This is a genomic window from Micromonospora chokoriensis (assembly GCF_000718555.1).
Lineage (GTDB): Bacteria > Actinomycetota > Actinomycetes > Mycobacteriales > Micromonosporaceae > Micromonospora > Micromonospora chokoriensis_B.
The window spans coordinates 288,358-346,028 of the sequence record NZ_JOAN01000002.1; the positions used below are offsets into that span (position 1 = coordinate 288,358).

Genomic DNA, 57,671 nt, shown 5'->3' on the forward strand with positions numbered 1-57,671 from the left:
CGTCGCCACCTCGCGGGTGCGCCCCGGACCGGGCGAGAACCGCAGGGTGCTCACCTTCAGCGGGGTCTGAGTCCACTGCTCGTCGCTGAACTCGGCGAAGACGCCGACGTGGGGGTGGATCAGAACCTCGCGGTTGGTCAACTCGGCCAGCAGCTCCGACGCCTCGACCTGCGCCTCGACGATCCGGGTCTGCCCGATGGCGAGATCCGTCGTGACCGGCTCGTCGAGCACCGCGTCGCCGGAACAGAACCCGCAGGCCGGGTGCGGCAGCAGCGGCTCGGTGACCACGTCGAGCGACTCGAGGTCCTGGATGATGACGCTGCCGGCCGTCTCCGCCGGTAGGGCGCCGGTCAGGGTCCGGAACACCTCGTACCCGAGGAGGTTTCCGATCATCGCGGCGAGCGGCCGGCCCACCGCGGCGTCCCGGCGGGCCGTGGCGAGGGAGACGCCCTGCCACAGGTCGGCGGCGGCCGCCGGGTCGCCGTTGGCGGCGAGGCGCAGCGCGGCGCAGAGCCAACAGCCGGTGCTGCCAGCTGTCATGTGCGGGCCGATCACCGCGCGCCGGCCGAACGTCCACGCGGTGAGCAGGTGACGCCCGGCCGGCACCCGCTCGCTCAGCAGGTCCAGCGTCTGTCGGGCGCCGGCGGACCCACCGGTCACGACGACGACGTCGTACGCCGCGAGTTCGTCCCAGGTGTAGCGGGTGCCGGCGGCGGGGACGACCGCGATGTCGACCGGGCAGCCCTCGTCGGTGAGCGCCCGCGCCTCGGCCCGCACCTCGGCGAACCTGTTGTCGGGGTGGTCCAGGCTCGGCATGATGCCGATGGTCGACGACCCGTTGCGCACCAAACTCAGAACGCACCAGCGGGCCACCAGGTCGTCGCCCAAGACAGCCACCCGGGCGTCGCGGAACGTCGTGAACCGGCCGTCCGCGCCGTCGGCGTAGTGATCCACGTACGCGATCTGCGGCGCGAACCGCTCGGTGACCGCCGCCTGCCCCTCGCCGGTGGCCCGGGTTGCCAGCGGCACGTCGCGGGCGAAGCCCCGCTCGTACAGCGTCCCCACCAGGTTGGCGACCATGGCGCGTTGCTCCGCGCCGAGTGCCGCGCCGAGGTCCGCGACCTGGTGGTCGCCGGTGAGGTAGGGAACGATCAGAGTGGCCAGCCGGTACGCGCTACGGCCGCTCAACTGGAAGCCGCCGAGGGAGTTGTGGAACAGGACGCCGTCCGGCGTCTGGGTGTAGAGAACGTCCCGGCGGATGCGCGGCCGGGTCTGGGCGATGTCGTCGAAGGTCGCTGCGGCCATAGCGGAAGCACCTCATTTTCTTGTGGATGACGGCAGACGCCGCCTGGACGGGGTGGACCGGCGATCACGCCGCGAGAGCGGTGCTCCGTTCGCCGTAGCCATCGACGGCGAAGGCCCGGACCAGTTCGTGCATCGTGTAGGTGCCGGAGCCGCCCTCAAGGGCGCCGGCGTCCGCCAGCAGGTCGAGGATCTGACCGGTGGCGGTAACGGGCCGGTCGAGGACGCCGGCAAGGTCGGCGAGGGTCATGGATTCCGGGTACGCACATCGGGCGATCCGCACGAGCGCGTCGCTGAGCCGGGGATCGAGTTCGTCGAGCCAGGCCCCGAAGGTCCCGGTGATCGACATCCGGGGGTCGTCGATCAGGGACATCCGGGCGAAGCGGTCGCCGCGCAACCACGTGACACAGTCGGCGATCCGGGTTCGCGGGCGGACCTGCAATCGAGCCGCCATGATCCGCAGGGCCAGCGGGAAGTTCCCGCAGAGCGCCGCCAACTGGTGCACCGCGCCGGGTTCGGCTGCGGTCCGGTCCGGTCCGAGTAGGGCCGAGAGGAGTTCGAAAGCCTCGTCGTCGGTGAAGGGGTCGAGCCGGTGCACGCGGCCGCCGTGCGTCGCCACCAGCCCGGTGAGGCTCATCCGGCTGGTGATGAGCACCGAGTGTCCGCCGTCGAGCGACAGGACCCCGCGGATCTGCTCGGCGTCGAGCACGTCGTCCAGGATGAGCAGGGCCGGGTCCGCCGCCCCGGCAACCTGGAGCCGCACCAGCTCGGCGGTCAGCTCCACGGGCGTTCGGGCCGTACCGTCGGGCCGACGCATTCGGAGCGTGGCGTGGCCTGCCACGGACCTGGCCCGCAGTTGGTCCGCGACGTGTAGCGCCAGCGCGGTCTTGCCGATGCCCGGTGCGCCGGTCAGCACGACCGTACGCGGGCCCGGCCGATCGTCGCCGAGCCACCCGGTCAGCAGCGCGACATCCGCCGCCCGCCCGGTGAAGTCGCTGGTCGCCATCGGCGGAGGGGACTCCTCCGTCCTCGCCGCGCCGCCGGTGGTGATCGGGGCATCGTTGGCCGCGCCGACGGGCGTCAGCTCGTCACCGCGCAGAATCGCGGCCTCCAGACGTTGCAGCGACGGGCCTGGGTCCAGGCCCAACTCGTCGAGGAGGTACCGCTTGACGTTGCGGTACTCGACAAGCGCCTCGGTCTGCCGGCCGGTGCGGTACAGCGCCTCGATGAGCTGCTCCGCGAAGCGCTCGTGCCCCGGGTGCGAGCGGGCCGCTCGCCACAGGTCGGGCAGCACCTCCCGGCAGCGGCCGAGCATCAACTTGAGGTCGTGCACCCGTTCGGCGGCCCGCAGCCACTCCTCGGTCAGCCGCGGCGCCTCGTCCCGGCACAGCGCGTCGGACGGCACGTTGGCCAGCAGCGCGCCGCGCCACAGCCGCAGGCCCTCCGTCAGGCTGTGCAGCTCGGACTCGGGATCCGTCTCGTTCTCGGCCCGACCCACCAGTTGGCGAAACCGCAGCAGGTCGAGCGTCTCGGCGTCCGCGACGATGCGGTAGCCGCCCGGAACGGACTCGATCACGTTGCCGGCGATGCCGTGCTTGGCGAAGAGTCGCCGCAGGCGAAGGACGCAGGTCTGGAGCGCGGCCTTGGCCGAGGCCGGCTGCTGCTCGCCCCAGATCGCGCCGAGCAACGAGTTGATCGACACCACCGCGTTGGGGCGGAGTAGCAGGGCAGCCAGCAGAGTGGTCGGCTTGGATGGCGGGAGCACGGCGACGTCACGCCCGTTGGTCAGGTTCAGTGTGCCTAGGATTTGAAAACTCATGCGCCGGAATTGGGCTACGCCCACAGTTTCAATATTCGCGAGACTCGTCATTGCGTCGTCCTGCTCAACAGATACACACCGTTTCTCCCCCCACTCGACACCGATGACCATTGCGGGATGATTTCGACCGCGCTCCCCTCTTGGGGGATTAGCGCTTTCGCTCTGCGGTGCTGTAACAAGTTTGTTGAGTTGGCAATAGGAGGGTCAAGGAACGACCGGCGGTAAGAAGCTGCATGGCAGCTTTCCCACGAATGGCAGGGCCGCCTCGTCGCAGCATCGCCGCTGGTAGCGGGCGGGTGGCCGAGCCGCCATCCACGGTCACCGCCGCAGGTGGGCGAGCGCGGCGAGCGTCATCGCCGAGATGCCGGTCGGCAGGGCCAGCGCCACATGCGGGGCGAACGCGGGAGAGTGGTTGGCGGGCACCGGGACCGTCGCGGCCGTCGACCATTGTCGAGGGCTGGTGACGCCCAGCAGCCAGTAGACCGTCGGTATGCCCGAATGCCCGTGCACATCGCTGCCCTCGTCGCCGAAGAGCGGGAAATCCTCGGTCGCCATCGCTCGTGGCCAGGACGCGATCCGCGCGGCGCCGAAGGCAGCCTCGTGCGCCGCACGGACCACGGCGGTCGCCGTGGCATCCGGCAGGTTCACCGGCGAGGAGGAGACCGTACGGATCTCGGGATCGGAGTCCGCTCCGGAGGCCGCGCACTCGGCCCTGACAATCCGGGTGACCGCCGCGACCACCCGGTCCAGGGTGGCGGTGGCGAACGCGCGGATCGTCAACCCGATGACGGCCTCGGCGGGGATGACGTTGCCCGTCTCGCCGGCTCGCAGCGAGCCGACGGTGAGCACGACCTGCTCAGCCGGGTCCACCTCCCGGGACACGACCGTCTGCAGTCGGAGCACGATGGCCGCGGCGATGACCACGGGGTCGATGGTGAGGTGCGGCGTCGCCGCGTGACCGCCCCGACCGAGGATCGTGATCTCCAGGGAGACGCTGCCGGCCATCACCGGGCCGGCGCCGAACGCCAGCATCCCCGCTGGAAAGGGTGCGCTGTGCTGGGCGAGGACGACGTCGGGTCGACCGGTCAGGTCGTACAGGCCCGCCGCCAGCATGGCGCGGGCCCCCTCCAGGGTCTCCTCAGCGGGTTGCCCGACGATGGCGAGCGTCCCACTCCATTGCTCGCGGTCGGCGGCCAGCACGGTGGCGGCCCCGGCCAGACAGGCGAGGTGCAGGTCATGCCCACAGGCATGCATCACCGGCACCTCCCGGCCCTGGGGCCCGGCGGCCACCTCACCGCTGGCGTACGGCAGACCGGTCTCCTCCTTGACCGGCAGCGCGTCGAGTTCGGCGCGGAGCAGGACGGTCGGGCCGACGCCGTTGCGCAGGACGCCCACCACACCGTGGCCACCGACCTCGGTGGACACTCGATAGCCGGCTCGGCCTAGCCGCTCGGCGAACGTGCCCGCCGTCCGTGCTTCCGCGCCAGACAGCTCGGGGTGGGCATGCAGGTCGATGTAGAAGGCGGCGGCCTCGCGCAGGGACGCGCTCCGGCCAGACATGGGCTCAGTGGCTGATTTCATCCAGAAGTCCTTTTAGTACCGGCGATTTTCGGGAAGGCCGCCGAAAGAAGGTGACCGATTCCTGTCCCGTACGGAAGGAATTTCCCCAAACGAGTCGCGCCATCGGCGGATGAGCGGAATTGCAGTGGTCGAACGGATCTTGCACCCCCGCACGGCGGCTGATAACTTGCGGGCATTTCCATATGTTGAGCTGTCGGGGTGGTGAGGTGACCCGGTGAAGGCTGAGGACCACCGACAGGGAAACCGGCCAGAGCGCACAATCACTGTTGAAGCGGCCAATCTCTACCAGTGGATTCTTCAACGGGGCCAGGTATCCAGCGCAGAGTTGGAGGACGCCACGACCGTCCTTGGACAGTCGCCTGAGGAGTTGGCCGAGGCCCTGGCTTCGCTGCTGGCCCTGCGGCTGCTGCGGCACGCGCCCGACGAGCCCGACGTGCTCGTGGCGAACAGCCCGGATTCGGCCGTCGCGGAGCTCGTCGCCCCCCTGGAGTTCGAGGTTCGTCAGCGCCAGCGCCGGATGGAGGCGCTGGAGGCGACCCTGCTGGCCTTCAACCCGATCTACTTCAACACCCGCCAGGTCCGCAATCGGCGTGAGGCCATCGACATCATCGACGAGGTCGACCGGGTCCGCGCCACTCTCGCCGGGATCGCCCGGCGGTGCACGGTCGAGGTCTTCAGCGCCCATCCCGGGGTGCTATCGGACGGCGCCATCGAGGAGTCCCTGCCGAAGGACCTCGAAATGCTGGCACGCGGGATTCGAATAAGAACGGTCCACCAACACCCGGTGCGTGTCCATCCGCGCATGCGCCCTTTCCTCAAAGAGCTCGTCGATGCGGGCTGCGATGTGCGCACCCGAGAAGAGATCACCGACCGGATAATCATCTTCGACCGTGAGATTGCAGTCATTCCGAACATGCTCGCGAGCGGCGCGGTCGTCCTGCGGGAGCCGTCCGTGGTGGATTACCTGTATCGCTCGCTGGAGCAGGTCTGGGCCTCGGCCCTGCCCTTCGACGACGAGACCACGCCGAACGGTGGCTACGGAGTGGCCGGCGACGACCTCAAACGGGCACTGCTACACCTGCTGGCGGCCGGCCGGAAAGACGAGTTCATCGCTCGCAAGTTGAGTATCTCGGTGCGCACCTGCCGGCGGCACATCGCAGAGATCATGCATGACCTCGGTGCGGAGAGCCGGTTCCAGGCCGGGGTGCTCGCGCGGCAGCGCGGGCTATTGGACGATCTCACCGAGGCGGGGTGAGGACGGCCGTGTCGGTCAGTCCCAACCTGTGGAGTTCCCGCCGCTGAGGATCCGCATCTCGCTCTCCCTTCCGGTGGCGATGATTGCCGGTCGTGTCGCCCGGCATACCCAAATTCTGCGCGGGCCGGGCGGCGGCGAACAGCCGCAGGAACCTGCGTGACATGTTGTTCCGTGCGGCCGCCCGCCGGTCATGCTCGGTCCAGCGGCACCACCCAGACCGGCGCGTACCTGATCAGGAGCTGGTGTGATGACCTGCCTTGATGACCTGGTCGTACTCACTGCGCCGGGCGTCGTATGCCTGCTCCAGGAAGGTCTCCGAGTCAGGCCCGATCGGCAACCGCAGCGGCGGAGACTCCATCTGACCGAGCCGCCAGACGACGTCGGCGAAGAGTTCGGGAGAGTTGATTCCCGCCGTGGTGTTCATGCCGCGTAGCGCGCCGAGCATGCCATCGTCGACCGGCAGGTAGTCGGCGATGCGGCGCTGCGGCAGCACCAGGTTGGCGCTGTAACCCGTGGCGAAGCCGCCCGGCTGCAGGATGGTGACCTTCACCCCGAGGTGTCCGGCCTCGGCGGCCAGCGATTCGGCCGCTCCTTCCACCGCGAACTTGCTCGCGGTGTACGCGGCGAGGCCCGGGAAGGGCACCATGCCGGCGACCGAGCTGACGAAGACGGCGTGCCCCCGGCGCTGCGCCCGCCACAACGGCAGCACCGCACGGGTGAGCCGCCACGGCCCGAAGACGTTGGTGTCGAACTGCGCGGCGAGCTCCGCGTCGGAGACCTCCTCGAAGGCGCCGAACTGTCCATAGGCTGCGTTGTTGACCAGGACGTCGACGCCACCGAAGGCGTGCACCGCCCGCTCGACGGCTGCCGCGCACTGCTCCGGATCCCGCACGTCGAGGGCAGCAGCCACCACGTTGTCCGGATGCCGCGCCACCAGTCCATCCAGGGTCTCCGGCCGTCGGGCCGTTGCCACCACCTGTTCGCCCTCGGCGGCGAGCCGGCCCGCGAGGGCCAGACCGAGTCCGCTGGAACACCCGGTGATCAACCAACACTTCGTCATGCTCTCCACCCGCCCTATCCATTGAGTGACTTTGCGATTGCACAGTGTCAGATGCGGTGTGGAGAGTGAAGACAGGTCGACCGTCGCCAACCGGACGAGTCAGGTATCCGGCGCGAAGCCCGGTCCGCCGATTCGGGAGTTGGCACCACCTTCCCTGATTGGGCAGTGGCACGCAGTGCCGCCGCGCCACCCCATCCTCGCCATCGAGTGCCATCACTGCCGCCCGCCTCCCTGACAGCGCCCAGGTCCGCCAGTCGGCGCGCACGCCCGGCCCGACCCTTGCGGGTAAATGTGACCCATGGCACAGTGTTGGCACTCAGTGCCGCATCTGAACGGCCTGGCGGCACAGCGTGCTTAGGCAGGAGATCCGCTATGAAGCGAGTGCTGCGAGTTCGTGGAAGATCGAGACGATTCCCCGCCGGGCTGGTGCTCGCCACCACGTTGGTGGGCGCGACGGCGATCCTCGGGCCCGCGCCGGCCGCCGCCTCGCCGGGCACGACCCTGAGATGCGCGGAGTTGGCGGGGAGAGAGATCCCGGCATCAGCGATCGGTTTGCCGACCAGGGGCGGCCGCGTCGGGTCGGCAAGCCTGGCGACCCAGACCGTGGGTGGCGAGACCGTCGAGTACTGCAACGTCGGCGCGTCGCTCTTCCCGGTCGATCCCTCCGCGCCGGACATCAGGCTGCAACTCGCCATGCCGCGCGACTGGAACCACAACGCGATGATGTTCGGCGGCGGTGGATACAACGGAACGATTCCCAGCATCGCGCAGAACATGCCATTCGGGCGTCCGGACCAGCCAGCGCCCCTGGCTCGCGGCTACGCGACGTTCGCGAGCGACTCCGGACATCAGGCAGGTCCCGCAGGGTCCCTGGACGGGTCCTTCGGCATGAACGACGAGGCGCTGCGCAACTTCGCCGCCGGCGACGCGCTCAAGAAGACCCACGACGCCGCCCGGTACCTCATCCGTCGTGGCTACGGCGCAGAACCCGGCCGAACGTTCTTCGCGGGCGGCTCGACAGGCGGTCGTGAGGCCCTCGTCGTCGCCCAGCGGTGGCCGGACGACTTCGATGGCGTCATCTCCGCCTACCCGGCCTGGAACAACACGGCGGAAATCCTGCACCTCGGATACCTGGCGCAGGTGATGTCCCGGCCTGGCGCATTCCCCGGGCCCGACAAGCAGACCCTCCTCTACAACAGCGTCATCGCGGCCTGCGACGGGCGGGATGGTCTCCAGGACCACACCGTCTCGAACCTCGACGGTTGCGACTTCGACCCCCGGACGCTCCGCTGCCCCCGGGGCGCCGACACCGGCCCGACCTGTCTCTCCGATGCGCAACTCACATCGGTGATCGCGGCGTCCACGCCGTTCGTGTGGCCGTACCGGATCGCCAGCGGTGAGCGCTACTACCCCGGCTTCCCGCTCCTCTCCGGTGCCGACATGAGGACGCCGATCCTCGGATTCGGCACCTCCGCGCCCGCCAACCCGATGCCGGTGACGAGCGGATACGGGGTCCAGTACTGGGACCAGTGGGTGAAGTACTTTCTGACGAGGGATCCTGGCCACAACTCCCTCGATGTCGACCCTCGGCGACCAGGGAAGTGGCTCCCCCGCATCAGCCACCTGTCCACCATTCAGGATCGCAACAACTCCGACCTTCGTCCCTTCGCCCGATCCGGCGGAAAGCTGCTCCTCCTGCACGGGGCCGCGGACGAGTTGGTCTCGCACCGCTCGACGAACGACTACTACCGACGGGTGCTCGATACGGTCGGGCCCCGACAGGCCTCAGAATTCATGCGGTACTACCTCGTGCCCGGGGCGAACCACGCCAACTTCGGCGCACCCGCCTTCGCTGCCAACTGGGACTCGCTCTCCGCTCTGGAGCGGTGGGTCGAGAAGGGACAGCCGCCGGTCGCGCCGGTTGCTGTGGACGGCAGGAACGGCCGCACGCGCCCGCTCTGCGAGTACCCGGGCTGGCCCAAGTACCGCTCGGGTGACCCCGACAACGCCCAGAGCTTCGTCTGTGTGCGCTGACGATCGCCGTCGGCGCGCCTTCGCCGGGCCTCGACCGCCGACGCCGCGCGACGCCGACCCTCTCCGCTCTCCCAAAGGTCGCCTGGAAGGAAGCAGTGTGACGACGAACGGCCGGGTGGCGCTGCGCACGCAGGCCCTGACGAAGGTGTTCCGCGGCTTCCGCGCGGTCGACTCGGTGGACCTGGTGGTCCGCGAGGGCGGCGTACACGCGTTGGTAGGTCCCAACGGCGCGGGGAAGACCACGCTGTTCAACCTGCTGACCGGCTTCGTGGCTCCGACGTCCGGGGCGATCAGGGTGTTCGACGAGGACGTCACCGGCAAACAGCCCGAGCAGGTCGCTCGCCGGGGGGTGGCCAGATCCTTCCAGATCACCAGCCTCTTCGAGACACTGACCAGCCGCGAGCACGTGGAGCTCGCCCTCCAAGGGCTCACCCGCCAGGGGTTCCGGTTCTGGCGGTCGGAGAAGCTCCTCGGCGGCAATCGCACCCGGGTGGATGACCTGCTCACGCAGGTGGGGCTGATGACGCTGGCGGACAAGCAGGTCGGCCTGCTCGCCTACGGGCAGAAGCGCGCGCTGGAGCTGGCACTGGTGCTGGCACTGGACCCACGGGTGATGCTTCTCGACGAACCGACGGCCGGCATGGGGACCGAGGACGTCGACCGCACCATCGAGCTGGTCCGGCGCATCGCGGCAGGTCGCACCGTGGTGTTCGTCGACCACAACATGCACGTCGTCGGCAGCCTGGCGGACCGGGTGACGGTGCTGCAGCAGGGCAAGATCCTCGCCGAGGGCGCCTACGACGAGGTCCGCAACGACGAACGGGTCATCACCGCCTACCTGGGCGAGGCCGACCATGCTTGAGGTCACTGCTCTGAATGCGTGGTACGGCGAGGCGCAGGCGCTGCATGAGGTGAACGTGCGGGTGGGCGAGGGCGAGGTCGTGACCCTGGTCGGACGCAACGGTGCCGGCAAGACCACCCTGGTGCGGTGCCTGATCGGCCTGCACCGGCAGGTCAGCGGTGCCGTCTGCTTCCTCGGCCGCGACGTCACCCGGCTGCCGGCCCACCAGCGTGCCCGCGCCGGCATGGGCTGGGTCCAGGACGACCGTGGCATCTACGCGAGCCTCACCGTGGAGGAGAACCTGCTCCTCCCACCCAGCGTCTCCGAACGGGCATGGACGCTCAAGCGGGTCTACGAGGCGTTCCCCGAGCTCGCCGGTCGCCGAAAGGCCGGGGGCACCACGTTGTCCGGTGGGGAGCAGCAGATGCTGGCCATCGCCCGGGCACTCCGGACCGGCGCCTGTCTGCTGCTGATGGACGAGCCCTCCGAGGGCCTGGCCCCGGTGGTCGTGGCGCGGATTCGAGAGATCATCCGCGAGGTCAAGGCCACCGGCGTCGGCGTGCTGCTCATCGAACAGAACGTCACGTTCGCGGCCACCGTGGCCGATCGGCACTACCTGCTCAGCCAGGGCCGCATCGTCGAGACCCTCGACACCGCCGACCTCCAACGGCGTGAGGGCGAGCTGCTCAAGCATCTCGGCATCTGACCCGTCGAGCAGTCGACGCGACGCACCCGACTCCAGACAGGAGAACCACCATGAACAGCAGACAGATTCGGGCCGGTGCCGTGGCCATGACCGGAGTCCTGCTCCTCGGCGCCTGCGGTGGCGGTGGCCCCGGCGGATCCGGTGGTGACTTCACTGACGGCAAGCTGGTGCTCGCCATCCTCAACGACCAGTCCGGCATCTACAAGGACGCGTCCGGGCCCAACTCCGTCAAGGCCGTGAAGATGGCGGTGGCCGACTACCAGAAGAAGTACGGCGATCGGGCGGTCGTCGACGACATCGAGGTGACGTCGACCGACCACCAGAACAAGCCGGACATCGCCAACACCAAGGCCAAGGAGCTGTACGAGCGCGGAGGCGCGGACGTCATCCTCGACGTGCCGACCTCGTCCGCGGCCCTGGCCGTCGCCAACCAGGCGAAGAGCCACAAGAAGCTGTTCCTCGACGTCAGCGCGGCGACCACCGCACTGACCGGCGCCCAGTGCAACAAGTACACCTTCCAGTGGGCGTACAACACCTACATGCTCGCCAACGGCACCGGCACCACCGTCACCCAGAACGGCGACAAGAACTGGCACATCATCTACCCCGACTACCAGTTCGGCCAGGACATGACCAAGTCCTTCACCGAGGCGATCAAGGGTGCGGGTGGCACCGTGCAGGGCACCATCCCGACGCCATTCCCAAACGACAACTTCGCGACCTTCCTCACCAAGGCCGGCAGCACCAATCCTGACGTGATCGGCACGATGCAGGCGGGCGGCGACCTGATCAATGTGGTCAAGCAGTTCAACGAGTCGGGGTTGAAGGACAAGGGCATCAACCTGGCCGTGGGGCTGATGCTCATCACCGACATCCATTCCCTGGGCGTCGAGCAGTTCGCCGGCACGATGTTCACCGACGCCTGGTACTGGAACATGGACGCGGAGTCGCGCGCGTGGGCGGACCGGTTCCGCGACGAGACCGGAGCCCGGCCGACCTTCGAACATGCTGGCAACTACTCCGCCGCGCTGCAGTACCTGGAGGCGGTCCAGGAGGCCGGCACCGACGACGCCGACGCGGTCGTCGGCAAGCTCGAGGGCAAGAAGATCAATGACATGTTCCTGCGCAACGGCGAAGTTCGCGCCAAGGACCACCTCGTGGTCCACGACGCGTACCTGGCCCGCGTCAAGAAGCCGTCGGAGGTGAAGGAGCCCTGGGACTACGAGGAGATCGTGACCACGATTCCCGCCTCGAAGGCATTCCCGCCCGCCGAAGCGTCCACCTGCTCGAGGTGACCGGGGTGATCCGGTTTCGTACGCCCCCGGCGTCCCTCGGCGCCCAGGATCAGCAGCAGGAAAGGAAGGCATGAACGCACTGCTGCAGTACGCCGTGCAGGGCTTGGCGGCCGGCAGCTTCTACGCGCTGGCCGCCCTGGGACTGGCGATCATCTTCGGCGTCCTGGGGGTGGTGAACTTCGCCCACGGCGCGTTCTACATGCTGGGCGCAGTCACCGCGGCCGTCCTGCTCGACACCCTCAACCTCACGCTGTGGTGGTCACTGCTGGTGGTGCCGGTGCTGATGTTCGCCTTCGGCGTCGTGGTGGAGCGGCTGTTCGTGCAGTGGCTTCTCCGGCTCGACCCGCTCTACAACTTCCTGCTCACGTTCGGGCTCACCCTCGTCCTCGTCGAGTTGGTCAAGCAGAAGTACGGCGTCTCCGGGTTGCCGTACACGCCTCCGGAGGCGCTCCAGGGACGCGTCGAGCTGGCCGGCGTCGTGCTGCCCCGCTATCAGCTCTTCGTGTTTCTCTTCTCCGTGGCGATCTGTGTACTCGTCTGGTTGGTGATGACGCGGACCAGGGTTGGCATGATCGTTCGGGCGTCGACCGAGAAACCCGAGCTCGCCCGGGCGCTGGGCATCAATGTCGGCCGCTGGGTTACTCCGGTGTTCGGCTTCGGCGTCGCGATCGCCGGCCTGGCCGGCGTGCTTTCCGCACCGTTTCGCGCGATCACGGCCGACATGGGCAACAACTTCGCGATCATTCTGTTCGCGGTCGTGGTTATCGGGGGGCTCGGTTCGATCGTCGGCGCCGTGGTCGCGGGTTTCCTGGTGGGCCTGGTGGAGGCGTTCGGTCAGGCCTACGCCCCGACGTTCGCGCAGGTCCTGATCTTCGTCCTGATGGCCCTGGTCATCCTGGTCCGCCCCGCCGGGCTGTTCGGACGCAAGGAGGCGACGGCATGAGCCAGTCTACGGCTACTCCAGCCCCGGTCACCGAGGCGCACCCGGTGGTCGCGGCGGCAAACCCGAGGCTGCGATGGGTACTGCTGGCCGGCGGCCTGGTGGCTGCGCTGGCACTGCCATGGTTCGTCTATCCGCCGGTGGCGATGGACATCGTCGCGATGGCCTTGTTCGCGATCGCACTGGACATCCTGCTCGGCTACACGGGTCTGCTCTCCTTCGGACACGCGGCGTTCTGGGGAAGTTCGGCCTATGTGACGGGCCTGATCGCGACGAACTACGGTGTGCCGTTTCCGGTGGCCATCATCGGCGGCGCGCTGTTCGCGATGATCCTCGCGCTGCCCGCCGGGTACCTGTCGGTGCGCCGGTCCGGGATCTACTTTGCGATGGTGACCCTCGCCTTCGCGCAGATGGTCTACTTCGTCGGGTACCAGTGGAGCGGCCTGACGGGTGGCGAGAACGGCCTGCAGGGCGTACCCCGGCATTTCTTCGGCGTCGAACTGGTGGAGACCGACTCGTTCTACTTCTATTACGCGGCCCTGCCGATTCTCCTGCTCGGCATGTGGGCCGCCTGGCGGATCGTGCACTCGCCGTTCGGACGGGTTCTGGTGTCGATCCGCGACAACACCCAGCGCGCGCGGGCGTTGGGCTACGAGGTGGACAAGTACAAGGTCGTCGCGTTCGTGCTATCCGCCGGACTGACCGGCCTGGCCGGCGGTGTGTTCGCCATCAACCACGGTTTCGTCGCGCTGACCGAGCTGCACTGGAGCACCTCCGGCGAAGTCGTGCTGATGACGGTGCTCGGCGGTATCGGCACGCTGTGGGGAGGCGTCCTCGGCGCGACCCTGGCCGTGCTGCTCGCCGATTACCTCGCCTCGTCCGGCTTCGACGGCATCGACCTGGTCACCGGCTCGGTCTTCGTCCTCGTGGTGCTGCTGTTCCGCCGTGGGCTCTGGGGTACCGTTCGTCACCAATGGCTGGCCTGGCAGCAGCGCCGTTCGTCGCGCCGCACCAGATCAGGAGGGGGCACCCGTCGGTGACGTCGCGCAGAATACTCGAGACCAAGTATCGGATCTCCGAGACGGCAATGGCCCTCTTCCTCGAGGAGGGGTACGCGAACGTCACCGTCGAAGCCGTCGCGGAGGCGTCAAGTGTGTCCCGCCGCACCGTCTTTCGACACTTCGAGAGCAAGGACGAGCTCGCGTTTCCGGACCACACCGAACGCCTCAGGCTCGTCGAGCGATGCCTCAATGACGCCGCCCCTGGCACGGACCCGGTAGAGGCCGTCATCGCCGCCACCGAGGAGTCACTGCGCGACTTCCTCACTCGGCCCGAGCTCGTCCTGCGGCGTTACAAACTGACGCGTGTCGTTTCCGAGCTACGGAAACGGGAGGTCATAGAACACGAGCGGTACGTGGCGCTCACCCGGTCGTTCCTGCGCGACCATCTAGCGGCCGACGCCCCACCTTTCCAGGCGACGGCCCTTGCCGCCCTCATCGACGCGATCCACCGATCCGCGCTCGGAAACTGGGTGCGTAGCGCCGGCGCGACCGATGCCATCGCCGAGGTGGAGGCGGGCATGGAATGGGTTCGCCGCCTGATGGCCCACCAGTCGACCTACTCCGCCTCCCCGCTACTGCTCGCGGCGCTGCCGGACACACCGCACAATCGCCGCGTCCTGGTCTCGTTGCGGGACGCGGCAGCGGAGGTGCTCTAGTCGCGGCGGCCAGAGCGCCTAGTGCACTCGTCGGGAACCGCTGCCGGCGCCCCGACGTCCAACGGATGGTCAACATTCGTAGCGCCGTAGACGAGAGGTGCCCACACCCATGATTACGGAGAGCAATTCGTTCTTGACGGAGAGATCTTGTCTCATTAAGGTATCGACATGTCTAGATCGGTTTCATTCCGAGCATTGACCGTCACCTTCGCCGCCGCCCTAGTGGCTGTCGCTGGGCCAATCAGCGCGTCGCCCGCCCTTGCCAGCAACTTCGGGTCCACGGGGACAACAGGTATCACCGGGACAACCAACGGCGTGTGGTTGACGACCAGCGCGAGTTTCGTCGTCGGCAGGATTTCGCTTACGAGTACCTACAGCAGTGCGGTGACCACCGTCATGAACGGGCAGTACAACCCCACCGACCTGAACGTCTCCATCGCGTCCCCAACGTACTGCGACTCCAGCCTCGATACCTGCATCTACGATTCCGACTATGGCGACAACGGGCTGAACGGCTGGAACGCCTGCGATGGACCGACGAGCGGCAGCCACCCGAACATGCGCTGCGCGACCCAGTGGGTGCGGATCAACCAGCAGTACAACCCGCCAGCGAACCGGATCGTCTGCCACGAGGTCGCCCACAGCGTCGGCCTGCGGCACACGTCGGAACAGGCTTCCTGCGTAAAGCGCACCGCTGATGGCGGAAACTCATCAACCCTGAGCACCCACGACCGAGGACACCTCAATGCGACCTACTGAGAAGGCCAACGACCCACGCCGGGCACGAAGGGTCGCCACTATCGCGGCGCTGTTCCTCGGCATGTCGATGTCCCTGGCGGCGTGCGCCGAGCCACGCTCGAGCAGCGGCCCAACGACAGATTCGGCCGAGGCGCAGAATTCTGACGAGCGCTTCTGGCAGACGTTCCGGGTCTCCGGTGACGAGGTGGAGCCCTATGTCGCCCTCGACTCTATGGCGAAGACCGCTGACGCGACCGTACTGGCCCGCTTCGGCAAGGTAGGAAAGATCCGCACCCTGACCGCCGAGGGTAACGACACGGTCCACTACGTATCCGTCGAGCTGGCCGTCACCCGACAACTCGCGGGCAACGGCAGCCTTCCTTCGGTGGTCCCGCTCGAATTCATGGTTATTCCCGGGCGTGGACAATCGATCAATAGGGTCGCCGAGGAAATGTCCGCATCGCTCCCGAAGGACGACATGGTCCTCTTCCTACGCGCCAAGAAGGGGAATGGTGAGGCAGGGCTGTACCGCGTAGTCAACTCTCGCGGACTCTGGGCATCGACATCCCGTGACACCCTCGACACACCCTTGGCCGAAGAGCCGGTGAAGGACGAGGCGCAGTACAGGGGCGACATCGCCAAGGTGTCGACGATCTCAGAACTCGCCAACCTCGTCGACAACCTGCGGTAACGCCCACGTCAGCGCAGGGCCAACCGGACCACGAACTGGCAGCCCTCGGCGGTGTTTCGCACCTCGACCCGACCTCCGTGTGCCTCCACCAGGCCACGAACGATGGCCAGGCCGAGCCCTCCGGACGCCCCACCGTCACCCGGGCCGGGGGTACGGGCCGGTTCACCACGGAACGCGATGTCGAACAGCCGGGGAAGGTCGGCCGGGGGGATGCCGCCACAGGTGTCGGTGACCGACAGCCAGGCGTGGTCCTCCTCGCGGCCGGCTTCGATGCGTACCGTGCCGTCTTCCGGGGTGTAGCGGACCGCGTTGAGCAGCAGGTTGGCCACGACCCGAGCCAGCTCCGGTTCGCTCGCGGCCACCGTCGGCCAGCCGGACTCGCTGGCGATCAGCTTGATTCGGCGCGCGTCGGCCAGCGGGGTGGTGCTGGCCAACGCGTCCGACACCACCTCGGCGAGCGGCACCGCCGTCAACGACAACCGCAGCGCTCCCGCGTTGATCCGGGACAGCTCGAACAGGTCGTCGACGAGTCGGGTCATCCGGTCGGTCTCCAACCGGATCCGGCGGTGGTACTCGTCGACCGTGTCCGGATCACGGACCACCCGGTCCTCCAGCGCCTCCGCCATGGCCCGCAGCCCGGCGAGCGGGGTACGCAGGTCGTGCGAGACCCAGGCGACCAGGTCGCGCCGGCCCTTCTCCAGTTGCCGTTCCCGCTCCCGGGCCTGGTCACGCCAGACCGCGGCGCGGGCCAGTCGACGGCCGAAGTGCCCGCCGACGGCGAGGCTGACCACCGCTGCCGCCGCGACGGTGATCAGCACCACCTCAAGGTCGTGTGCGGAGAGGAACATCGCTTCCGCGACCGCCATCACCCCCACCGCGACGGCGACCACCGTGGTGGTGAGCAGCACGCTGAGGTGCACGGTGATCGAGCTGCGTCGAAGCGCCCGCAGCAGCACCGCGCCGGCGAGTCCGATGCCCAGTGCCCCACCGAGGGAGATCGCAAAGATCAGTAGTACGTCACGCATCGGCCGGCTCGTACCGGTAGCCGACGCCCCAGACAGTCACGATCCGCCGCGGATCGGCCGGGTTGGCCTCGATCTTCTCCCGCAGCCGGCGTACGTGCACGGTCACTGTCGAGTGGTCCCCGAAGTTCCATCCCCAGACCTGCTCAAGGAGTTCGGCACGGCCGAACACCCGCGACGGATGCCGCATGAGGTAGGCGAGCAGGTCGAATTCGCGCAGCGTCAGGGCCAGGTCGCTACCGGCGAGGCGGGCGGTTCGGGAGCTGGTGTGCACCACCAGGCTGCCGTCGGTGAGCGCCTCCGGCCGCTCGGGCGGCGACTCACTGCCGGCACGACGCAGCACCGAAAGGACCCGCAGCACCAACTCCCGAGGGGAGAAGGGCTTGGTCAGGTAGTCGTCCGCGCCGAGCTGCAGCCCGAGGATCCGGTCGGACTCGTCACCGCGCGCGGTCAGCATGATGATCGGTACGCCGTCCGGCTGGGCCCGCAACTCCCGGCACACCTGGAGGCCGTTGATCCGGGGCAGCATCAGGTCAAGCACGACCAGGTGTGGCGCCTGCCGCTGCACCGCCGCCAGTGCCGCCGCGCCATCCGCGGCAAGGCTCACCTGGAAGCCGTCGTTCTCGAGGTAACGACGAATGACGTCGCTCACCGTCTGATCGTCGTCGACCACCAGCACCCGCTGTGTCACAAGCCTCCCCGTTCCGACCCGTCGATGTCTCCCCCACCGGTCCGTCGGCCCAGCCTAGCCACGCGTCGGTGCCCGCCCACACCAGCAAACCTTGCGAGGTTCTTACGGCCGCCTTCGCAGACCCGCCCGGGCGTACCCGGGGTCATACGGTGACCGGAATGCGGATACTTGTCACCGGGGCAGCCGGATTCATCGGTTCACACGTCGCTGACCTGCTCAGCGAAGACGGGCACGAGGTGGTGGCCGTCGACGCGCTCCTGCCCGAGGCGCACGGTGCGACACCACCATCCTGGGCCGAGCGGCACAACCTCGTGGTCGGCGACGTCCGCGACGGCGAGCTGCTGACCCGGCTCCTGGCCGGGGTCGACGCGGTCTGCCATCAGGCAGCCATGGTCGGCCACGGCATCGACCCGGCCGACGCTCCCCGGTACGCCGCGCACAACGACCTCGGCACGGCCACCCTCCTCGCGGCGATGCACGCCACCGGGGTACGCCGCCTGGTGCTGGCCAGCTCGATGGTGGTCTACGGCGAGGGCCGCTACCACTGCCCGGCTCACGAAATCGTCCGGCCTGCCGGCCGCCGGGCCGCCGACCTGGCCGAGGGCCGCTACGAGCCGACCTGCCCGCGCTGTGACCGGGCGCTCTCCCCCGGTCTCGTGCCCGAGGACGCGCCGTTGGAGCCGCACAGCACGTACGCCGCCACGAAGCTGGCCCAGGAACACCTCGCCGGCGCCTGGGCCCGGCAGACCGACGGATCGGTCTGGGCGCTGCGCTACCACAATGTCTACGGTCCACGGATGCCCCGCGACACCCCGTACGCCGGGGTGGCGTCGATCTTCCGGTCGGCCCTGGCCGCCGGGCAGCCGCCCCGGGTGCTGGAGGACGGCCGGCAACGGCGCGACTTCGTCCACGTGACTGACATCGCCACGGCCAACCTGCTGGCCCTCACGACGCCGGCTCCGGACCCCCTGGTCCCGGTCAACGTCTGCTCGGGTGAACCGCACACCGTCGGCGAATTGGCCCACGAGTTGGCCTCGGCCATGGGCGGGCCAGCGCCGGTCACGGTCGGAGGCGGGCGGGCGGCCGACGTACGGCATGTCGTGGCCGATCCGGCGCGCGCCACCCGGCTGCTCGGCTTCACCGCCCGAATCGGTTTCGCCGCTGGCATAGCGGACTTCACCACGGCGGTGATGCGGGATCCGGCATCGGTCACGACACCGTCCACAGTAGGTGGTTGACGGCGAGGGCCGTGGCGGCCTGGGCCGCCAACCACATCCGCCGGTGACGGGTGGGCAGGTGCGCGGTGGCGACGAGCAGCCAGACGGTGAACGGTAGCCAGATCCGCTCGACCTCGGCTTTGCTGAGCCCGGACAGATCCGCCGCGAGCACGGCCACCGCCGCCGCGATGGGCAACCACACGGTGGGTCCGGCGCTGGCGACCCTTTGTCGGAGGGCAGTCGCGGCCGGTGGTCGGATCGACACGGCGGCCACCGCCCGCCGCAGCGCCGGCCCGACCACCGGGCCAGCCGAGAGCAGCAGGGCGGCGAGATTCGCCCAGACCCAGTAACCGTAGGGACGTTCCGCCGCCCAGCCCTGGTAGTAACGGCGTGCCACCAGGTGGTAGCCGTCCAGCCACCAGAAACCGGCGAGGGTGAACGCGGCGACGACGGCCGCGACCGCCGTCGCCGCGACCAGGAGCACGCCGAGACGGTCCCGCGCCCGGAGCAACACCACTGTCAGCGCGAGCAGCCCGACCAGGACGAACCCGTACGACAGGTAGAGCGCGAAGCCGAGCAGCAGCCCGCCGAGCGCGGCCGAGGGTCGGCCACCCGCCGCCAGCAGCGCCAGCCCAGCCGCGACCACCGCGACGAAGATGCCGTCCCCGGATGCGCCCACCCAGACCGCCCCCGGGAAGAGGACCAGGAACGGCCACACCGCCCGGGCCGCGTCCTCGACGCCGAACGCCCGCAGCGCCACCGGCACCGAGACCGAGACCGTGGCGCCGAGCAACACGCAGGCGAGCCCGGCGGCAGTCCCGCCGCCCAGGCCGATCCGTTCCAGCCAGACGAAGAACAGCAACGCTCCCGGCGGATGACCGGCGGTGTGGGTGGACCACGAGTCGGGCTGGAAGTCGAGGATCCGGTCGGCGAAGCCGGCCAGCATGATTCCGACATCGGTCACCCGGGGCACCTCGTGCAGGTACTCGGCCTGCACGGTGAGCCGCTCGGTCAACCCCGCGGACCAGCCGTCCACCAGGGCCAACGACAGTGTCCAGAGCACCGAGGCGACGTAGCCGACCGCAAGCAGCCGCGGCCATCGGATGTCGGCGCCCCAGCGCGTCCCGCGCCAGACGAACAGCGCCGCGACGAGGAGAGCGACGGGGGTGCCGAGCCCCAGATGGGGCCCCCAACTGGCGTAGAGCGGAGCCGCGTCGGCATGCAGGCGCACGCCCCGATGGTTGAGCAGCGCGCCGACGGTGACGGCGACGGCGAGCAGGGCCACCTCGGCACCGAGGACGATCACGTCGGCGGACCGGGGTCGTCCCGGCCGGGTCATCATGGTCATGGTGACGGCCGACGATACGACCTCCGACCAGGGATCCGACAGCCAGCCGGGGAGACGTCAGGGAGTCGTAAGATCCGTTGCCGCGTAAGGGATTCGTAAGCAGAGACAGCGGTCCGGACGGCCCGTGGCGGGCCTAGCGTCGCCGGTATGCACACAACGATCGACGTGGTGCTGCCGTGTCTGGACGAGGCGGCCGCACTACCTGCCGTACTGGGCGGGTTGCCGCCCGGCTACCGCGCCATCGTGGTCGACAACGGCTCCACGGACGGTTCGCCAGTCATCGCTGCCGAGTACGGGGCCCGGGTCGTCCACGAGCCACGACGCGGGTACGGCGCGGCCGTGCACGCGGGCCTGCTGGCGGCGGACGCGGAGCTGATCTGCGTGCTCGACGCGGACGGCTCGTTCGACCCGGCCGAGTTGCCCAGGCTCGTCGCGGCGGTGCGCGATGGTCGGGCCGATCTCGCCGTCGGGCGACGTCGGCCGGTCTCGGCGGATGCCTGGCCCTGGCATGCCCGTACCGGCAACGCCCTGGTCGCCGCGCTGCTGCGGCGTCGTGGCGTGCCGGTCTACGACATCAGCCCGATCCGGGTGGCCCGCCAGGAGGCGCTGCTGGGACTCGGTGTCACCGACCGGGCGTTCGGCTACCCCCTGGAGTTGCTGCTGCGCGCGGCCGAGGCGGGCTGGCGGATTCTCGAGCTGGACGTCGCGTACGCGCCGCGGGCCGCCGGCACCAGATCGAAGGTCTCCGGGTCGGTCCGGGGCACCTTGCGGGCGACCCGGGACTTCGCCGCGGTGCTGCGCGCCGGCGTCGGTGGTGCCCGGTGAATGTCCTGCTCCTGGTCGCGAAGGCACCGGTCCCCGGGCTGGTCAAGACGCGCCTCTGCCCGCCCGCCGACCCCACGCAGGCGGCCCGGATCGCCGCGGCGGCGCTGCTGGACACCTTCGCGACGGTGCGCGCCACCGCGTCGACCATTCCGGTGCTGGCCCACGCCGGCCGATTCGACGAGGCCGAGTACGGCGCGGAGCTGATCGCCGCGTTGGCGGGTTGGCACCTTCTTCCGCAACGTGGCGCCACGTTCGCCGACCGCCTCGCCAACGCCCACGCCGACACCGCTGCGACGTTTCCCGGCCAACCGGTGCTGCAGATCGGCATGGACACGCCACAGCTCCGGCCGGCCCTGCTCACCACCGCGCTGGAGCGGCTCGCCGAACACGGCGCAGTCCTCGGGCCTGCGCTCGACGGCGGCTGGTGGGCACTCGGGCTCCGTGATCCGACCTACGCGAACGCGTTACGCGAGGTGCCCATGTCGACCGACGACACCGGTCGCCGCACCCTCGCCGCTCTGCGCGGGTACGGCGTACACCCGGCGATCCTGCCGGTGCAGCGCGACGTCGACGACTGGCCGACAGCGCTGGCGGTCGCGGCCGACCTGCCCGGCACCCGGTTCGCGGACGCCGTCGAGGCGGTAGGCAGCCAGTTGGCGAACGGACTCCCCCGGTGAATTCGACGATCAGTCTCGACGGTTTCGGGATGGTGCTGGGCGGGCTCGACGGGTGGCCCGCCGCGTGCGGTACGCCGGTCGCCCCGATGTCGCAGGCCCAACCCGAACACTGGCTGGTGCACGCCGACGGACGACGTGACCTGTTGCCGGTACGGCGCTGGCACGGCCCGCCCGAGCCGGCGATCGAGTCCGTCGTCGACAGGTGCGCCGGGCCAACGATCGATCTCGGCTGCGGCCCGGGCCGGCTGACCGAGGCACTCGCCCAGCGAGGTCTCGTCGCGCTGGGGGTGGACATCTCCGCCGAGGCGGTGCGGCTGACCCAGGGCCGGGGGGTGATCGCCCTGCGTCGTGACGTCTTCGCACCACTTCCCGGCGAGGGGAGGTGGTCACACGCCCTACTCATCGACGGCAACATCGGCATCGGTGGCGACCCGGTCCGGCTGCTGCGCCGCTGCGGCGCCCTGATCGTGGCCGAGGGAACGCTTGTGGTCGAGGTGGAACCGCCGGGAGCCGGGCTGTGGCAGGGACAGGCGTACGTCCTGTCCGGCTCCTCCGGCGAAGGGGAACGACAGGGACCGGCATTTGCCTGGGCGCGGGTCGGGGTGGAGGCGGTGGGGCGTATCGCCGTCGCTGCCGGCCTGCGGGTCGCGGACCGGCTCCGCTTCGGTCCCCGCTGGTTCGCCGAGTTGGTGCGCTCATGATCCGCCGGCCACGCCTCCCCGCCCCCGAGGACTTCACCGCGCCGTCGCACTCACCGCTGGTCGCCGCCCGGCTCGGGCTCTGGCTCGGAGTGGCGTTCGGGCTGTGTTTCGCCACCGGGCTGCTCAGCCACTTCATCCAGCACCCGGCGGGCTGGTTCACCTGGCCGACCCGACCGGTCAACCTCTACCGGGTCACCCAGGGTGTCCATGTGCTCTCCGGCGTCGCGGCGATCCCGTTGCTGCTGGCCAAACTGTGGAGCGTCTACCCCCGGCTGTTCGTCCGTCCACCCCTGCGCCAGCCGATCCGGTTGTCCGCGCACGCCCTGGAACGGATCTCCGTCCTGGTCCTGGTCTGCGCCGCGTTCTTCGAGCTGGTCACGGGCTTGTTCAACGCCGCCCAGTCGTACCCGTGGGGCTTCTTCTTCCCGACGGCGCACTACGCGGTCGCCTGGCTGGTGGTGGGTGCGTTGCTGCTGCACGTCGCGGTGAAGCTCCCGGTCGCCCGCGCGGCGCTGAGCACGTCACTGCGGCGCCGGAGCGGGTTGGAGGCCACCGCCACCGGGCCTGACGATCGAGAATCGGCTGAGCGACGCGCGTTCCTGCGTACCTCGGCGGGCGTCGCCGGCATCGCCGTGCTGGCCACCGCCGGGGTCACCGTGCCGTGGCTGCGTCGGGTGTCGCCGCTGGCGTGGCGTTCCGCCTCCGGACCACAGGGCATCCCGATCAACCGGACGGCGGCTGCCGCGCGCATCACCGTTGCACCGGACTGGCGGCTGGAGATCGTCTGGCCGGGCGGGCGAGACACCCTGTCCCTGGCCGAGCTGGCAGCCCTGCCACAACGCACGGCCGAGCTGCCGATCGCCTGCGTCGAGGGCTGGAGCGCCTCGGCCCACTGGACCGGCGTACCCGTCGTCGAGCTGCTCCGCTCAGCCGGCGCACCGACCGGCCGACCAGTTCGGATCACCTCACTGGAGGCCGACGGCCTGTACGCGGCGAGCACACTCCCTGCCGCCCACGCCGGTGACCCGCTGACCCTGCTCGCCCTGCGGATCAATGGCGAGCAGCTCTCGCCCGACCACGGTTACCCCTGCCGACTCATCGCGCCGAGCCGGCCGGGCGTCCTGCAGACCAAGTGGGTGGCCCGGCTGGAGGTGTTGCGGTGAGGACCGTACGACTGCTGCTACTCGTTCTCGGCGCGGCGGCCACGGCGTACGGCGGTTGGCTGCTCCTCCCCCAGCTCGACGCCGTCCTGCCGTGGCTGATCGGCGGCCCGGTGCTGCACGACGTCCTGGTGGCACCGCTGGTCGGACTGGTCGGGCTGGCGCTGGGCCGACTGGTGACCGACCGGTTGCGCCTGGCCTGGATCACCGCAGGCCTGATGGCCAGCGCCACGTTGCTGCTCATCGCGGTCCCACTGCTGTGGCGACCGCCCTCGGCACCCCCGAACCCGGGCCTACCGGACCGCGACTACCCGCTGGGGCTCGCCGCCGGGCTGGCGGTCATCTGGGCCGCGATCGTGATCGTTCTGATCGTCACCACCACGGAGAAGAAGGAACCATGACAGCAGGAGAAGCACCCACGACCGAACGCCCGCAGATCGGCGTGATCGGCGGATCCGGCTTCTACGAATTCCTCGACGACATCACCGAGGTCACCGTCGACACCCCGTACGGACCACCGAGCGACTCGCTCTCCGTCGGGAATCTCGCCGGTCGGTCGGTGGCGTTCCTGCCCCGCCACGGACGCCGGCACACCCTCCCCCCGCACCGCATCAACTACCGGGCGAACCTGTGGGCGCTGCGCGCGCTCGGCGTCCGCCAGGTGCTCGCACCCGGCGCCGTGGGCGGCCTGCAACCACACCTGGGCCCGGGCACCCTCGTCGTACCGGACCAACTTGTCGACCGGACCTACGGCCGCGAGCAGACCTACTACGACGGGGAGCCAGGCGCGGACGGGCACCTTCCTCGGGTCGTTCATGTCCCCTTCGCGGACCCGTACTGCCCGGTGGGGCGAGCCACGGTCCTCGACGCCGCCCGATCCGCGGGTTGGCAGCCGGTCGACGGCGCAACGATGGTCGTCATCGAAGGGCCCCGATTCTCCACCCGGGCCGAATCACTGTGGTACGGCCGGGAGGGCTGGGCCGTGGTCGGCATGACCGGCCATCCCGAAGCGGTGCTGGCCCGCGAATTGGCGCTGTGTTACACCGCGTTGTCACTGGTGACCGACTTCGACTCGGGTGTCGAGGTCGGTCAGGGCGTGACCCAGCAGGAGGTGTTCACGGTCTTCGCCCGAAACATCGATCGCTTGCGTCTCCTGCTCGGCGACGCGGTGAAAGCGTTGCCGCCAGAGCAGGATGGCTGCCCGTGCGGACAGGCCCTGGCCGGTACGCAGTGACGACCGTCGTAAGAGTTCGGAAAGGATTCGTGACCGGTCCGACGGCTGCCGTGGCCGTACGCTGCGGTGATGGGAAAGCGGATCTTCCGGTCGCCGGTGGCCTTGGCCGGTCTCGCCTGCGCTGTCGTCGTGGCGATGCTGGCTCTCTACTGGTTCCAGCCGTGGAAGCTGTTCACCGACACCTACGTGGACGAGTCGATTCCCCGGGTCGAGACGCCAGCAGCCACCCCGACGACCGCGACCCCGTCCCCTGCGGCTTCGGCAGCCACACCAGCGCGGAACGAGATCCTGACCACCGGCGAGTTCGTCACCCATGAGCACCGGACGACCGGCAGTGCCGAGATTCACCGGCTCGCCGACGGGCGCCACCAGCTCGTCATTCGAGACCTGAAGACGTCGAACGGCCCGGACCTGCGGGTGTGGCTGACCGACCAACCGGTCATCGACGGCACCGCCGGCTGGCGAGTGTTCGATGATGGCGAATGGGTCGAGTTGGCAAAGCTCAAGGGCAACAAGGGCAATCAGGTGTACGACCTACCGGCATCGGTTGACCCCCGCGACTTCCGCAGCGTCTCCATCTGGTGCAAGCGGTTCGCGGTCTCCTTCGGCGCGGCCGATCTCACGAGCAGCTGACCCCGCCACCCGGGTCGCAACCCGCCGGACACGGCATTGACATACTTCACTGAAAGATCTAGCGTCGAAGCGAATCGATTCGACGACTGACTGGTCCCGCATGGGCAGCGAGACCAGTGGCGGGAACCTGTGGCGATGAGCCGACCGGGCGCCGTGGGCACTCGCGCCTTCTGGGGTTTCACCCGCAGGGGTGATCCGGAAGTGGCGCGTCGCGACGGCGTGAGGCCGCCGCGGACCGCTGTCGATCAGTGTGTGCCGAGTGGCGGGAGCCCATCATGACAAGACGTAGACCCATCCTTGGTCTTCTGGCAACGGCGGCAGCCGTCGTCGTGACCGTGAGCGCGGCGGTACTCGCCGGCGGCGTGAACACCACCGCATCGGCCACGGACGTCGCCGCGGCAGCGGCGACCGCCGGGTGCGGCAAGGCGCCCACGTTGACCAGCGGCCAACGGTCCATCCAGAGCGGCGGCCAGAACCGTAGTTTCATCCTGAGGATTCCGGACAACTACGACCGCAGCCACCCGTACCGGTTGATCTTCGGATTCCACTGGAACGGCGGCACCGCCAACGATGTCGACGGCGGTGGGTCGGACGGGGCGGCCTGGTCCTACTACGGGCTGCGGCAGCAGGCGAACAACAGCACCATCTTCGTCGCCCCCCAGGGCAACGGCAACGGCTGGGCCAACCCCGGCGGCCAGGATGTCACCTTCGTCGACAACATGATCAGCCTGATCGAGTCGGACCTCTGCGTCGACACGACGCAACGATTCGCGCTCGGCTTCAGCTACGGCGGTGGCATGAGCTACTCGCTGGCCTGTTCCCGGCCGGGTGTCTTCCGCGCTGTCGCGGTCTACTCCGGCGGGCAGCTCAGCGGGTGCAGCGGCGGCACCCAGCCGGTCGCGTACATGGGTATCCATGGCATCGGGGACTCGGTGCTCAACGTCTCCGCCGGACGGTCCCTGCGCGACACGTTCGTTAGGAACAACGGCTGCACCGCACAGAACCCGCCCGAGCCGAGGGCCGGCAGCCTCACCCACGTCACCACCACCTACTCCGGCTGCCGGTCCGGCTACCCGGTGGTGTGGGCCGCCTTCGACGGCGGGCACACCCCCGGCCCGGTGGACGGCGGCGGAGACAGCGGCGCCAGGACCTGGACCAAGGGTGAGGTGTGGAGGTTCTTCACCCAGTTCGGCAGCACCGATCCCACCAACCCACCGACCACCCCACCACCGGGCGGCACGTCGCCGCTGCGTAACGCGTCCGCCGGACGGTGCCTGGACGTCAACGGCGCCTCGCAGGCCAACGGCGCGGCAGCGATCATCTGGGACTGCCACGGCCAGAGCAACCAGAGCTGGACCTCGACCGCCGCCCAGGAGCTGCGCGTCTTCGGCGGCAAGTGTCTCGACGTGAACGGCGCCGGCACCGCGAACGGCAGCTCGGTGATCATCTGGGACTGCAACGGCCAGTCCAATCAGCAGTGGCGGCTCAATGCCGACGGCTCGATCACCGGGGTCGGCTCCGGCCGATGCCTGGACGTGGTCGGCAGCGGCACAGCCAACGGCACGCGCATCCAGATCCGGGACTGCACCGGCGCGGCCAGCCAACGGTGGAGCCGAAGCTGAGCGTCTCGGGAAAGCACAAGTGGATCTCGGTTAACGCACAAGGAGGATCAGCTGTGCCACTTCGCAAACTCGCCACCCCCTGGATAGCGGCAGCCATGGCGGTCATGGTCCTGCTCGCCGTCGGGGTCTACGTCGTCACGACCGTCGCACCGGCGGCCGCGGCCAGCACCGCCGGCTGCGGCAAGGCGCCCGGCCTGAACAGCGGCACCCACACCATCCAGAGCAACGGGAAGAGCCGCAGCTTCATCCTTCGGCTGCCCGACAGCTACAACAACACCTACCCCCACCGGCTGGCCTTCGGGTTCCACTGGCTGGGCGGGACGGCCAATCAGGTCGCGTCGGGCGGATCCGACGGGGCCCCGTGGGCCTACTACGGCATGCTCTCCCAGTCGAACAACACCACGATCTTCGTCGCCCCGCAGGGCCTCAACAACGGCTGGGGCAACTCCAACGGTGAGGACGTGACCTTCACCGACGACATGATCCGCATGATCGACAACGCGCTCTGCGTCGACACGACACAACGCTTCTCGGTCGGGTTCAGCTACGGCGGCGCGATGAGCTACTCGTTGGCGTGTTCCCGACCGGCCGTGTTCCGTGCCGTCGCGGCAATCGCGGCCCCCGGCGCGATCAGCGGATGCAGCGGCGGCACCCAGCCAGTGGCGTACCTGGGGATTCATGGCATCAACGACAACATCCAGAGTGGGCGGTCGCTGCGGGACAGATTCGTCCGGAACAACGGTTGTGCCGCGCAGAACCCACCCGAACCGACGGCCGGCAGCCGAACCCACATCACCACCGCCTACTCCTGCCAGAGTGGATATCCGGTGGTCTGGGCCGCGTTCGACGGCGGCCACCAGCAAGGCCCGGTGGATGGGTGTGCCGGCTGCGAGAGCGGCGCGCAGAGCTGGGTCAAGCAGGAGGTGTGGCGGTTCTTCAGCCAGTTCGGCTCGACCGTGCCGCCCACCACTCCCCCGCCATCGACGCCGCCAGCCGGCCAGCAGAACGTGCTGATCGTGGGTAGCCCGTCCGGCCGTTGCATCGACGTACCCAACTCGAGCACCAGCAACGGCGCCCGCCCGCAACTGTGGGACTGCCACGGTGGCACCAACCAACGCTGGACCTACACCGCCAACCGCACCCTGACCGTCTACGGCAACAAGTGCCTGGACGCCAGCGGGGCGGGCAGCAGCAACGGCACCGCGGCAATCATCTGGGACTGCAACGGTCAACCCAACCAGCAGTGGAACCTGAACTCCAACGGCACCATCACCGGAGCCCAGTCAGGGCTCTGCCTGGACGCCATCAGTTCCGGCACCGCCAATGGGACGCAACTGCACCTCTGGGCCTGCCACGGCGGCGCCAACCAACAGTGGAGCAGGCGCAACTAGGCAAGCCACCACGTCGACGACGCGCCGCTCGGGTCCTGCCCCGGGCGGCGCGTCGTGGCTCTCCTCAGGTGCCGGGCTCAGTCGAGCACCGACTCGCCGCCCGGGTAGGCGAACGACGCGCGCGGTGAGTAGAAGCCCCAGGTGATCTCCAGCGGATCGGCCGGACGCAGCGCGTACACCGGGTGGTCGGGTTCGAGGAACTCCAGGGACTCGACCTCGAACGGGTCGACCGGCTCCGCCACGAACGGGTAGTTGCCGCTGAGCAGCCTGCCGTCGAGCCGGGTGAGGTAGCGCAGCTGACCGGAGTTGACGGCGTCACCGGTGCGCCCGATGCGGGCGGTCGTCCTGATCACCGGTACGCCGTCCGCCTCGGTCGTCGCGATCAGCCGGTGCCCCCGTACCTCGATGGTGGTCTTTCCCGGGGTCGCCGGCACACCCCGGGCGGCGGCGTACGCCCGGACGACCGGGCTGGAGTTGACGTAGTGCGTCCACCAGCGGCCGGGCGTGACACCGTCGGGAGCGTCGACCCCGGCGAGGTCCGGCCCGATGTACGTCAGGGAGTAAGCGCCGAAGCCAGAGGTCTGCCCGGCGTCGTCGACGACGTACTGGTTCATGAAGACCTGGTGGTTCGGTGCCGGCTTGAGCCCGTCGGGCACCAGGGCGGCCACCGCGTCGGGGTCGGCCGGCAGCCAACCGAAGTAGATCATTCTGCTGTTCACGACGAGCTGCGCGGCAACGAGTTCGGTCACGAGGGGTCCTTCCCGCTGGGCATCGATCCGTAGTCGCGACGCTACGGATACGCCCGCCGCCCGGACAACGACGGATTGCCGACAGGCAACCCGTCGTCGTCCGGGAATCGCCGTTGCACCATCACACGGCGGTACGCGACCACTGCTGGTTGGTGCCGGTGTTGCACGGATACTGCTTGAGGACCACCCCGTCCGCGGTCGACGCGGCCGGTACGTCCACGCACTTGTTGCTGTGTCGTGCGCGGAGCTGGAAGTAGCTGCCGTTGGCGACCATCTGGAACTGCTGGTTGGTGCCGGTGCCGCAGGTGTACTGGACGAGTTCGGCACCGTCGGCGGTCGACGCGCTCACCACGTCGAGGCACTTGCCGCTGTTTCGGCTGACGATGCGCCAGTAGCCGCTGCCGGCGTCCTGGAACTGCCACTGCTGCCAGGCATTGCCGCCGTAGGTGTACTGACCGACGCGCGCGCCGTTGTCGGTGTTCGGTGACTGGACGTCCATGGCCTTGCCGCTGTGCCGCACGTTGATCCGGTAGAACGTTCCCGTCGACGGCGGAGGCGTCGTCGGGCCACCATCGATGGTGTCGCCCCACCCGTACCGGATCCGATCCGCGCCGGAGGCGTTGCGGACGGTCAGGTTGAGGTCGGTGCCGCTGCCGGTGAGAGCGAATATCGAATACCAGTCGTAGCCGATGGTGCCGGTCTTGCCGCCGAGGGCGGGCCAGTAGGTGCCGCCCATCTGGTTGTCCCGCATGACCTGAGCCATGGCCCGGATGTAGCGCACGAAGTTGTCGGTGCTGCCCGCGTCGGCGTAGTTGCGACCGTCGTTCATCGGCGCGCCGAACTCGGTCGCGACCGCGCGGGAGGCGCAGTTGCCGAGGCGGGTCTGGATGTGGCTGCGGAAGGCGTCGTAGGTCATCGCGCCGTAGAAGAAGGCGTAGTAGTGGAAGGAGAGCAGCGTCGAGTTGAAGCGGCTGTCGTTGCAGATGTCGCGTAGATCCTGGCTGAAGCCGGTGCCGCCGATCAGCACCCGGCCGGGCACCGCGGAGGTGTGGTAGCTGAGCCAGTTCGCGGCGACGTTGCGCCACTCGACCGAGCTGTAACCGTGCGGCTCGTTCATCGGCTCGAAGTAGACGTTGGTGTTCGAGCCGTACGTATTCGTCACCGTGGACCACATCGTGTTCCACGCGGCGAGATTCGTGATCCTGCCGCCGGAGGCGGCGCCGTCCTCCCAGTAGGCGAGGATCACCTTGAATCCGCGGGCGGTGGCCGCGTCGATGGCACCTCGGTACGCCTCCCACCAGGCCGTCCCCACCGTGTGGGTGTTGATGGGCAGCCGGATCGTGTTGACCCCCATGGTGGAGGCCATGTCGTCGTAGAGGGCGTTGGCCTTGGCCCGCACGGTCGCGTTGCTGTCGGTTGAATTCAGGCCCTGCACGACGAGTGGGCTGGTCTTGAAGTTGTCACCCAGCATTGCCCAGTTCATGCCTCGGAACTGGTTGGTGGCGGCGGTGGCCGGCGACGACGTGACGGCGACGACGCCGACCAAAGCGGTCATCGCGGCCACCAGGGCGATCAGCAGCCGGCGAAGCGGCCGGGTGCTGCGCGGTACGTATCCATGAGACGACGTGCTCCGTGTCATGACATGTCCAATCGGTGTGGGCCGCGGTCGGAGTTCAGCTGGTCAGGCGGAAGGTGGCGTCGGCGCGGCTCTGCGTGTCGGAGAGCGGATCGAGCCGGAGCACGCAGTTGTAGTGCCGGAGGTAGCGGTCCGGGTGGCTGTAGGACTGAAACGATGTCCACGAGGAGTTGGCGAGGCCGGCGACCTGCCGGAAGGTCGCGTCGGCGGCGAAGGTGGCGGTGCCGTCGTTGGCTTCCAGCCGGAAGTCGAACCCGTAGTGGCGCAGGTAGTAGCCCGGATAGTTGACCGACTGGATGGAGACCGTGCCGGAGCCGACCAGACCGGGCACCAGCCGCCACTGGCCGTCCTGAGCGGGGCTGACGTTCGGGTCGATGCGGACGTCGTAGTCGTAGTGCCGCACGTACCGGTCCTGGAAGTTGTACGACTGGATCCGGTTGACCGCGGTGTTGGGCCAGCGAGCGAGCACGCGGTTCTGCTCGGCGGCGGTCAGGTTGAGGATCGTTCCGTGCCGTTTCTTGCTGCCACCCATGGCGTACGAGCCGGATGCCGGCAGCCGGTAGGCACCCGGGCTCGACGGGTCGGTGGTCAGGACGGGCAGGTAGCCGCGTCCGCTGGCGTACTGGTCAAGGTAGAGGACCCACTCGTTGCGCGTGTTGAACTTCAGCCACATCGGGCCTTCGACCTGTGCGCCGGTCAGCCCGATGCCGGACAGATTCCCGAGGCTCGTCCAGGTGCCGAGGATGGAGTTGCTACCTTCGATGGCGATCTGGCCGTCCCGGGAGGCTCGGACGTAGCGGTAGCCGCCGACGCCGGCCGGCACCTCGACGATCTGGGTGTCGATGATCTCCTGGTTACCGGGTCGGTTGATGAAGATCTGCGGTGTGGTGATGCTGCGAAAGTCCGTCGTGCGCGCGTAGTAGATGCGGTGCTTGGTGACCCCGTTGGCCGGGACGTTCGTCGCCCAGTAGAGGACGTAGTCGCTGGTGGCCGGGTTCCAGATCGCCTCCGGAGCCCAGGCATTGCGTCCGTCCGGGATCGGGCCGGCGACGTTCAGCAGCCACGGCGCCGACCAGTTGACCAGGTCGGTGGACTCCCACACGACGAGATTGCGGCTGCCATTGTTGATCGCGGTCGACCAGTCCTGGCCGCAGCCGATGCACAGATCCGTGGCGATGATCCAGTACCGGTCGCCGCCGGGCGAGCGGACCAGGGCGGGGTCGCGTACGCCGCGGGTGCCGACGGTGGAACGCAGCACGAGCCCGCCGTTGTTGAGGTCGGTCCAGCGCAGGCCGTCGGTGCTGTGCGCGAGGTAGAGCTGCTGGGCGGTCGACGACTCACCGGTGAAGTGCGCCATCAGGTAGCCGACTGTCGGGTCGAGTGCGGCGGCCTCCTTCGGCGTCGCCGCCGACCAGGTGGTGAACAGCAGGCACGCGGTGACCGCAACCGCGCAGAGCCGGGCGAGGACTCTCGACATGGGTCCTTCTCCTCCGCGGGTGTCGCTGCCGGGTGGCCCGGTGATCACGCGTGTGAGCGTTAACAAATCCGGGCCGTACCTATGTGTTCTGTTCGTTAAATTCGTGTTGCGGACAAGTGTTAGCGATCGCATCTGGAGTGTCAAGGCATCGAAGGTGCTCGTTTGAATTCATCCGCGCCGGTCATCGGATCGTCGTCCTGCGGAACATCCAGCAGCAGCACTGGACGTCCCGGGGTGCCCCCACTTGCTGCGGTGTGCCACATTGATGGCCGTGGCCCGCGTGATGGTAGGCGCCGCCGAGAACGCTCCTGACATGGCGCGGCTCGCCGTGCTGATAAGTGATTACGAGATGGCTCGCGACGATGATCGAAGCTTCATCGCCACCATGGCGGCGATGATCGGCGTTGCGGTGGCCCTAGCCACTGCCGTGGTGGCGGTCGTGAGCCAGACCTGCCAGTTCGCGCAGACAGACGACTGCGTCACCGCACATGACGCGCTGCTCGCCGCGACCCCACTCCCGACCCTCGCCGCGCTTGCATACATGCAGATGTTGGGCGTCGTCGCGACGATGCGCTCCTACTACATCCGCGCGGTCGAGACGGAGTTGCAGACGTACGCGGTCGACCAACTTGTCGCGGTTCCGGAGCTGCGCCCAGCCAGCCTCGTCGGCGTGATGACCGAGATAGTCAGCCTGCGCCGGGGACGGCTCGGCTATCGGCTGCTCTATCTACTTATCTACTTCTGCGTCGTGGTCGTCTTCGGCGGACTCGCCCTGTACGTCGCACTCCGCCTCGGCCAGCCCTGGCAATTGATCATGTTTATCGTCTACGGCCTGTTCGCGCTCCTGTTCACCGTCGAGGTCATGGCCACCGCAGTCGGCGGAAACTCGCTCTTCTTCAAGCACGCGGCGAGGTACGCGGCGCGCACACTCGACCTCAGCAGGCCCGAGCCGCCACACGACGAGGAACGAAAGCTCTGGTCCTACCTTCTGGTGCCAAGGACTGCGGACTGGATCAAGTGGATCATCGTGCCGGCGGTCGGAGGACTCCTCCTGTGGGCCGGATCCATTCGGCTCGACCGAGATGAGCTGGCAACCGCGGCGGTGGTGTGGCTCATGCTGGAAGGTCTCATCTACACCGCCCGCTATCAGTGGAACGACATCATCGGGCTGGCCGACGATGTCGCTCATCCCGCGAGGAGCGCGCGCAAGAGGCTGCCGGTCGGCAACAGCAATCCGACGATGCGACGCAACGTGCGGCGGTCGGCCGTCACAGCTCTCGCCCGTGTCGCCCTGGCGATCGGCGTCGGTGTCTACTTCGACCTGGCCTGGGTAATGGCCTGCCTCATCTGCTCGGTTTTCGGTGTCGCCGTGCTGTACGAGGCTCTGCGGCGGCGCCCCGCCTCGGACCGGCCGGAGCGGACGACGCCGGTCACCGTGGCGATCTGGCTCGCCGTCGGGCTCGGCTACGTGCTGCGGGCAGCCGTCGCATGCTGGCTGATCGGGCTCGGTCCCCACGACGCCCGAACCTGGCTGGTGGCAGGTGCTTTCGGCGCGTTCGGGGTGATGTTCGTGACGCTGACCTGGGCGTTGGAGGCAAGCAGCTACTGCCGCGAGGTCGACGGCGAGATCCGGTACGCGCCGGAACTGCGAGCAAAGCCGCAGATCGCGGCGCTGCTCCCGTACACCGGCAAACCGGTCGCCCCCGGGAGCCACAGCAAGGACGACGCCGACTGCGGTGATGAAACCATGCTGGAGAAGCGCGGCCTGCTGATAAGCCCGTGGAACAGCGCGGCGCTCATCGCCCTCCTCCTGTCCGCGCCACTGGGCGTGCTCATGGCCGACGGCCTCGACATGCCGGCTGCCGACACTCGACTGGGCTGGGTCGCGTTGGTGACCGCCGTGGCGGCGGTGGCGATGCTGGCCAGCGCCAACACCAGGGTCCGCACGCTCGTGCTGCTCGCCGGGACGGTCGGCCTCGCGGCGACTCAGTACAGCCTGGGCCTGCAGCCCGGCTTCGGCGTCGCTCCCTGGTTGGTCTTCGCCGGCTGTTACGTGGCCTTCCGATCGCAGTCTTACACCAGCCTGACGGAGGGCCTCGAAATTCTCGCCAAGGTTCTGCTCTACCGGATCGACGTGCTGTGGAGGAAGACGCGTTCCGTGCTGGTCAGCAAGCGTACCGAGGCATTGGTGTGGGAGGACAGACCCGGCGGGTCGCCGTGATCACGGCCGACCTCATCCCGCAGGTCTCCGGCAGTCACTCATCCCTGCGGCACAGCACTAGCCGGCCACGACCGAGACGTGGGCGGTGACGATCCGCCAGCCGACGGGCAGGCGTACCCAGGTCTGGGTCTGCCGCCCGGTGGTGGCGGCGCCGGCGTAACCGAATCGGGTCGTCACGACCGCCAGGTCCGGGCCGAACGTGGTGACCACCGGGTCGACCAGCCGGCGACCGGCCGGCAGCGGTGGCTGCGCAGCCCGCCACTTGCGCTGCTCGTCCAGCCCGTACTGATGGTCGGCGAGGCCGAACCGCACGGTCCGCTCGGAATCCCAGAAGTAGCCGCAGATCCGGTCGGCGTCGTTGTCGGCCAACGCCCGCTCGTAGTCGGCGAAGGCCGCCGCCACCTCGGCGACCACGTCCGTCCGGTCGATCTCCATGCGGCACGTCCCTTCGATCCGTTGGGTCGGGAACTGGCCGGCCCGGTCGGAAGCCGTGCTGCCCCCGACCGGGCCAGCCGGCTCAGCCGCTCAGCGCCGACGTCCGCTGCTCGCCGTCGGACCGGCCGCTGGCCGGGTCGGCCCGAGCGGGCTCTCGGTCCAGTTCGATCTCCTCCGGGTCGGGGTCGCGGGGCGTGGGACGGGCCAGCGCGAAGACCACACAGATCACCGCGACGAAGAGGTAGCCGAGTGCTACCTGACCGTTGGCGTTCCACTCGATCCGCTCGCCATGGATCAGCCCGATGAACGACAGCAGCGCGCCGGAGCCGGCGAAGATCGCGGCCCGCACGAACCGCTTGTCGATGATGAAGACCACCACCGCGCCGAGCACCAGGCCGGCGAGGATCGCGCCCTGACCGAGCACCAGCAACCCGTCGTAGATCACGCCGGCGCCGTTGAGCGCGTCGTCGCCGACTGCCGCGGCGGTGGTGCCGGCCGCTGCCAACGTGTTGTCGATCTGCCCGGTGGCCCAGGCCGCGATGTTTGGGATCAGCGCGGCGACCACGGCGGCGGCGTGCGCCCGGGGGGTCGCCTGGAACGCCTGTGCCCCAATCAACAATCCGATGTAGAGCAGGATGGGCACGATGGCCGCCGTCGGGAAGATCGCGCCGAGCAGCCCGAACATGCCGAGGAAGCAGAGCACCGCGATCACCACGCCGGTCGCCATCGAGTAGCCGCTGCGTCCGCCTGCGGCCTTCCAACCCGGGTGTCCGACATAGACGGCAGGCGGGAACGGCGAGCCGAGCGCGGCCCCGATCACCGCACCCGCTCCGTCGGCGAGCAGCACGCTGCGCAGGTTGTAGTTGTCCCCCGCGGTGGCCGCGCTCTCCACGTTTGTCATGCCTTCGGTGAAGTTGTAGACGCCGAGCGGGATCGCCGTCGCCAGCAGGGGTGCCATGTCGGCCAGCCCGGTGAAGAGCAGGTCGAGCTTGAACGAGGGTACGGCGATCGCGATGTCCCGGGCCGCAGCCGTGACGTCCGGCACCGACATCGCCCCGCCGGCCCAGCCGATCGCGGTGCCGAGCAGCAGCGCGGCGAGGCCGATCGGAAAGTTGAACGGCAGCTTCACGTCGGTGAGCAGGCCGATCAGCAGCAACGCGAAGACCGGTAGGGCGACCCAGGCCATCCGCCACATCTGCCCGGCCGGGTTCATCGAGATGAACGTGATGGAGATTCCCGCGAGGGTGCCGAGCAGCGCGGCCCGGGGTGCGTACCGGCGGATGTAGGGCCCAACGAACGCGCCGATCAGCACGATCACGCCGATGATGAACGCCCATGCCAGCCCTGCCTCCCAGGCCCGCACGGGATCCTGGGTGCGCAGGTAGATCGGGAGCATGATGACGAAGATGACGATGAACATGTGCGGCACGCTCGGCCCGTACGGCAGGGCCGTCACATCGGTGCGGTTCTCCCGACGGGCCAGCCGGCGGGCCAGGTAGGTGTAGTAGATGTTGCCGGCGACCAGGGCGATGCCGAGCGCCGGCAGGATCGTGCCGAACACCTCCCCCTCGGGGAGGTTCACCACGGCCAGGCAGAGCCCGGTCAGGGTGAGCACGTTGACCAGGACGTTGACACCGAAGCCGAAGAACGCGTTGGTGTCGCCGCGCACCCAGTACGGGAGGGGGACGACTGTGGGTTTGGTCGAGACCATGGCTGCTCCCGGTCAGAAGGAGGGTTGCAACACTCCGGTGGTGGGCAGGGCGGCGCGCACCTGCGCCGAGTCGGCGACCCAGCCGAAGATTCCGCCCTGGGCGGCGATCATGTCGAGCCCGACCCGCTGGAACTCGGGGAAGTAGGACCCGACGCAGTCGGCGAGCACGAGGCACTCGTACCCGCGGTCGTTGGCCTCCCGGACGGTCGTGTGCACGCACACTTCGGTGGTGACCCCGGTGACCAGGAGGCTGCGGATCCCCCGCTCCGTGAGCAGGGTGTCCAGGTTGGTGGCGTAGAAGGCGCCCTTGCCGGGCTTGTCGATGACCGGCTCGCCGGGCAGCGGCGTCAGCTCGTCGATGATGTCGTGGCCGTACTCGCCACGGACCAGAATCCGACCGTTGGGGCCGGAGTCACCGATCCGCATACTCGGCGCCCCGCGGCTGAGTTTGGCCGGCGGGCAGTCGGACAGGTCGGGCAGGTGCCCCTCGCGGGTGTGCACGACGCTCAGGCCGACGGCGCGGGCGTCGGCCAGCAACGCCGCGAGCGGTGCGATGGTGCGGCGTAACTGGCCGACGTCGTTGCCCAGGCTGGCACCGAACCCGCCAGGTTCCAGGAAGTCGCGCTGCATGTCGATGACGAGTAGCGCCGTGGTTGAAATGTCGAAGGCGTACGGGCCGGGTCGCGCGGCGGTGATGGTCAACATGGGCGCACCTGCCTCACTTGGCCGTGGCGGCGATGACGTCGTCGGATGTGGTGACGCAGCCGAAGACGCCGCCCTGCATGGTCACCATGTGCAGTGCCGCGTCGTGGTTGGCCTTGTCGGTGGCGCCTGTGCAGTCGGAGAGGACCAGGCACTCGTACCCCCGGTCGTTCGCCTCGCGCATCGTGGTGTGCACGCAGACGTCGGTGGTGATGCCGGTGAGGATCAGGTGGGTGATGCCCCGGGTGCGGAGCACCAGGTCGAGGTTTGTGGCGTAGAAGGCGCCCTTGCCCGGCTTATCGATGATCACCTCGCCGGCAACCGGGGCCACCTCGGGCACGATCTCCCAGCCCGGCTCGCCCCTGATCAGGATCCGTCCGGCCGGGCCGGCCGTGCCGATCTCGGCGCCGATACGCGCCGAACGCCACCGCTTGTTCGCCGGCAGGTCCGACAGCTGCGGGTCGTGTCCCTCCCGGGTGTGTACGACAAGCATCCCGAGCGATCGTGCGTGCTCCAGCAGCCGGGCCGTGGCCGGCAGCCCGGCCCGGGTGAGGCCGATGTCGTAGCCCATCGCGTCGACGTAGCCGCCCGGTCCGCAGAAGTCGGTCTGCCAGTCGATGCAGAGCAGTGCGGTACGCGCGGTATCCGCCGCGCCGTCGTACGGCCACGGGTAGGGGTTGGCCGTTACCGGCCCGATGCTGCCCATCCTCTCGCCTCCTGTCGTCATCGCTGGTGCCTGCCCGCCCTACCGCCCGGCGGCGGCGCGACGGTAGGCCCGCCACCCACCGGCGGCGCTGATGTCCTCGGCCGGCGGGCCGGCGGCGTACGCCTCGCTGAGGAAACCGAGCACGTCCCGCCCGTCGTGCAGCCGGACCCAGCCGAGCGAGAGCGGAGCCGGCACCCCGGCCAGCAACCCGCCGACCGCGGACCCGGGCAGCCGCCACAGCTCGACCTCGATCGGGTGGCCGGCCGGCCCGTCCGGCGCTACCCGGACCAGGCCGGGCAGTCCCTCGCCGTCGGGCGTGTCCATCCGGAAGAGCCGGTAGAGCGGCGCAGTGCGGGCGGCGCCAACGAGGGCGGCACCGTGCCCGAGCAACTCACCGTTGCGGGACTCGCCCGCCAGGTGCCGGCCGACCACGGCGATCAACAGCTCCGCCGGACGCTGGGCCGGTGGTGAGCTGACCTCGACCGCCCGGCTCGGTGCGCCGGCCTCGGTGAGGGTGGCGGCCAGCCGGGCCAGGGTGGTGTCGCTGAACGCCGGGCCGACCAGGGTCAGGCTCGCCGGGCGGCCGGCGCTGGTGAACCCGTTGGGTACGGTCACCGCCGCCAGGTCGAGCAGGTTCGCGAACTGCGTGTAGCGGCCCAGCATGGCGTTGCGCCCGATCGGGTCCTCGGCGATCTCGTCGAGCGTGAACGTGGTGCCGACGGTCGGCACCACCAGCACGTCGATGTCCTGCCAGAGCTCGTCGACCTGTGCCCGCAGCTCGCGCAGGCGGTGCTGGGCTCGGAAGGCGTCGATCGCGTCGTAGCGCCGCCCAGTCTCCAGCACGGCCCGGGTGACCGCGAGGACCGACTCGGGGTGCGAGCGCAGGAAGCCGTCCAGGGCGACGAGACGCTCGGCCACCCAGGGCCCCCGGTAGAGCAGGTCACCCGCGTCGAAGAAGGCGCCGAGCGGCACCGACCGCAGGGACCCGACGAAGGTGCGTAGCCGCTGCACCCCCGCGGCGAACCGGGCCTCCTGCCCGGTGTCGCCGAAGAACTCGAGGTCTTCTGCCCGGGGCACCCCGAGGCGTAGCCTCCCCGCTAGGCGGGGAACCACCTGCTCCGCCGGCAACGGACGCCCCCAGGGGTCTGCCGCTGTGACGGCACGGGCCGCGTGCAGCACCTCGACGGCACCTGCGACGTCGGTGGCGAAGACCGACACGCAGTCCAGCGAGCGGCAGGCCGGGACCACGCCGGCCGTGCTGAGCAGCCCACGGGTGGGCTTGAGGCCGACTATCCCGTTGAGCGCTGCCGGCACCCGGCCGGAGCCCGCGGTGTCCGTACCCAAGGCGAAGCTGACCTGGCCCGAGGCCACCGCGACGGCCGAGCCGGAGCTGGAGCCTCCGGAGATGAGCCCGCCGCCGAAGACGCTCTGGCAACTGCCGTACGGCGAGCGGGCGCCGGTCAGCCCGGTGGCGAACTGGTCGAGGTTGGTCTTGCCGACGAGCAGCGCTCCGGCGTCGAGCAGCCGGCGCACCACCGGAGCGTCCTCGGCGGGCCGGTAGCCGAAGTCGGGGCAGCCGGCGGTGGTGACCATGCCGGCCACGTCGATGTTGTCCTTGACCGCGAAGGGGATCCCGTACAGCGGCAGCGCGGGATCACCGTGGCGGGTCAGCGACTGGGCGCGCTCACGCAGGCGGTCGGCCGGGACTGTACTGATCCAGACCGGCCCGCCGTCGCGCCCGGCGAGCCCGTCCAGGATGCGCTCGGCCTGGCCCGCCGGGGTCAGGTCACCCTCACGGTACGCCGACCGAAGCTCCGAAATGGACATCGCTGGCTCTGGCATACAGTCGATTGTCGACAGTTCTGTTACGGGAAATCGCGCGGCACGTAACGACGACATGACGGCGCGTGGCGGGGATCCGCCGGCCCGCAGGCAGTCTCGGCTATCCGAGGTACGAACGCGCACCATGCCCGGAAAGCACGGTGAGCACCTCCTCCGGGTCTCCCCCGGCGACCGCCTCGAACAACCGCTCGTGCCGGTGGACCCCGTCCAGCGGCTGCGCCAACTCCGCCTCCCGGCGCAGGTTGATCGCCATGTAGAGCTGCAACTTCACGAGGATCGAGCCGTACACGGCGGAGAGCTGCCGGTTGCCGGCGAGCGCCACGAGCGCGACGTGGAACTCCCGGTGCGACTCGGCGACCGCCATCCGGTCACCGGCCGGGGTCGCCTCCCTCATCTGGTCCAGTGTCGCCCGCAATCCGGCGAGGTCGCTTTCCCGGCCGACCGGGATCCCCGCCCGCACCGAGAAACGTTCCAACACGTCACGCAGCTCGTACAGCTCCCGCACGTCGCGATCTGACAGGGTCGCCACCCGGACTCCACGTCGGGGCACGTGCTCGACAAGCCCCTGCTGGGCCAGCAACCGCAGCGCCTCCCGCAACGGCGCCCGGCTGATGCCCAGCCGCCGGGTCAGCTGCTCCTCCACCAGGCGCTCGCCCGGGTCGCTCTTGCCACTGAGGATCTCCCGGGTCAGCCGAGAGACGGCGAGGTCCACGAGACTGACACTCTCCAGCTCACCATCCACCGTCGATGCGGCCACGTCGTTCACTCCGATGAGTCTGCCACCTGCCCCCGCAACGACCGACGCGCGCGTCGGTCGTTGCGGGGGCCTGAGGTGCTCTCCCTCCAGACGGGGCAGAGATCCTCGCTGGGCCGCCAACGTCAGTAGGGGAGCTTGACCGCGTCTGAGACCGGCTGGCCGATCGCCTCTTCGAAGAAGTCGTTCACGCCGCTCGGTCCCTGCCGCGTCAGCAGGTCCTCGGCCTGGGAATTTTGGGCGCTGTCCAGACCATATATCCGGCCATTCCGCGGATATTTGGTCTCCGCGTTCGCCGGAATTGTGACGTCGAAGGATGTCGACCTCCCGGTCATCTTCCTGCGGGGGTAGTAGTCGACATTTCCGTCGCCCCAGTCCACCTCGAGGATGAACCAGTACGTCAGCCCCGGCTCCGGCTCGCCGGACGCCTTGGCAGTGACCTTGACCGTACGCGTGCCGCCCGGCGAAGAGCTGAGCTGATAGCGCAGGTCCTCAGGTGTCGGGCTGGACGCGATTGGCGCGACGCTCGGAGTTGGTGTGGAGGAAGGCCCCTCGCCATCAGATCCTGCCGGTGCCGCTGCCAGGGCGACCTGGGCGACCGTGGCGATACCGAATATTCCTGCGGCCACGAACGACATGATCGTCCACTTCTCGCTGTGCTTCCGCACATAAAGGAACGTGATCACCAAGATCACCGTGATGATTCCGCTGATGACGGCGGTAATGTAGATGGCGTCGCTGCTCACGCGACGAGTGTGCCGTATGGCGGCAAGCTCGCCCTTGTCAGCGACACGATCGGATTGTGAGTGCCTAAAGAACACGATTTGAAATGATCAGAACCTCCGCTGTGGTCGAGGAGAACATGATGATTGGTCTGGCGACCGTCGGGGCGATCGTCGGCGTCCTACTCGTCGGTGTCGTGGCCCTGATCCGTAGGCCGACGGACACTCGGTCGGTGCTCAGATGGTCGGCGCTGGCGATCACCGTGCTGGTGGCCGCCGTGTTGACACCCCTGACCGTGCAGGATTCGGGAGCCGCGGCCAGCTATCTGCTCGGCGTTCCCGTCGTCGCCACGGCGCTGCCCGTCCTCGCGCAGCGGATCGGTCGGCTGAGCGTGGTCGCCGACCTGCTGGCGGCGCTCGTCGTCACCGGATGGGGCCTGCTGCTCGGGCTGGGCATCGGCGGCGCGTTCCTGCCAGCGGCGATACTCCTGATCGCCAGCGCCGTGGTCACCGGGGCACCGAGGCCCTCCACGACCATCTGAGCGAGCTTGCGGCGGGTTCGCGGTCGGGCCAGGGACGTACCGGCCCGACCGCGAAGAGGACGGCTCAGGCCGCCAACGCGGCGGCGAGCCTACGGGCCTCGGTCACCAACCGGCTCGTGCCGCCGCGCGCCACCACGTCAGCCAGCCCCGGCACCTCGATCAGCACACCTGTCGCGCTGGCCACCTCGGACGCCAGAGTGAGCAGGTCGGGCATGCCGCGAGGTGGGGTGGGTGCCGCCAACATCGGTGGCAGCGCGGCGGCGAGCAACCGCCAGACACTCAGCCGGGCGCCGGCCGCGATCGCGTCGCGCAGCGGTGTCACCACCCGGGTCAGCGTCAGCTGGCCGTCCGCCGCCAACACGCCCAACTGGCCACCGACGCCAGGGGAATCGAGGTCCCCGGCGGCTGCCAGCATCAGCAGGGCGTCGAGAGCGGCCACCCGGTCCACCTCGTGCCGGGCGCACAGCCCGTACGCCAGCGCCAGGTTGAGCGCCGGGCCACCCACGCCGGCGCACTCGGCGAGTGCCGGCAGGATCGTGGCGATTTCCCGGGCGTCCTGCTGCGCGGCGCTGGCGATCCCGGGCAGCAGGTGGGCGGCGACCAGGCCTCGGTGCCCCGGCAGCAGCGCCGGCCACAGGTTGCTCCAGCGGCCTGACCCTCCTCCGATCGGGTGCGCCGGCACGGTGAGTAGCCCGAGCGGATCCGCTACGCCCTCCGGCGGAGTGCTGGCGACCACGGTGCGTCGGACAGGTAGCTGGTCGTAGCCGTGGTCCCAGGGGCGTCTGCGCTCGCGCCGTCCCACCGTGACCACCTCATGCACCGGCTCCGGCAGGGCATCGCCGCGCAACCAGCTGGCCAGTTCGTCGCCGGCGGGGGTGCCGAGCGCGGCGGCCCGGGTCGCCAGCATCTCGTCCACGCCGACGGGCAGCCGCAGCAGGGCTTGGGTGAGATCCCACCGCCATACCGGGCGGTCCCCGAGTGCGGCCAGCCGTTCGTAGAGCGCGGTCGGATCGAGGGCCCCGGTGACGGACGTCGGGGCGGCCAGCAGGCCGGGATCGTTGCGTCCGTCCAGTCGCTGCCCGATCTCCGCGAGGCGGGCGCAGTAGACAAGCGTGAGCGCGGACTGGTGGCGCGGCTCGACCGCCGGCCGGTCCCGGAACGGACGCATCGTCCGGGTCAGTGACTGGCTGAGAATTCTGGACCACTGGTCGCGGCGGGTGGCCGCCTCGCCCGGTGCGGCGGCGGCCAGCAGGACGCCGTTCAGTTGCACCAGGACGTTGAACTCGGCCCACTGGTGGTCCCAGGCGCCCACCTGGCCCCGCCGCAGCACCGGCAGCAGGGCGGTGGCCAGCCGTTCCCGTTCGGTGGTGGTCAACCGGACCAGCCCGTCGAGGACCCGCTCCAGGGTTGACGCGGACCAGCCCTGGGCGAGCAGCCCGGAGACCTCCTCGACCAGCTCGTCCACCTCAGTGATCGGCGGCGCAGCGAGCGCGGGCGCCACCGGCGAGGGCAGCTCGTCACCGGCCACCGACACGGTGACCGTGGCGACCAGCCGATGGCCATGCCGCTGCGCCAACGCCGTCGCACGATCCCGCAGGTCTGCGGCGGCGTGTTCGGCACCAGAGGCGAGCACCTCGGCAATGTCGGCTGCCCGAACCGGGCTTCGCCGGGCCAGGCGGTCCAGCCAGGTCAGCTGCGCCCGCACCAGCGCCTTCTCCGGCCGACCCAGCACGACCCTCGAGGCGTCCAGCAACGACTCGAACTCCACCTCGCAGCCCGAGTCGCGAAGCGCCCGCTGCGCGAGGCCGGCGACCGGCCCCGGGCCGTCGGCGAGCAACCGCAGGTACGCGCTCGCCCGCGCCGCCACCTCGTCCGGGCTGGGTCTTAGCTCCTGGTGCAGGACAACGAACGGACGCAACGCGCCGGGTCGATCCCCGCGCAGCAGCCTACCGAGAACCCCTTCCAGCAACGCCGCTCGGTCGAGTCGGCCCTCCGTCGCGAGCGCCGCCAAGGTCGGGGGCACCGCACGCCCGGAGCCGGTGAAGGCCAGGTCCGTGCCGATCCCATCGACCTCGAACAGGCGGGGCACCAGCGCGTCCAGGAACGGGTCGGCGCGCAGCCGGTCGAGCAATGGCGCCTGTTGGCGCAACTCGGACGGCCGCTGCCACCACATCGACTGCGCCCAGCCGGCCACGAACGCGTCCCCGGTCGGCGGCTTCGCCTTCTCGGCCAGCAGCAGCTCGGCGACGAAGTGCCATCCTTCCCACGCTCGGCTGCGGGGCAGCCGCTCCGCCAGCCGGTACGCCAGGTCGGCCAGCCACGGCACGCCCCGCTGCCGCGCAGCGGCGACCACCGGCTCGGAGTCGACGTCCGTCAACATGACCGACCGTCGGCCGAGCAGGGCCGCGGCCTTCGTCGCGGTGCTCAGCGTGCCCACGGTGGCCACTGCCAGCGCGGCCGCATCCTTGCCCCACCACCAGTTGTCCCGCCGACGCCGGACGTGGGCGACCAGTTCGTCGCCGAGCGCCCGTCGCGCCGGCTCGTCAAGTGAGTGCAACGCCGTCCCGACGGCCGTCACATCGCCCCGGCTCAGTGCCTCGAAGAAGTCGGTCACACCGTCACCTCCGCCACCATGGACACCGCGAGGGCATGCTTGCACGGGCCGCGCTGCCCCCGGTGCTTCGCCCACCAGTGGCAGGTGCAGGTGAAGGCGCCGTCGGGCAGTCGGCGTACCCGGTAGTCCTCGTCGCCGCTGCGTACCGTGGCATGGTCTCCGTCGCGGCGGACGGCGCCCTGCTCGACAAGCGTGCGCGCGCCGATCAGGCGGGGGTTGTCCCGCTCGGCCCGGCCGGCGTCGTGCGGCATCACCCGGTGGAAGTAACCAGCGTCGGCCACGTCGTAGCCGACCCGTCCGGCGGTGCCGAGCTGGGCCAGGGCCGCGCGGACCCGGTCGGCGGGCAGGCCGGCCGCGTCGGCCAGCGCGACGACGTCGATCGTCGGATCCCAGGAGAGCAGGGCGCCGACCAGCTCCGCGTCGTCGATCACGTCGTCACCGGCGAGCGCGAGCAGCGCCGCCCCCTCCCCGGAGAACCCCCGGTACGGCTCGGGTGAGAGGGTCAGTGACAGCCGCAGCGATCCGGTGTCCAGCTCCCACGTGCTCGGCACGGCCGGCGAGCCGGTGCGCACCACCGGCCCGTACACCCGCAGAGTGCGGGCGTGCCGGAGCAGCCCACGCAGCGCCGCGAGCCGCCCCGCGCCGGCCAGACAGACCGCCCCCGGCGCCGGGCGCGAGGTCAGCCGGAGGGTACGCCCGGCCGGCACCGCCCAGAGCACCGAACGATCGCTGCCCCCGGGCAGCCGGCGCAGGAACGCCGCGGCCTCGGCAGCGGGGATCTCGGCGCGCGGCTCGAACCCGGCGGTGAGCACGTGCACCTCGGCGAAGCCGCGCATCCAGCGCCCCGGCAGTGGGACCTTCCGCTCCACCACCGCCCCCTCGATCGTGGAGACGGTGAGGTCGTCCGGGCCGACCGCCAGGTGCAGCGGCTCGATCCCACCCACCCGGGCAAGGGCCTCGCGCAGCGGCGGGTTGACGTCGACGTTCGTGGTGCCGTGCCCGACGACCTCGCCGTCGAAGCCGGCCGGCACCACATCCATCCGGGCGTACACCCCGCAACAACCAGAGAAGGACTCGAACCGCAACCGGTCCCGGCTGCCGGTCACCACCGGATCGAGGCTCGCCGGGCTGACCGGCTGGTGGTAACGGGTCCGGGCCACCTCGGCCACGGCCAGCAGCCCGGCGGCCGCCGCCGTCGGGGTGGTGAGAAACCCGGAGAAGAAGCGCGGGTTGGCCGCCGGGCCGCCGCTGGTCTGAAGGTCGAGGCCAGCGCTACGCAAGGCGGACGGCCGGAGATATCGGTACGTCTGAACGGCGTTCACGGCGCACACCGTAGAGCGACCGACCGACATCCGCTGCGGTGCTGGCGCGTCGCGCCTACATTCGGGAGGCCAGGAACGCCTGAGTCTCCGGATCCGTCGAGTAGAGCAACGCGCCACGCATGCCCCGGGTCATCAGCACCCGGTAGGTGTTGCGGATGAAACGGTCGGCGGCTTCCTCACCTACAGCTGATCGGCTGCGGAAAGCCGGATCCTTCGACTCTGCACGGCGGGTGACCAGTCGGCCGTCGCGGGCGACAAGGTCCGGGCCGATGATGACGCCGGCCCAGTCGTAGTCGAAGCCCTGGGCGGTGTAGACAGTGCCGATCTGACCGAAGCCGTTGGGGTCGGTCGCCCAGAAGGCGGAACCTGGAGCGTCGCCGACGCTGCGCTCACTCTTGACGTTCCAGGGCCGGGCCCACCCGCCGATGTGCACGTCGGGCACGAGCGAGCCGTCCGGTCGAGGGTCACTCCATGGCCAGCAGTAGCCGGCCGACATCCGCGCCGTCTCACCAGCGGCTTGCTTGGCGGCGAGGAACGCCTCCATCTCCTCCGGCGAATCAGCGATTCGCAGCTCGAAGCGACCGTCCCCGCTCCAGATCATCGGCTCATCGTCGTCGGTGCTGAACAGGGCCTTGGTCCACTGCACGAAGGCGCTACTGCCGCCGAGGCGGAATTGGTCAGCTAGGGAGACAATCTCGACTTCCAGGCCGCGCTGTCTGGCATAGCGACTGATGAGCGCCAGGCCGCCCAGCTCGCCAGGCTTGACGACCTGGTCCTCGTCGAGTAGGAAGACCGGCACCCGGGCAGCTGCGATCAGCTCCTCGATCTGCGGCCGAGACCGCTCCCGCCGGTTCCGCGGGGTGAACCGGTTGACTGAGGTCTCTCGGATGCGATGCGCCTCGTCGCAGATCAGCACGTCGAGGCCATTCGGCTCAGCCTCCATGAAGCTGTTGAAGTAGCCGAACAGGTTTCGGAGCCGCGTGCTTCCCTTACCGGCGTACTGGCGCAGGGTCTGCGTGAATGACCGCGACCCGGTGGCGTGCATGACCGAGTAGTTCTGCCGGGCCAGCTCACCGAGCACAGCCATGCCGATGACGCTCTTGCCGCTACCTGGCCCGCCAGACACCACCACGACCGTCTTCCGTTGCGCGGTACGGGCGCGCTTCACCGCACGCAACACCATCTCGTACGCCACGCGCTGCTCGTCGAGCAGCCTGAAGTGCGAGCGCTCCCGCAGCTCCTGCGCGGCGTGCGCCAGCAGGGACCTGCTGGGGCGTACGGCACTCGCCAGCAGGCGGTCGGCGGCGTCAGCTCCGGAGGCGGGCCCGAGGTGGATACGCAGGTAGTCGAGGAACTGTCCCCGCCGTTGCTTGGTGAAGACGTGGCTCTGGTCGGCACCGCGGCGGATGAGTAGGTCGCTGACGTCACGATCCACGGCCTTGAACAGATAGCCGGCACCGCGGATCGAAGCGCCCCCGCCGTCGGCCAGCACACCGGTGAAGTCACCCAGGTATTCACGGTAGGCGTCGACTTGCACGCCTGGATGCAACCTCGCGCTTCCGGTGCGCCCGACCGCCACCAGCGCATCGGAACTCTCCATCGACTGCGCGTGCGTCCAGGACTTCAGCTCCACCACCAGGTACGCGTCGCGCCCAGTCTCCGGGTGCACGCCGGCGAGGACCACGTCGACCTGCCTGCTGCTCAGCGGAAGTTGGAGGCCGACGATCATCGAGACCGCACCGAGCCCAGCCTGCACAAGGTCCTCAGCCACGACGGCCACCCGGCGCATCACCGCGCGGACCGCGGCCGCCAACCTGGGATCGGAGTCGGGGTGGGTGGGACCGGTGACCGCTGCGGGCAGAGCACGCTCGGCGACGAGTCGCCGCAACTCGGCGGCAGACAGAACGAATGTGACGCCGGCGAGGGGCACCTCATCACTCTCAGGTTCTGGGGAAACGCCCGTGGTGGCGGTGCTCGGATCGACGGGGTCAGCAGAGGGTCGGGGCCGCAGAGCGCCAGCCGCCCCCGACCTTGCCCCGCCCCAGAGGAGCGCGGAGACCTCGGCGCTCGTCGGACCGAAGCGTGGCCTGGTCAGGGCCGAATACACGTCCTCCGGCGGCACCGGGCGATCCCGGCGGCGGTCGGAGACCACCCACTCGTTCCAGTCCACCAACCAGGAGAGCGTACGAGGGTCCGAGAACAGCCCGACGCGCCGGAGGCAGGCACTGAGCGCCGCACGATGCTCCGGGCGGGGTGTCGCCGGCAACGCTGCAGAAAGCACCCGCAGTCGGCCACCGGAGAGGACCTCGACGCTGGGCGCGGTGCGTAGCGCCTTACGAAGCCGATCCCACGAACACCGCAGTTGCACCTGCGCATCGGCCTGATCCGGCAAGGTCACCGAGACGACATCCTTGGCCGAGGTGACCAGGAATGCCACACCCGCCCGGCCACCTGAGGTGGTGTCCCCGGCACAGAGCATGGCAGCGAACTGCGCGACCTCGTTGATCGGAACCGTCACGAGCAGCGACGCCGCCAGCGGACGAACAGCCTGCACCGGCAGCGGAAGACATCGATCGCCGATGTTCACAGCCAACTGCCGCGAGGCACGGAGGAGCTGGTTCAGCACAGCGAACTCCACGGCGGCCTGCGGCTCGCTGTGCGCATCGGGCAGCAGCGCCTCGCCGGCAGGCACAGCCGCGACGAGACCCTGAGCCTGCTGGTAGCTCTCGCCGGTGTAGCGGATTCGAGCGCGGGCGAGATCCTTGAGCTGGACGCGGGTCATCGCGTACGCCGGCCGCTCGCGGCTCCCACCGCGTCTCGGCTCCAGGCCCGCAGCTCGCACAGCAGGCGGACCGCCAGGTCACCGTGCGACTGGGGTCTCACCGCCACCAGCAGCAAGATCGGCGCAATACACAGCGCTAGCAGCATGATCGGAATGTGGGCGATCGCGACGATCAGCGGTCGCACCACCGTGGCCGGCACAGCCGCAAGGTCGAATGAGGGCACGCTCGTCTCCCGCTCCGCTGCCCGGCCAACGGCAATCGAGATAACGCACCTACAACGACAAGGGTGAAACGCGCGGAGGGTGGCACACCCTTCAGTCGCCCTCACTGGACGCCCAGCCGGGAGCTCCATGACGACTTGGTCACCGTGGTTGACCAACAACAGAGTAGCGGTCACGTCAAGCCGGGCGCCGACAACACCCATGCCGGACCGGCCATCCCGGGATGTCAGGTGGCAGCTGGCTCGCGCGGGCCTGCGGGAACAGGACGACGCACTAGTGTTCCGTCATGGACTGCTACACCTGCCGCAACAACCAGCAGATCAGCACCCTGCCGCCACGCGAACTCGTCGCGGCCGATGAACACTGGCGGATCGCCCATGCCTTCGACACGGCTCTACCGGGCTGGTTGATCCTCATGCCGCGCCGGCACGTGGTCTCGATCGCCGACCTCTCCGCCGCCGAGGCGGCCAGCCTCGGCACCTGGCAGGTCCGGCTCTCCCGCGCACTGCGGGCCGTGACCGGATGCGCGAAGACCTACGTGGTGCAGTTCGCCGAGCAGGAGGGCTTCGCCCACGTCCACTTCCACGTGGTGCCGCGAATGCCCGATCTCCCCGCCGACCGCCGCGGCCCCCGCATCTTCACCTACCTGGCAGCGGCGGAGGACCAACGCGTCAACGAGCAACGGCAGGATGATCTCGCTGCTGCGCTTCGCACCCAGCTCGACCACGCCGACCTGGGATAGGGCGGCGCGACAGTCGGCTGTGCTCTCAGCTACGACCTCGACCCAAGGTCGTACGTCCTCGGTCACCGGCGGGTTGACCTCCTTCGAGCCGCCGGACCCGCAGGTGGTTAGCGCGATGCTGGACGGCTGGCGCACGCTCCGCAAGAAGGCGAACATCCTGATCGCCCTGGACACCTCGGGATCGATGGAGGTCAAGGTCGGCACCCGGACCCGATTCCAGGTCGCCTCGGCGGCGGCGGGCAAGGGCCTCGCGCTGCTCAACACCGAAACCGGGTGGGGCTCTGGTCGTTCCCCTCCGAGGGGCTGTGATCGCCCGGTCGACAGGGCGCTCTCAGACCTCGACCGCTGGCGCGTGAGTCCGGACCGGACGATCCGTGAGGCCCGCGACGAGCAGAAGGTACGCAGTCAGCTCGACCGCCGCCGTGAGCGCCGGCATCGGTTGCGGTATGGACAGCGTGGGCGTGATGGCGTGCCAGGCGAACAGGGCATGGTGGCTGCTGACGGAGAGCGGCATCGGGACCATGCCAATGCACGTGTCCAGCAGAGGCAGTGCCATGAGGGCCAGCAACGCCGCGCCGATCGAGGCGAGCCGTCGACCGTGGCCGGCGAGCGCCGCGGCGAGCGCCAAAGCGGTGATCCCGAGGACCAGGGGTGGCAGGACCGCCGTACTCAGGGCCATCGTCTCGGCCTCGTCGGTGCCGGTCGCGCGCGGAGGATCAGCAGCGACGTCGCGCCAGATACCAACAACGCGGAAGACCGCGTACCCGATGATCAGCGCTGCCCCCACGACAGCCGGAGCCACCGTGTGTAGGTGCCAGCCACCGCGGCGCCACGCGACGAGTAGCACACATGCCGCAGTCACCAAAGGCCAGCAGAGGGAGAGACCCGACTCGAACGCGGACGGTGTATCGATGCTCGGTCCGGGCACGAGCACCATCTCGCCGTAGCTGTCGCTGCCCCGAGCGGCCGGCATGGTGCGGACCGCGTCCACGAGCAGCACCGCGAGGGCCACCCACAGCACCCAGCGGGAAATCTGCGATCGACTGATGATGGCGTAGGCAAGGAGCAGACCGATGCTCAGCACCTCGGCGTAGCGCCAGATCGGATTGGCCGTCAGGACGCCTGCGATATGAAGGGCGGCGGACGAAGCCGCCGCAGTCAGGAGGATCAATCGAGAACGCACGGCGCGCATCCTGCCACGCGTTGTCGCTAACCGTAGTCCTCTCGTACGTCCTGCTCAGTGCTGGAGTCCCGCGCGGCAACCCGATTGCGCGGCGCTGGTTCGCGGGGCAGCATGGCCGGTCGACCTGAGGAGAGGCACCCATGACGCGGACGTTCGTGCAGGCGGAGCAGTTGCACGACCTGGTGGCGGAGCAGTTCGGCTCCCACAGCCGGCTTACCGGCCTTGAGCGGCTGACCGGCGGCAGCAAGAAGGGCGTCTACCGGCTTGGTCTCGACGATCAGAAGACCGTGATTCTGTATGTGTGGGCAGCGGGCGAGAATTACTGGCCGCCGTCGCCGACGGTCCCGGATGACCCGTTCACCGACGCGTCGGGCGCCGAACTGTTCGCGGCCAACCACGCGGCACTCGTCGCCGCTGGGGTGCGCGTACCGCGTCTGATCATGCTCGACCGCGACGGCCGCTACCTCGACGCCGACATGGCGCTGCTCGAAGACGCCGGCGCGCTACGGCTGGAGACCCTCATCGAACGCGATCCCGCTGCGGCCGCCGCGCCGCTATCGGCGCTCGGTGACGCCCTGCGCCGCATGCACACCACCTTCGGCCCACGCTATGGCAAGCTCGCGGCCATAGCCCACGGCGAGGCGTCCCAGACTCGACGCACCGAGGACATCATCCTGGACCGGGCGCTCGGCCACCTCGACGCCGCAGCGGCCCGCGACCCCCGGCTGTCTGCTGCGCGGCAGAGGATCGCCGCTCACCTGCACCACCTCCATGTCGGGGTGGCACCACGGCGGGAGTACGCACTGGTGCACGGTGAACTCGGACCAGATCACGTACTCGTCACACCGTCCGGCGAACCGGTGATGATCGACATCGAAGGGCTGACCTACTTCGACGTCGAATGGGAGCACGCCTGGCTGCAGATGCGCTTCGGTGAGGCGTATCCGGCGCTGCATCCGGTCGATCTCGACCTGGACAGGTTGGCGCTCTACCGGTACGCGCAGGTGCTGTCGCTGATCGAGGGTCCGCTGCGCATCGCGGACACCGACTTCCCAGATCGACGATGGATGCGCGACCTGGCCGAGTGGAACATTTCCAAGGCACTCGCCGCAATCTGATGCCTCCGCAGCAACTCGGCCAGGGCCCCGAACGGGCCTTGACCGGGCACTCGAACTTCAACGCGCGGTAGGCCTTGGACACCGCGTGCGGGTTGATCGCGACCCGGGCCACCGCCTCCTTGACGGTGGGCAGCTTGTCGCCTTCGGTGAGGACTCCGAGCCGGGGCGCATGCCGTACCTGTCGGATGAGCTGCAGGTACGGCGCAACCCCGGACCGCGAGTCCAGGAGAAAACTGATCCGCTACGCGGCGGTGACGTCCTCGTGTGTCGCGGTCAATCGGTCGGCTCCTCGTCATCGTCGCCGGGCGTGGTCAGACCCCGCTCGTCGAGGAAGCCCCACCACTCGTCGTCGAAGCCGACCTCGCCGTACCCGGCGCCGAAGACGTAGTAGGCGAGGAACGAGTCGAGGTCCGGCGCGACATCGAGGAACAGCTCACGGGTGAACCACTCATCGGTGGTCTCCGCCGGGAAGTACCAGATCACGCCGGTGTCGCGGCGGATCAGCAGCGGCTCGTCGTTGAGCGTGCCGAAGACCAGCCACTCGGCGGGTTCGTCGGCGACGCCGGTGAACGCGGGCATCTGCTCGATGTAGTACTGGATGTCGCCGATGTCCGCGACCGCGGGCAGGTCGAACGCGCCAGCCAGGATGCCGTCGGCGGTCTTCAGCAGCTGCCGGACCGGTTGCGGCAGGCCGGAGAGAATCTTGTCGGCCCGAGCGCCCTCGTTGATCTGGGCCCAGGCCAGCGTCGCCGGCCGGTCAGCCTCCAAGCCGTTGCGCAGCTCCGCAATGAGCTCCCGCAACTCGGGATTCAACCGACTACCCCTATTCGGATCGGCCCGGTTCGTTCTACTGGGCGGGAGCCTCAGACTACTAACGCCGTCGAGAATCGGTCCTCACCCCAGGCGGCCGGACCGTACCGCAGAACGCGAACGGGCCCGGCGCGGAGAGTGGTCCTCCGCGCCGGGCCGCGCAATCGGTCGAGGTCAGCTGGTCACGCAGGTGGCCGTCACGCCCGGGCCGGTGCCGGTGCCCTGGAAGCCGAAGTTGGTCGACTGCCGGCCGAGAACGCGTCCGTTGTAGCTCATGTTGGCGAACCGGACGGTTCCGCTGCTGCCGCTGGCCTGGGCGTTCCAGGTGCCGGTGACCGCGGTGCCGCCGGGCAGCACGATTGTCACGGTCCAGCCGTTGATATCCGACTTGCCGGCGGTGACCGTCACGCTCGCGGTGAATCCACCGGCCCACTGGTTGACCGCGACATCCGCGTAGCAGCCGTCACCGGCCGGCGGCGTGGTGTTGGGCGGCGTGGTCGGCGGGGTCGTGGTCGGCGGCGGGGTCGTCGGTGGAGTCGTGGTCGGCGGCGGAGTCGTCGGCGGCGCGGTGGTGGGCGGATTCGGCGCGCCGTTGGCCAGGCTGTACGCCAGTTCGGGCTGGAACGAACCGGCCGTGTAGCGGCAGCCGTCCGCCTCCCCCGGCGGCTTCACCCACAGGTACGCGTCGATATTGCTGTCGCCGGTGTTGGTCGTCGGGTACTGCCCGATGCGTCGGTCGGTGTTGTCGTCGCCGCACCAGTCCCCGCTGGCGCCCCCGTTACGGCTGGTGTCGATGACCTGGCGCTTACCCGAGAGGCCCATGCCGTTGAGGGCGGAGATGACGGCCCGGCCGAAGTTGGCCTCGTTCGAGGTGGAGTTGTAGTTCGACACGTTGGTGAAGAAGCCGTCGGCGTACTGCACGCCGGCCGCCCGGAGCCGGTTTGCCGTCTCACCCGAGCTGTTCCAGGTGGAGTGGCCGCCGTCGAGGTACACCTTGGCGTTGGGGTTGGCGGACTTGATGGTCCGGGTGGCCGTCGAGATCGCCTGGTTGCGCGCATTGATCTCAGCGGTGCTCAGGCACGTGAGCAGGGCAAGCGAGTCGGTTTCCAGGATGATGATGACGGTCTGGTTGCCCAGCCCACTGGCGAAGTTGGACACCCAGGTCTGGTACTGGTTGAGGTCCGGCGCCCCACCCGCACTGGCCCCGCCGCAGTCCCGGTTGGTGATCTCGTACACCGCCAGGACCGGGATCTGCTGCGCCGCGTTGGCGGCGCCGATGAACCCGGAGACCTCGGACTGCACGGTCGACGGGTTGAAGTTGGCGAACCAGCGGGCCTGCGGCTGACTCGCGATCTTGTCGCGGATGACCGCGGTGCGCGAGTCACCGGGGTTGGCGGCGACCCAGCGAACGACGGCCGAACTCGGGTCGCGGTAGAGCGATCCGGACAGCGTGCCGGCGGAGGCGCTGCTGACGGCGAGGCAGACGCCGACGGCGACGGCGGTGGCGACGGCAGCCACGCTGGTGGCCACCGATCTGCGGCGGAGCGACGAGAGGATAGCCACGACGTGTTGCCTCCTAATCACATTGACGTTTCCAAGTTTATGGGAGCGTTCCCATGGACGGTAGCGGAGGCGCGCGTCGCTGCCAAGACGTAGAGGCTCGTCGATGAGGGGGCGACGAGCGTTTGTGTGCCGAGACTCGCGGGACTACCGGCCCGGAACTTCCGCTCTGCTGCGCCCGACCAAGTAACCAGCAGCAACCATCGGAGGAAGCACATATGCGCACCACCAGTCTCCTCGGGCCGCACCGCCGCTCGGCGGCGCGCTTCGCCACCGTCGCCGCGCTCCTGGCGGTCGGTGCCGCCGGATGCGCTTCGGCAGAGCCATCGTCGAACGCCGCGCCGAGCTCGTCGGCCTCGGCCAGCACCGCCACCGGCGTGGTCGGCATTCGTGACCCGTGGGTGAAGGCGGCCGACAAGGGTATGACGGCGGCCTTCGGGACCCTGGTCAACGACGGCGACACCGACGTGACGGTGACTGCCGCGGCAACGTCACTGTCGTCGATGGAGCTGCACGAGATGGCCATGAAGGACGGCAAGATGGTCATGCAGCAGAAGCAGGGCGGCATCGTGATCAAGGCCAAGAGCACGCACGCGTTGGAGCCCGGCGGTGATCACCTCATGCTGATGAACCTCACCAAGCCCGTTCAGGCCGGCGACGAGTTGACCTTCACGCTCACCTTCGCCGACGGCAAGACCCAGCAGTTCACCGCCGTGGCCAAGCCGTTCGCCGGCGCGCAGGAGAGTTACGCCCCCGGGCACGGCGAGCCCATGACGGGCATGAGCGCTACGCCGGGGATGAGCATGAGCCCGGCATCGTGACCGAGACGCCACCTGTCCGGCCGGTGAGCAGGCGTGGCCTGCTCACCGGCGGAGCCTTGGCCGCCGGCGGGGCCCTGGCCGGTGGGGCCGCGATCGCCGGGACGCGTACCGACAGGCCCGGGCGACCGGACGCGGCCGCTGCCGACACGACGCTGGCGGCGAACGTCGGCGGCTTGGTCGAGCCGTTCCACGGTGCCCGGCAGGCCGGGATCGCCACCGAACCACAGGCACACGCGTCGTTCGTGGCACTCACCCTGCGGGCCGGCGTCGACCGCGCCGCGCTGGGTCGGATGTTACGACTGCTCACCGACGACGCGGCCCGCCTCACCCAGGGCCAACCCGCCCTGGCCGACACCGAGGCCGAACTCGGGCTGCTGCCCGCGCGGCTGACCCTGACCTTCGGATTCGGCCCCGGCCTCTACCGCGCCGCAGGCATCGACGACCGGCGGCCAGCGTCGGTCACCGACCTACCCGCGTTCCGCATCGACCGGCTCCAACCCGCCTGGTCCGGCGGCGACCTCCTGCTCCAGATCTGCGCCGACGACGCCATTACCGTGGCCCACGCCCAACGGGTCCTGATCAAAGACAGCCGACCCTTCGCCACCATCCGCTGGGTCCAGCAGGGCTTCCGGCGCAGCCCCGGCGTCGAACCGAGCGGCCACACCCAACGCAACCTCTTCGGCCAACTCGACGGCACCGCCAACCCCCGCCCCGGCACACCGCTCGACACCGCCGTCTGGGTGCCGGACGGGCCAGCCTGGCTACGCGACAGCACCACCCTGGTGCTGCGACGGATCAGCATGAACCTGGAGACCTGGGACCTGCTCGGCCGCGCCGACCGCGAAGTCGCCGTCGGCCGCCGCCTCGACACCGGCGCCCCCCTCACCGGCACCGCCGAACACGACGAACCCGACTTCGCCGCCACCGACGACGACGGCCTCACCGTCATCCCCGACTTCTCCCACCTGACCCGGGCACACGTCACCGACGACCGGCTGAAGATCCTGCGCCGGCCCTACAACTACGACGGTGTACCGACCGCCGAGGGCCACGCCGACAGCGGCCTCATCTTCACCTCCTACCAGGCAGACATCGCTCGACAGTTCCTGCCCATCCAACGCCGCCTTGCTGAGCGGGACCTGCTCAACGAATGGACCACCCCGATCGGGTCCGCCGTCTTCGCCATCCCACCCGGATGTCCACCAGACGGCTGGATCGGCGAGCAGCTGCTCGGATGAGGCGCTGGCGGCGGGCGTAGGCCACCGTGACGACACCAACAGACGTGGCAGCCGCTCGCACCGAGAGCGACCCGCGCCGCACGGCCGGGACCGACCAACCCCGACTCTTCCGATCGGATCACCATGTCTCTCACCGAGTTGTCCGGCACGCCGACGCCGGAACCCTCCACCACCGCCGAGAAACCGGCCCGGCCCACCCGGCGCACGTCACCGTTCGGCGCGCTGCTGCTGCGGCTGCACTTCTACGCCGGCATCCTCGTCGCCCCGTTCCTGGTGGTCGCCGCGTTGACCGGCCTGGCCTACACCACGACCCCACAACTCGACACGATCCTCTACGGCGACCAGCTGACCGTCGCCCAGGTCGGTGACCGTCCGCTCCCGCTGGCCGAGCAGATCGGGGCCGCGCGCAACGCACACCCCGACGGCAGCATCACCACCGTGCAACCCGGCGAGGGCGACCAGAGCACCAAGGTGGTGTTCTCCCTGCCGGAGCTTGGCGAGAAGCAGCACACCGTCTACATCAACCCGTACACCGCCGAGTCCCAGGGGCAGCTCACCACCTGGTTCGGCTCCACTCCGGCCGCGACGTGGCTGGATGACCTGCACCGCCACCTGCACCTGGGCACGGTGGGCGAGCACTACTCCGAACTGGCCGCGAGCTGGCTGTGGGTGATGGCGCTCGGCGGGGTCATCCTCTGGTGGCGCCGCCGCAGCGCCGCCCGAGCCACCGCCCGACACCTGCTCGTGCCGGACCTGTCCACGGGCAAGGGCGTCCGTCGTACCCGGGGATGGCACGCGACCACCGGCATCTGGCTCACCGTCGGTCTGCTGTTCCTCTCGGTCACCGGCCTGACCTGGTCCCGCTACGCCGGCGCGAACTTCGCCGCCGGTCTCGACGCGCTCGACGCCCGTACCCCGCAGATCTCCACGAGCCTCGCCGCCGGCCCCACCGCCCCTGCCGAGACCGGCGGCGGCCACGAGCACGGTGCCGCCGGGGCGGGCGGGGTCGTCGAGTCGGCCGCCTTCGATTGGGTCCTCGCAGTCGCTCGCGGCGCGGGCCTCGCCGGGCCGGTCGAGATCAGCCCCGCGCCGAAGCCGGGCTCCGCCTGGACCGTCACGCAGACCGACAACACCTGGCCGGTCAGGAAGGACCGCATCGCCGTCGACCCGGCCTCCGACACGATCACCGCCCGCAGCGACTTCGCCGACTGGCCCCTGCTGGCCAAACTGAGCGGCCTCGGCATCCAGGCCCACATGGGTCT

51 protein-coding genes (2 of these 51 only partly in view) are annotated in these 57,671 nt (G+C 69.5%); 27 read left to right on the top strand and 24 right to left on the bottom strand.

From position 1 onward, the window contains the following. The 3 genes from IF46_RS0104700 to IF46_RS0104710 form a co-directional block, all read right to left on the bottom strand. Nucleotides 1-1,305, bottom strand: partial view of a TOMM precursor leader peptide-binding protein gene (locus IF46_RS0104700; protein ID WP_030487025.1) — the 5' portion only. It extends 876 nt beyond the left edge of the window; the window shows 1,305 of its 2,181 coding nt (coding positions 1-1,305); its start codon is at nt 1,303-1,305; its stop codon lies off the left edge, out of view. A 64-nt stretch (nt 1,306-1,369) separates the two neighbouring features. After that, entirely contained in the window at nt 1,370-3,121 is a 1,752-nt protein-coding gene (locus IF46_RS0104705; protein WP_030487026.1) for an AfsR/SARP family transcriptional regulator, read from the bottom strand. Between the two features lie 318 nt (nt 3,122-3,439). Next, nucleotides 3,440-4,702 carry an amidohydrolase gene (locus tag IF46_RS0104710; protein ID WP_084597754.1) on the bottom strand — a complete coding sequence of 421 codons (1,263 nt, stop codon included), beginning with the start codon at nt 4,700-4,702 and terminating at the stop codon, nt 3,440-3,442. Nucleotides 4,703-4,916: 214 nt separating this feature from the next. Here IF46_RS0104710 and IF46_RS0104715 point away from each other — a divergent pair, with 214 nt between their 5' ends. Then, entirely contained in the window at nt 4,917-5,957 is a 1,041-nt protein-coding gene (locus IF46_RS0104715) for a helix-turn-helix transcriptional regulator (RefSeq protein ID WP_157562586.1), read from the top strand. Between the two features lie 232 nt (nt 5,958-6,189). Here IF46_RS0104715 and IF46_RS0104720 read toward each other — a convergent pair whose 3' ends face one another. Further along, the gene (locus IF46_RS0104720; protein ID WP_030487029.1) at nt 6,190-7,017 is read right to left on the bottom strand and encodes an SDR family oxidoreductase; all 828 of its coding nucleotides are present in this window, start codon (nt 7,015-7,017) and stop codon (nt 6,190-6,192) included. Nucleotides 7,018-7,389: 372 nt separating this feature from the next. Between IF46_RS0104720 and IF46_RS0104725 the strand changes: the two genes are divergently transcribed. From IF46_RS0104725 to IF46_RS0104765, 9 genes are all read left to right on the top strand, one after another. Beyond that, nucleotides 7,390-9,051 (top strand): tannase/feruloyl esterase family alpha/beta hydrolase, encoded by a 1,662-nt coding sequence (locus IF46_RS0104725; protein ID WP_036391019.1) that lies wholly within the window; start codon nt 7,390-7,392, stop codon nt 9,049-9,051. A 97-nt stretch (nt 9,052-9,148) separates the two neighbouring features. Continuing rightward, nucleotides 9,149-9,913, top strand: a complete 765-nt coding sequence (locus IF46_RS0104730) for an ABC transporter ATP-binding protein (RefSeq protein ID WP_232233932.1) — start codon at nt 9,149-9,151, stop codon at nt 9,911-9,913. Then, on the top strand, nt 9,906-10,598 hold the full coding sequence (locus IF46_RS0104735) for an ABC transporter ATP-binding protein (protein ID WP_030487032.1): 693 nt from the start codon (nt 9,906-9,908) through the stop codon (nt 10,596-10,598). The genes IF46_RS0104730 and IF46_RS0104735 overlap by 8 nt, the downstream gene beginning before the upstream one ends. A gap of 50 nt (nt 10,599-10,648) precedes the next feature. Further along, nucleotides 10,649-11,893 carry an ABC transporter substrate-binding protein gene (locus IF46_RS0104740; protein WP_051723644.1) on the top strand — a complete coding sequence of 415 codons (1,245 nt, stop codon included), beginning with the start codon at nt 10,649-10,651 and terminating at the stop codon, nt 11,891-11,893. Nucleotides 11,894-11,963: 70 nt separating this feature from the next. After that, nucleotides 11,964-12,836 carry a branched-chain amino acid ABC transporter permease gene (locus IF46_RS0104745; RefSeq protein WP_030487034.1) on the top strand — a complete coding sequence of 291 codons (873 nt, stop codon included), beginning with the start codon at nt 11,964-11,966 and terminating at the stop codon, nt 12,834-12,836. Then, nucleotides 12,833-13,873, top strand: a complete 1,041-nt coding sequence (locus IF46_RS0104750; protein ID WP_030487035.1) for a branched-chain amino acid ABC transporter permease — start codon at nt 12,833-12,835, stop codon at nt 13,871-13,873. Before IF46_RS0104745 ends, IF46_RS0104750 begins: the two co-directional genes overlap by 4 nt. Beyond that, nucleotides 13,807-14,550, top strand: a complete 744-nt coding sequence (locus IF46_RS33070) for a TetR/AcrR family transcriptional regulator (RefSeq protein ID WP_051723645.1) — start codon at nt 13,807-13,809, stop codon at nt 14,548-14,550. Before IF46_RS0104750 ends, IF46_RS33070 begins: the two co-directional genes overlap by 67 nt. 195 nt (nt 14,551-14,745) lie before the next feature. Then, nucleotides 14,746-15,309 carry a M57 family metalloprotease gene (locus IF46_RS34225; RefSeq protein WP_198041352.1) on the top strand — a complete coding sequence of 188 codons (564 nt, stop codon included), beginning with the start codon at nt 14,746-14,748 and terminating at the stop codon, nt 15,307-15,309. After that, nucleotides 15,296-15,979: a hypothetical protein gene (locus IF46_RS0104765; protein ID WP_157562589.1), complete on the top strand. Its 684-nt coding sequence runs from the start codon at nt 15,296-15,298 to the stop codon at nt 15,977-15,979. The genes IF46_RS34225 and IF46_RS0104765 overlap by 14 nt, the downstream gene beginning before the upstream one ends. 8 nt (nt 15,980-15,987) lie before the next feature. On the opposite strand, the gene IF46_RS0104770 is transcribed toward IF46_RS0104765, so the two are convergent. Both IF46_RS0104770 and IF46_RS0104775 read right to left on the bottom strand, forming a co-directional pair. Beyond that, entirely contained in the window at nt 15,988-17,004 is a 1,017-nt protein-coding gene (locus IF46_RS0104770) for a sensor histidine kinase (protein ID WP_030487039.1), read from the bottom strand. Next, a complete protein-coding gene (locus tag IF46_RS0104775) occupies nt 16,997-17,692 on the bottom strand; it encodes a response regulator transcription factor (protein WP_030487040.1) in 696 nt (231 codons plus the stop codon). The genes IF46_RS0104770 and IF46_RS0104775 overlap by 8 nt, the downstream gene beginning before the upstream one ends. Nucleotides 17,693-17,850: 158 nt before the next feature. On the opposite strand from IF46_RS0104775, the gene IF46_RS0104780 reads away from it, so the two are divergent. Further along, nucleotides 17,851-18,930 (top strand): NAD-dependent epimerase/dehydratase family protein, encoded by a 1,080-nt coding sequence (locus tag IF46_RS0104780; RefSeq protein WP_030487041.1) that lies wholly within the window; start codon nt 17,851-17,853, stop codon nt 18,928-18,930. On the opposite strand, the gene IF46_RS0104785 is transcribed toward IF46_RS0104780, so the two are convergent. Next, nucleotides 18,902-20,257 (bottom strand): hypothetical protein, encoded by a 1,356-nt coding sequence (locus IF46_RS0104785; RefSeq protein WP_051723646.1) that lies wholly within the window; start codon nt 20,255-20,257, stop codon nt 18,902-18,904. The two genes, IF46_RS0104780 and IF46_RS0104785, sit on opposite strands and share 29 nt — an antisense overlap. 147 nt (nt 20,258-20,404) lie before the next feature. Between IF46_RS0104785 and IF46_RS0104790 the strand changes: the two genes are divergently transcribed. The 9 genes from IF46_RS0104790 to IF46_RS0104830 all read left to right on the top strand — a co-directional run bounded on the left by IF46_RS0104790 (nt 20,405) and on the right by IF46_RS0104830 (nt 28,500). Next, on the top strand, nt 20,405-21,082 hold the full coding sequence (locus IF46_RS0104790; RefSeq protein WP_030487043.1) for a glycosyltransferase family 2 protein: 678 nt from the start codon (nt 20,405-20,407) through the stop codon (nt 21,080-21,082). Continuing rightward, entirely contained in the window at nt 21,079-21,759 is a 681-nt protein-coding gene (locus IF46_RS0104795) for a TIGR04282 family arsenosugar biosynthesis glycosyltransferase (RefSeq protein WP_030487044.1), read from the top strand. Before IF46_RS0104790 ends, IF46_RS0104795 begins: the two co-directional genes overlap by 4 nt. Further along, nucleotides 21,756-22,460 carry a class I SAM-dependent methyltransferase gene (locus IF46_RS0104800; RefSeq protein ID WP_232233934.1) on the top strand — a complete coding sequence of 235 codons (705 nt, stop codon included), beginning with the start codon at nt 21,756-21,758 and terminating at the stop codon, nt 22,458-22,460. Before IF46_RS0104795 ends, IF46_RS0104800 begins: the two co-directional genes overlap by 4 nt. Further along, on the top strand, nt 22,457-23,623 hold the full coding sequence (locus tag IF46_RS0104805; protein ID WP_084597755.1) for a molybdopterin-dependent oxidoreductase: 1,167 nt from the start codon (nt 22,457-22,459) through the stop codon (nt 23,621-23,623). The genes IF46_RS0104800 and IF46_RS0104805 overlap by 4 nt, the downstream gene beginning before the upstream one ends. After that, complete coding sequence (locus IF46_RS0104810) at nt 23,620-24,021, top strand: hypothetical protein (RefSeq protein ID WP_036391022.1); 402 nt, start codon at nt 23,620-23,622, stop codon at nt 24,019-24,021. The genes IF46_RS0104805 and IF46_RS0104810 overlap by 4 nt, the downstream gene beginning before the upstream one ends. Beyond that, on the top strand, nt 24,018-24,854 hold the full coding sequence (locus IF46_RS0104815) for an S-methyl-5'-thioadenosine phosphorylase (RefSeq protein ID WP_051723647.1): 837 nt from the start codon (nt 24,018-24,020) through the stop codon (nt 24,852-24,854). Before IF46_RS0104810 ends, IF46_RS0104815 begins: the two co-directional genes overlap by 4 nt. A gap of 69 nt (nt 24,855-24,923) precedes the next feature. Further along, nucleotides 24,924-25,487 carry a DM13 domain-containing protein gene (locus IF46_RS0104820; protein ID WP_030487049.1) on the top strand — a complete coding sequence of 188 codons (564 nt, stop codon included), beginning with the start codon at nt 24,924-24,926 and terminating at the stop codon, nt 25,485-25,487. Nucleotides 25,488-25,762: 275 nt separating this feature from the next. Continuing rightward, a complete protein-coding gene (locus IF46_RS0104825) occupies nt 25,763-27,109 on the top strand; it encodes a ricin-type beta-trefoil lectin domain protein (protein ID WP_030487050.1) in 1,347 nt (448 codons plus the stop codon). 53 nt (nt 27,110-27,162) lie between these two features. Then, nucleotides 27,163-28,500, top strand: coding sequence for a ricin-type beta-trefoil lectin domain protein (locus tag IF46_RS0104830; protein WP_030487051.1), 1,338 nt, complete (start codon nt 27,163-27,165; stop codon nt 28,498-28,500). 77 nt (nt 28,501-28,577) lie between these two features. Here IF46_RS0104830 and IF46_RS0104835 read toward each other — a convergent pair whose 3' ends face one another. The 3 genes from IF46_RS0104835 to IF46_RS0104845 form a co-directional block, all read right to left on the bottom strand. Then, nucleotides 28,578-29,249 carry a hypothetical protein gene (locus tag IF46_RS0104835; protein WP_030487052.1) on the bottom strand — a complete coding sequence of 224 codons (672 nt, stop codon included), beginning with the start codon at nt 29,247-29,249 and terminating at the stop codon, nt 28,578-28,580. Nucleotides 29,250-29,370: 121 nt separating this feature from the next. Then, nucleotides 29,371-30,888 carry an RICIN domain-containing protein gene (locus IF46_RS0104840; protein ID WP_030487053.1) on the bottom strand — a complete coding sequence of 506 codons (1,518 nt, stop codon included), beginning with the start codon at nt 30,886-30,888 and terminating at the stop codon, nt 29,371-29,373. A 34-nt stretch (nt 30,889-30,922) separates the two neighbouring features. Then, a complete protein-coding gene (locus tag IF46_RS0104845) occupies nt 30,923-32,362 on the bottom strand; it encodes a glycoside hydrolase family 43 protein (protein ID WP_030487054.1) in 1,440 nt (479 codons plus the stop codon). Nucleotides 32,363-32,675: 313 nt separating this feature from the next. On the opposite strand from IF46_RS0104845, the gene IF46_RS0104850 reads away from it, so the two are divergent. After that, the gene (locus IF46_RS0104850; protein ID WP_157562591.1) at nt 32,676-34,583 is read left to right on the top strand and encodes a hypothetical protein; all 1,908 of its coding nucleotides are present in this window, start codon (nt 32,676-32,678) and stop codon (nt 34,581-34,583) included. Between the two features lie 57 nt (nt 34,584-34,640). Here the strand turns inward: IF46_RS0104850 and hpxZ are convergent, their stop codons facing one another. The 7 genes from hpxZ to IF46_RS0104885 all read right to left on the bottom strand — a co-directional run bounded on the left by hpxZ (nt 34,641) and on the right by IF46_RS0104885 (nt 41,479). Further along, nucleotides 34,641-35,018, bottom strand: coding sequence for an oxalurate catabolism protein HpxZ (hpxZ, locus tag IF46_RS0104855; RefSeq protein ID WP_030487056.1), 378 nt, complete (start codon nt 35,016-35,018; stop codon nt 34,641-34,643). Nucleotides 35,019-35,100: 82 nt separating this feature from the next. Beyond that, entirely contained in the window at nt 35,101-36,729 is a 1,629-nt protein-coding gene (locus IF46_RS0104860) for a hypothetical protein (RefSeq protein WP_030487057.1), read from the bottom strand. Nucleotides 36,730-36,741: 12 nt separating this feature from the next. After that, nucleotides 36,742-37,434: a cysteine hydrolase family protein gene (locus IF46_RS0104865; RefSeq protein WP_030487058.1), complete on the bottom strand. Its 693-nt coding sequence runs from the start codon at nt 37,432-37,434 to the stop codon at nt 36,742-36,744. Nucleotides 37,435-37,447: 13 nt separating this feature from the next. Continuing rightward, entirely contained in the window at nt 37,448-38,137 is a 690-nt protein-coding gene (locus IF46_RS0104870; protein ID WP_030487059.1) for a cysteine hydrolase family protein, read from the bottom strand. Nucleotides 38,138-38,176: 39 nt separating this feature from the next. Then, complete coding sequence (gene atzF, locus IF46_RS0104875; protein ID WP_030487060.1) at nt 38,177-39,979, bottom strand: allophanate hydrolase; 1,803 nt, start codon at nt 39,977-39,979, stop codon at nt 38,177-38,179. Between the two features lie 100 nt (nt 39,980-40,079). Further along, nucleotides 40,080-40,745 carry a GntR family transcriptional regulator gene (locus IF46_RS0104880; protein WP_030487061.1) on the bottom strand — a complete coding sequence of 222 codons (666 nt, stop codon included), beginning with the start codon at nt 40,743-40,745 and terminating at the stop codon, nt 40,080-40,082. A gap of 113 nt (nt 40,746-40,858) precedes the next feature. Continuing rightward, nucleotides 40,859-41,479 (bottom strand): hypothetical protein, encoded by a 621-nt coding sequence (locus IF46_RS0104885; protein WP_030487062.1) that lies wholly within the window; start codon nt 41,477-41,479, stop codon nt 40,859-40,861. A gap of 83 nt (nt 41,480-41,562) precedes the next feature. Here IF46_RS0104885 and IF46_RS32205 point away from each other — a divergent pair, with 83 nt between their 5' ends. Beyond that, nucleotides 41,563-41,997, top strand: a complete 435-nt coding sequence (locus IF46_RS32205) for a hypothetical protein (protein WP_157562593.1) — start codon at nt 41,563-41,565, stop codon at nt 41,995-41,997. Between the two features lie 64 nt (nt 41,998-42,061). On the opposite strand, the gene IF46_RS0104895 is transcribed toward IF46_RS32205, so the two are convergent. From IF46_RS0104895 to IF46_RS0104910, 4 genes are read right to left on the bottom strand one after another with little or no spacing between them, the layout of a single operon-like run. After that, entirely contained in the window at nt 42,062-44,611 is a 2,550-nt protein-coding gene (locus IF46_RS0104895) for a hypothetical protein (protein ID WP_030487064.1), read from the bottom strand. After that, the gene (locus IF46_RS0104900) at nt 44,608-45,933 is read right to left on the bottom strand and encodes an SWIM zinc finger family protein (RefSeq protein ID WP_030487065.1); all 1,326 of its coding nucleotides are present in this window, start codon (nt 45,931-45,933) and stop codon (nt 44,608-44,610) included. The genes IF46_RS0104895 and IF46_RS0104900 overlap by 4 nt, the downstream gene beginning before the upstream one ends. Nucleotides 45,934-45,988: 55 nt before the next feature. Further along, entirely contained in the window at nt 45,989-48,715 is a 2,727-nt protein-coding gene (locus tag IF46_RS35040) for a DUF2075 domain-containing protein (protein ID WP_232233935.1), read from the bottom strand. Then, nucleotides 48,712-48,939, bottom strand: a complete 228-nt coding sequence (locus IF46_RS0104910) for a hypothetical protein (RefSeq protein ID WP_030487067.1) — start codon at nt 48,937-48,939, stop codon at nt 48,712-48,714. Before IF46_RS0104910 ends, IF46_RS35040 begins: the two co-directional genes overlap by 4 nt. 284 nt (nt 48,940-49,223) lie before the next feature. Between IF46_RS0104910 and IF46_RS0104915 the strand changes: the two genes are divergently transcribed. Continuing rightward, complete coding sequence (locus tag IF46_RS0104915) at nt 49,224-49,679, top strand: HIT family protein (RefSeq protein WP_030487068.1); 456 nt, start codon at nt 49,224-49,226, stop codon at nt 49,677-49,679. Nucleotides 49,680-50,010: 331 nt separating this feature from the next. Here the strand turns inward: IF46_RS0104915 and IF46_RS0104920 are convergent, their stop codons facing one another. After that, nucleotides 50,011-50,871 carry a hypothetical protein gene (locus IF46_RS0104920; protein ID WP_051723650.1) on the bottom strand — a complete coding sequence of 287 codons (861 nt, stop codon included), beginning with the start codon at nt 50,869-50,871 and terminating at the stop codon, nt 50,011-50,013. Between the two features lie 131 nt (nt 50,872-51,002). Here IF46_RS0104920 and IF46_RS0104925 point away from each other — a divergent pair, with 131 nt between their 5' ends. After that, nucleotides 51,003-51,980 (top strand): phosphotransferase family protein, encoded by a 978-nt coding sequence (locus IF46_RS0104925; protein WP_030487070.1) that lies wholly within the window; start codon nt 51,003-51,005, stop codon nt 51,978-51,980. Nucleotides 51,981-52,253: 273 nt separating this feature from the next. Here IF46_RS0104925 and IF46_RS0104930 read toward each other — a convergent pair whose 3' ends face one another. Beyond that, nucleotides 52,254-52,781, bottom strand: coding sequence for an SUKH-4 family immunity protein (locus IF46_RS0104930; RefSeq protein WP_157562595.1), 528 nt, complete (start codon nt 52,779-52,781; stop codon nt 52,254-52,256). A 183-nt stretch (nt 52,782-52,964) separates the two neighbouring features. Further along, nucleotides 52,965-54,353 (bottom strand): glycoside hydrolase family 6 protein, encoded by a 1,389-nt coding sequence (locus IF46_RS0104935; protein ID WP_030487072.1) that lies wholly within the window; start codon nt 54,351-54,353, stop codon nt 52,965-52,967. Nucleotides 54,354-54,568: 215 nt separating this feature from the next. Here IF46_RS0104935 and IF46_RS0104940 point away from each other — a divergent pair, with 215 nt between their 5' ends. The 3 genes from IF46_RS0104940 to IF46_RS0104950 all read left to right on the top strand — a co-directional run. Further along, the gene (locus IF46_RS0104940) at nt 54,569-55,171 is read left to right on the top strand and encodes a copper chaperone PCu(A)C (RefSeq protein ID WP_030487073.1); all 603 of its coding nucleotides are present in this window, start codon (nt 54,569-54,571) and stop codon (nt 55,169-55,171) included. Between the two features lie 23 nt (nt 55,172-55,194). Then, complete coding sequence (locus IF46_RS0104945; protein ID WP_157562613.1) at nt 55,195-56,409, top strand: Dyp-type peroxidase; 1,215 nt, start codon at nt 55,195-55,197, stop codon at nt 56,407-56,409. Between the two features lie 123 nt (nt 56,410-56,532). Continuing rightward, nucleotides 56,533-57,671 carry the 5' portion of a PepSY-associated TM helix domain-containing protein gene (locus tag IF46_RS0104950; RefSeq protein WP_030487075.1) on the top strand. Its footprint extends 337 nt past the window's final position, so the window shows 1,139 of its 1,476 coding nt (coding positions 1-1,139); the start codon lies at nt 56,533-56,535; the stop codon falls past the right edge of the window.

Coding starts and splice junctions, on each gene's coding strand:
- IF46_RS0104705 (WP_030487026.1), bottom strand. CDS start 3,121: ATGAGTTTTCAAATCCTAGGCACACTGAACCTGACCAACGGGCGTGAC.
- IF46_RS0104710 (WP_084597754.1), bottom strand. CDS start 4,702: ATGAAATCAGCCACTGAGCCCATGTCTGGCCGGAGCGCGTCCCTGCGC.
- IF46_RS0104720 (WP_030487029.1), bottom strand. CDS start 7,017: ATGACGAAGTGTTGGTTGATCACCGGGTGTTCCAGCGGACTCGGTCTG.
- IF46_RS0104725 (WP_036391019.1), top strand. CDS start 7,390: ATGAAGCGAGTGCTGCGAGTTCGTGGAAGATCGAGACGATTCCCCGCC.
- IF46_RS0104735 (WP_030487032.1), top strand. CDS start 9,906: ATGCTTGAGGTCACTGCTCTGAATGCGTGGTACGGCGAGGCGCAGGCG.
- IF46_RS0104740 (WP_051723644.1), top strand. CDS start 10,649: ATGAACAGCAGACAGATTCGGGCCGGTGCCGTGGCCATGACCGGAGTC.
- IF46_RS0104745 (WP_030487034.1), top strand. CDS start 11,964: ATGAACGCACTGCTGCAGTACGCCGTGCAGGGCTTGGCGGCCGGCAGC.
- IF46_RS0104750 (WP_030487035.1), top strand. CDS start 12,833: ATGAGCCAGTCTACGGCTACTCCAGCCCCGGTCACCGAGGCGCACCCG.
- IF46_RS33070 (WP_051723645.1), top strand. CDS start 13,807: ATGGCTGGCCTGGCAGCAGCGCCGTTCGTCGCGCCGCACCAGATCAGG.
- IF46_RS0104765 (WP_157562589.1), top strand. CDS start 15,296: ATGCGACCTACTGAGAAGGCCAACGACCCACGCCGGGCACGAAGGGTC.
- IF46_RS0104770 (WP_030487039.1), bottom strand. CDS start 17,004: ATGCGTGACGTACTACTGATCTTTGCGATCTCCCTCGGTGGGGCACTG.
- IF46_RS0104780 (WP_030487041.1), top strand. CDS start 17,851: ATGCGGATACTTGTCACCGGGGCAGCCGGATTCATCGGTTCACACGTC.
- IF46_RS0104785 (WP_051723646.1), bottom strand. CDS start 20,257: ATGACCATGATGACCCGGCCGGGACGACCCCGGTCCGCCGACGTGATC.
- IF46_RS0104790 (WP_030487043.1), top strand. CDS start 20,405: ATGCACACAACGATCGACGTGGTGCTGCCGTGTCTGGACGAGGCGGCC.
- IF46_RS0104805 (WP_084597755.1), top strand. CDS start 22,457: ATGATCCGCCGGCCACGCCTCCCCGCCCCCGAGGACTTCACCGCGCCG.
- IF46_RS0104815 (WP_051723647.1), top strand. CDS start 24,018: ATGACAGCAGGAGAAGCACCCACGACCGAACGCCCGCAGATCGGCGTG.
- IF46_RS0104820 (WP_030487049.1), top strand. CDS start 24,924: ATGGGAAAGCGGATCTTCCGGTCGCCGGTGGCCTTGGCCGGTCTCGCC.
- IF46_RS0104825 (WP_030487050.1), top strand. CDS start 25,763: ATGACAAGACGTAGACCCATCCTTGGTCTTCTGGCAACGGCGGCAGCC.
- IF46_RS0104840 (WP_030487053.1), bottom strand. CDS start 30,888: ATGACACGGAGCACGTCGTCTCATGGATACGTACCGCGCAGCACCCGG.
- IF46_RS0104845 (WP_030487054.1), bottom strand. CDS start 32,362: ATGTCGAGAGTCCTCGCCCGGCTCTGCGCGGTTGCGGTCACCGCGTGC.
- IF46_RS0104850 (WP_157562591.1), top strand. CDS start 32,676: ATGGCGCGGCTCGCCGTGCTGATAAGTGATTACGAGATGGCTCGCGAC.
- hpxZ (WP_030487056.1), bottom strand. CDS start 35,018: ATGGAGATCGACCGGACGGACGTGGTCGCCGAGGTGGCGGCGGCCTTC.
- IF46_RS0104860 (WP_030487057.1), bottom strand. CDS start 36,729: ATGGTCTCGACCAAACCCACAGTCGTCCCCCTCCCGTACTGGGTGCGC.
- IF46_RS0104865 (WP_030487058.1), bottom strand. CDS start 37,434: ATGTTGACCATCACCGCCGCGCGACCCGGCCCGTACGCCTTCGACATT.
- IF46_RS0104870 (WP_030487059.1), bottom strand. CDS start 38,137: ATGGGCAGCATCGGGCCGGTAACGGCCAACCCCTACCCGTGGCCGTAC.
- atzF (WP_030487060.1), bottom strand. CDS start 39,979: ATGCCAGAGCCAGCGATGTCCATTTCGGAGCTTCGGTCGGCGTACCGT.
- IF46_RS32205 (WP_157562593.1), top strand. CDS start 41,563: ATGATCAGAACCTCCGCTGTGGTCGAGGAGAACATGATGATTGGTCTG.
- IF46_RS35040 (WP_232233935.1), bottom strand. CDS start 48,715: ATGACCCGCGTCCAGCTCAAGGATCTCGCCCGCGCTCGAATCCGCTAC.
- IF46_RS0104915 (WP_030487068.1), top strand. CDS start 49,224: ATGGACTGCTACACCTGCCGCAACAACCAGCAGATCAGCACCCTGCCG.
- IF46_RS0104920 (WP_051723650.1), bottom strand. CDS start 50,871: ATGCGCGCCGTGCGTTCTCGATTGATCCTCCTGACTGCGGCGGCTTCG.
- IF46_RS0104925 (WP_030487070.1), top strand. CDS start 51,003: ATGACGCGGACGTTCGTGCAGGCGGAGCAGTTGCACGACCTGGTGGCG.
- IF46_RS0104940 (WP_030487073.1), top strand. CDS start 54,569: ATGCGCACCACCAGTCTCCTCGGGCCGCACCGCCGCTCGGCGGCGCGC.